Annotated in this window: 56 protein-coding genes and 1 tRNA gene (2 of these 57 only partly in view); 20 read left to right on the top strand and 37 right to left on the bottom strand. The window is 63.4% G+C overall.

Annotated elements, in window-relative coordinates:
• The 4 genes in view from SxD43FB_RS09465 to argC are tightly spaced (at most 59 nt apart) and all read left to right on the top strand, a layout consistent with a single transcriptional unit that may run on beyond the window.
• Positions 1-665 carry the final stretch of a leucyl aminopeptidase family protein gene (locus tag SxD43FB_RS09465; RefSeq protein WP_096061973.1) on the top strand. The gene continues 733 nt to the left of window position 1, outside the view, so the window shows 665 of its 1,398 coding nt (coding positions 734-1,398); its start codon lies off the left edge, out of view; it ends in the stop codon at positions 663-665.
• Positions 666-724: 59 nt separating this feature from the next.
• Positions 725-1,132: a MarR family transcriptional regulator gene (locus SxD43FB_RS09460; RefSeq protein WP_069064834.1), complete on the top strand. Its 408-nt coding sequence runs from the start codon at positions 725-727 to the stop codon at positions 1,130-1,132.
• A complete protein-coding gene (locus SxD43FB_RS09455; RefSeq protein ID WP_096061946.1) occupies positions 1,092-2,000 on the top strand; it encodes a C40 family peptidase in 909 nt (302 codons plus the stop codon). Before SxD43FB_RS09460 ends, SxD43FB_RS09455 begins: the two co-directional genes overlap by 41 nt.
• Entirely contained in the window at positions 1,997-2,941 is a 945-nt protein-coding gene (argC, locus tag SxD43FB_RS09450) for an N-acetyl-gamma-glutamyl-phosphate reductase (protein WP_096061945.1), read from the top strand. Before SxD43FB_RS09455 ends, argC begins: the two co-directional genes overlap by 4 nt.
• Before the next feature lie 9 nt (positions 2,942-2,950).
• On the opposite strand, the gene SxD43FB_RS09445 is transcribed toward argC, so the two are convergent.
• Positions 2,951-3,160 (bottom strand): hypothetical protein, encoded by a 210-nt coding sequence (locus SxD43FB_RS09445; protein ID WP_096061944.1) that lies wholly within the window; start codon positions 3,158-3,160, stop codon positions 2,951-2,953.
• Between the two features lie 231 nt (positions 3,161-3,391).
• Here SxD43FB_RS09445 and SxD43FB_RS25195 point away from each other — a divergent pair, with 231 nt between their 5' ends.
• Both SxD43FB_RS25195 and SxD43FB_RS09440 read left to right on the top strand, forming a co-directional pair.
• Positions 3,392-3,565 carry a hypothetical protein gene (locus SxD43FB_RS25195; RefSeq protein ID WP_171899197.1) on the top strand — a complete coding sequence of 58 codons (174 nt, stop codon included), beginning with the start codon at positions 3,392-3,394 and terminating at the stop codon, positions 3,563-3,565.
• Between the two features lie 51 nt (positions 3,566-3,616).
• Entirely contained in the window at positions 3,617-4,942 is a 1,326-nt protein-coding gene (locus SxD43FB_RS09440; RefSeq protein ID WP_096061943.1) for a sorbosone dehydrogenase family protein, read from the top strand.
• A gap of 118 nt (positions 4,943-5,060) precedes the next feature.
• On the opposite strand, the gene SxD43FB_RS09435 is transcribed toward SxD43FB_RS09440, so the two are convergent.
• Positions 5,061-5,876 carry an ATP-binding protein gene (locus SxD43FB_RS09435; protein ID WP_096061942.1) on the bottom strand — a complete coding sequence of 272 codons (816 nt, stop codon included), beginning with the start codon at positions 5,874-5,876 and terminating at the stop codon, positions 5,061-5,063.
• Positions 5,877-5,988: 112 nt separating this feature from the next.
• Between SxD43FB_RS09435 and SxD43FB_RS09430 the strand changes: the two genes are divergently transcribed.
• Positions 5,989-6,945: an L-threonylcarbamoyladenylate synthase gene (locus SxD43FB_RS09430; protein ID WP_096061941.1), complete on the top strand. Its 957-nt coding sequence runs from the start codon at positions 5,989-5,991 to the stop codon at positions 6,943-6,945.
• 200 nt (positions 6,946-7,145) lie between these two features.
• On the opposite strand, the gene SxD43FB_RS09425 is transcribed toward SxD43FB_RS09430, so the two are convergent.
• The 7 genes from SxD43FB_RS09425 to SxD43FB_RS09395 all read right to left on the bottom strand — a co-directional run bounded on the left by SxD43FB_RS09425 (position 7,146) and on the right by SxD43FB_RS09395 (position 13,988).
• Positions 7,146-7,412, bottom strand: coding sequence for a hypothetical protein (locus SxD43FB_RS09425; RefSeq protein WP_069064841.1), 267 nt, complete (start codon positions 7,410-7,412; stop codon positions 7,146-7,148).
• A 97-nt stretch (positions 7,413-7,509) separates the two neighbouring features.
• The gene (gene msrA, locus SxD43FB_RS09420; RefSeq protein ID WP_096061972.1) at positions 7,510-8,043 is read right to left on the bottom strand and encodes a peptide-methionine (S)-S-oxide reductase MsrA; all 534 of its coding nucleotides are present in this window, start codon (positions 8,041-8,043) and stop codon (positions 7,510-7,512) included.
• 42 nt (positions 8,044-8,085) lie between these two features.
• Positions 8,086-9,786, bottom strand: a complete 1,701-nt coding sequence (locus tag SxD43FB_RS09415) for a long-chain fatty acid--CoA ligase (RefSeq protein ID WP_096061940.1) — start codon at positions 9,784-9,786, stop codon at positions 8,086-8,088.
• A gap of 138 nt (positions 9,787-9,924) precedes the next feature.
• Positions 9,925-10,608 (bottom strand): DUF1013 domain-containing protein, encoded by a 684-nt coding sequence (locus SxD43FB_RS09410; protein ID WP_069064843.1) that lies wholly within the window; start codon positions 10,606-10,608, stop codon positions 9,925-9,927.
• Between the two features lie 115 nt (positions 10,609-10,723).
• A complete protein-coding gene (locus SxD43FB_RS09405; protein ID WP_096061939.1) occupies positions 10,724-11,752 on the bottom strand; it encodes a glycosyltransferase family 1 protein in 1,029 nt (342 codons plus the stop codon).
• A 13-nt stretch (positions 11,753-11,765) separates the two neighbouring features.
• The gene (locus SxD43FB_RS09400) at positions 11,766-12,641 is read right to left on the bottom strand and encodes a UDP-2,3-diacylglucosamine diphosphatase (RefSeq protein ID WP_069064845.1); all 876 of its coding nucleotides are present in this window, start codon (positions 12,639-12,641) and stop codon (positions 11,766-11,768) included.
• 342 nt (positions 12,642-12,983) lie between these two features.
• On the bottom strand, positions 12,984-13,988 hold the full coding sequence (locus SxD43FB_RS09395) for an NAD(P)H-quinone oxidoreductase (protein WP_096061938.1): 1,005 nt from the start codon (positions 13,986-13,988) through the stop codon (positions 12,984-12,986).
• Between the two features lie 101 nt (positions 13,989-14,089).
• On the opposite strand from SxD43FB_RS09395, the gene SxD43FB_RS09390 reads away from it, so the two are divergent.
• The 4 genes from SxD43FB_RS09390 to SxD43FB_RS09380 all read left to right on the top strand — a co-directional run bounded on the left by SxD43FB_RS09390 (position 14,090) and on the right by SxD43FB_RS09380 (position 17,523).
• Complete coding sequence (locus tag SxD43FB_RS09390; protein ID WP_069064847.1) at positions 14,090-14,287, top strand: DUF1192 domain-containing protein; 198 nt, start codon at positions 14,090-14,092, stop codon at positions 14,285-14,287.
• Positions 14,284-14,436 (top strand): hypothetical protein, encoded by a 153-nt coding sequence (locus tag SxD43FB_RS25190; RefSeq protein WP_176482728.1) that lies wholly within the window; start codon positions 14,284-14,286, stop codon positions 14,434-14,436. The genes SxD43FB_RS09390 and SxD43FB_RS25190 overlap by 4 nt, the downstream gene beginning before the upstream one ends.
• A 7-nt stretch (positions 14,437-14,443) precedes the next feature.
• Positions 14,444-16,762, top strand: coding sequence for an ATP-dependent Clp protease ATP-binding subunit ClpA (gene clpA, locus SxD43FB_RS09385; RefSeq protein ID WP_037476879.1), 2,319 nt, complete (start codon positions 14,444-14,446; stop codon positions 16,760-16,762).
• 83 nt (positions 16,763-16,845) lie between these two features.
• Entirely contained in the window at positions 16,846-17,523 is a 678-nt protein-coding gene (locus SxD43FB_RS09380) for an alpha/beta fold hydrolase (protein WP_096061937.1), read from the top strand.
• A 7-nt stretch (positions 17,524-17,530) separates the two neighbouring features.
• Here SxD43FB_RS09380 and recN read toward each other — a convergent pair whose 3' ends face one another.
• The 16 genes from recN to rimP all read right to left on the bottom strand — a co-directional run bounded on the left by recN (position 17,531) and on the right by rimP (position 33,535).
• Positions 17,531-19,195: a DNA repair protein RecN gene (gene recN, locus SxD43FB_RS09375; RefSeq protein ID WP_096061936.1), complete on the bottom strand. Its 1,665-nt coding sequence runs from the start codon at positions 19,193-19,195 to the stop codon at positions 17,531-17,533.
• A 146-nt stretch (positions 19,196-19,341) separates the two neighbouring features.
• The gene (locus tag SxD43FB_RS09370) at positions 19,342-20,130 is read right to left on the bottom strand and encodes an outer membrane protein assembly factor BamD (protein WP_096061971.1); all 789 of its coding nucleotides are present in this window, start codon (positions 20,128-20,130) and stop codon (positions 19,342-19,344) included.
• Between the two features lie 56 nt (positions 20,131-20,186).
• A complete protein-coding gene (locus SxD43FB_RS09365; protein WP_096061935.1) occupies positions 20,187-21,206 on the bottom strand; it encodes a histidine kinase dimerization/phosphoacceptor domain -containing protein in 1,020 nt (339 codons plus the stop codon).
• A 146-nt stretch (positions 21,207-21,352) separates the two neighbouring features.
• Complete coding sequence (pnp, locus tag SxD43FB_RS09360; protein WP_096061934.1) at positions 21,353-23,695, bottom strand: polyribonucleotide nucleotidyltransferase; 2,343 nt, start codon at positions 23,693-23,695, stop codon at positions 21,353-21,355.
• Positions 23,696-23,946: 251 nt separating this feature from the next.
• Positions 23,947-24,216, bottom strand: a complete 270-nt coding sequence (gene rpsO, locus SxD43FB_RS09355) for a 30S ribosomal protein S15 (protein WP_037473756.1) — start codon at positions 24,214-24,216, stop codon at positions 23,947-23,949.
• The gene (truB, locus tag SxD43FB_RS09350; protein WP_096061933.1) at positions 24,217-25,116 is read right to left on the bottom strand and encodes a tRNA pseudouridine(55) synthase TruB; all 900 of its coding nucleotides are present in this window, start codon (positions 25,114-25,116) and stop codon (positions 24,217-24,219) included. It lies immediately after the preceding gene.
• Positions 25,117-25,147: 31 nt separating this feature from the next.
• Entirely contained in the window at positions 25,148-25,726 is a 579-nt protein-coding gene (locus SxD43FB_RS09345; protein WP_096061932.1) for a thymidine kinase, read from the bottom strand.
• Positions 25,727-25,732: 6 nt separating this feature from the next.
• Positions 25,733-26,629 (bottom strand): alpha/beta hydrolase, encoded by an 897-nt coding sequence (locus tag SxD43FB_RS09340; protein ID WP_096061970.1) that lies wholly within the window; start codon positions 26,627-26,629, stop codon positions 25,733-25,735.
• A gap of 17 nt (positions 26,630-26,646) precedes the next feature.
• Entirely contained in the window at positions 26,647-27,036 is a 390-nt protein-coding gene (locus SxD43FB_RS09335; RefSeq protein WP_096061931.1) for a type II toxin-antitoxin system VapC family toxin, read from the bottom strand.
• Entirely contained in the window at positions 27,036-27,335 is a 300-nt protein-coding gene (locus SxD43FB_RS09330) for an AbrB/MazE/SpoVT family DNA-binding domain-containing protein (RefSeq protein ID WP_237236439.1), read from the bottom strand. The genes SxD43FB_RS09335 and SxD43FB_RS09330 overlap by 1 nt, the downstream gene beginning before the upstream one ends.
• 1 nt (position 27,336) lies before the next feature.
• Positions 27,337-27,738, bottom strand: a complete 402-nt coding sequence (gene rbfA, locus SxD43FB_RS09325) for a 30S ribosome-binding factor RbfA (RefSeq protein ID WP_096061930.1) — start codon at positions 27,736-27,738, stop codon at positions 27,337-27,339.
• A 47-nt stretch (positions 27,739-27,785) separates the two neighbouring features.
• On the bottom strand, positions 27,786-30,389 hold the full coding sequence (infB, locus tag SxD43FB_RS09320) for a translation initiation factor IF-2 (RefSeq protein ID WP_096061929.1): 2,604 nt from the start codon (positions 30,387-30,389) through the stop codon (positions 27,786-27,788).
• A 58-nt stretch (positions 30,390-30,447) separates the two neighbouring features.
• A complete protein-coding gene (locus SxD43FB_RS09315; RefSeq protein ID WP_096061928.1) occupies positions 30,448-31,116 on the bottom strand; it encodes a DUF448 domain-containing protein in 669 nt (222 codons plus the stop codon).
• A 63-nt stretch (positions 31,117-31,179) separates the two neighbouring features.
• Positions 31,180-31,419, bottom strand: a complete 240-nt coding sequence (locus SxD43FB_RS09310) for a 4-oxalocrotonate tautomerase family protein (protein ID WP_037473771.1) — start codon at positions 31,417-31,419, stop codon at positions 31,180-31,182.
• A 6-nt stretch (positions 31,420-31,425) separates the two neighbouring features.
• Positions 31,426-32,997, bottom strand: coding sequence for a transcription termination factor NusA (gene nusA / locus SxD43FB_RS09305; RefSeq protein ID WP_096061927.1), 1,572 nt, complete (start codon positions 32,995-32,997; stop codon positions 31,426-31,428).
• 13 nt (positions 32,998-33,010) lie between these two features.
• The gene (gene rimP / locus SxD43FB_RS09300; RefSeq protein ID WP_037473776.1) at positions 33,011-33,535 is read right to left on the bottom strand and encodes a ribosome maturation protein RimP; all 525 of its coding nucleotides are present in this window, start codon (positions 33,533-33,535) and stop codon (positions 33,011-33,013) included.
• A 189-nt stretch (positions 33,536-33,724) separates the two neighbouring features.
• Between rimP and SxD43FB_RS09295 the strand changes: the two genes are divergently transcribed.
• Positions 33,725-34,861, top strand: a complete 1,137-nt coding sequence (locus SxD43FB_RS09295) for a PQQ-dependent sugar dehydrogenase (RefSeq protein WP_096061926.1) — start codon at positions 33,725-33,727, stop codon at positions 34,859-34,861.
• An 82-nt stretch (positions 34,862-34,943) separates the two neighbouring features.
• On the top strand, positions 34,944-36,056 hold the full coding sequence (locus SxD43FB_RS09290) for an NADH:flavin oxidoreductase/NADH oxidase (protein WP_096061925.1): 1,113 nt from the start codon (positions 34,944-34,946) through the stop codon (positions 36,054-36,056).
• A gap of 43 nt (positions 36,057-36,099) precedes the next feature.
• Here SxD43FB_RS09290 and SxD43FB_RS09285 read toward each other — a convergent pair whose 3' ends face one another.
• The 3 genes from SxD43FB_RS09285 to tpiA all read right to left on the bottom strand — a co-directional run bounded on the left by SxD43FB_RS09285 (position 36,100) and on the right by tpiA (position 39,304).
• Positions 36,100-37,734 carry a CTP synthase gene (locus SxD43FB_RS09285; RefSeq protein ID WP_037473782.1) on the bottom strand — a complete coding sequence of 545 codons (1,635 nt, stop codon included), beginning with the start codon at positions 37,732-37,734 and terminating at the stop codon, positions 36,100-36,102.
• A gap of 90 nt (positions 37,735-37,824) precedes the next feature.
• Positions 37,825-38,199 carry a preprotein translocase subunit SecG gene (gene secG / locus SxD43FB_RS09280; protein ID WP_096061969.1) on the bottom strand — a complete coding sequence of 125 codons (375 nt, stop codon included), beginning with the start codon at positions 38,197-38,199 and terminating at the stop codon, positions 37,825-37,827.
• Between the two features lie 352 nt (positions 38,200-38,551).
• Positions 38,552-39,304, bottom strand: a complete 753-nt coding sequence (tpiA, locus tag SxD43FB_RS09275) for a triose-phosphate isomerase (RefSeq protein WP_096061924.1) — start codon at positions 39,302-39,304, stop codon at positions 38,552-38,554.
• 204 nt (positions 39,305-39,508) lie between these two features.
• On the opposite strand from tpiA, the gene SxD43FB_RS09270 reads away from it, so the two are divergent.
• From SxD43FB_RS09270 to SxD43FB_RS09260, 3 genes are all read left to right on the top strand, one after another.
• Positions 39,509-41,458, top strand: a complete 1,950-nt coding sequence (locus SxD43FB_RS09270; protein WP_096061923.1) for a peptidylprolyl isomerase — start codon at positions 39,509-39,511, stop codon at positions 41,456-41,458.
• Between the two features lies 1 nt (position 41,459).
• Positions 41,460-42,971, top strand: a complete 1,512-nt coding sequence (trpE, locus tag SxD43FB_RS09265; RefSeq protein WP_096061968.1) for an anthranilate synthase component I — start codon at positions 41,460-41,462, stop codon at positions 42,969-42,971.
• Positions 42,972-43,079: 108 nt separating this feature from the next.
• Positions 43,080-43,616 (top strand): hypothetical protein, encoded by a 537-nt coding sequence (locus SxD43FB_RS09260; RefSeq protein ID WP_141249482.1) that lies wholly within the window; start codon positions 43,080-43,082, stop codon positions 43,614-43,616.
• Positions 43,617-43,748: 132 nt separating this feature from the next.
• On the opposite strand, the gene SxD43FB_RS09255 is transcribed toward SxD43FB_RS09260, so the two are convergent.
• The 3 genes from SxD43FB_RS09255 to SxD43FB_RS09245 form a co-directional block, all read right to left on the bottom strand.
• A complete protein-coding gene (locus SxD43FB_RS09255; protein ID WP_096061921.1) occupies positions 43,749-44,474 on the bottom strand; it encodes an extensin family protein in 726 nt (241 codons plus the stop codon).
• A gap of 3 nt (positions 44,475-44,477) precedes the next feature.
• On the bottom strand, positions 44,478-45,248 hold the full coding sequence (locus tag SxD43FB_RS09250) for an NUDIX domain-containing protein (protein ID WP_096061920.1): 771 nt from the start codon (positions 45,246-45,248) through the stop codon (positions 44,478-44,480).
• Positions 45,249-45,313: 65 nt separating this feature from the next.
• Positions 45,314-45,389: transfer RNA gene (locus tag SxD43FB_RS09245), tRNA-Ala, on the bottom strand.
• A gap of 117 nt (positions 45,390-45,506) precedes the next feature.
• On the opposite strand from SxD43FB_RS09245, the gene SxD43FB_RS09240 reads away from it, so the two are divergent.
• Together SxD43FB_RS09240 and SxD43FB_RS09235 are read left to right on the top strand one after the other, a co-directional pair.
• Positions 45,507-45,842, top strand: a complete 336-nt coding sequence (locus SxD43FB_RS09240; RefSeq protein WP_037476486.1) for a DMT family protein — start codon at positions 45,507-45,509, stop codon at positions 45,840-45,842.
• Positions 45,843-45,960: 118 nt separating this feature from the next.
• The gene (locus SxD43FB_RS09235) at positions 45,961-48,813 is read left to right on the top strand and encodes a glycosyltransferase (RefSeq protein WP_096061919.1); all 2,853 of its coding nucleotides are present in this window, start codon (positions 45,961-45,963) and stop codon (positions 48,811-48,813) included.
• Positions 48,814-48,823: 10 nt separating this feature from the next.
• Here SxD43FB_RS09235 and queA read toward each other — a convergent pair whose 3' ends face one another.
• The 5 genes from queA to SxD43FB_RS09210 all read right to left on the bottom strand — a co-directional run bounded on the left by queA (position 48,824) and on the right by SxD43FB_RS09210 (position 52,496).
• A complete protein-coding gene (queA, locus tag SxD43FB_RS09230; protein ID WP_096061918.1) occupies positions 48,824-49,858 on the bottom strand; it encodes a tRNA preQ1(34) S-adenosylmethionine ribosyltransferase-isomerase QueA in 1,035 nt (344 codons plus the stop codon).
• A gap of 112 nt (positions 49,859-49,970) precedes the next feature.
• Positions 49,971-50,711, bottom strand: a complete 741-nt coding sequence (locus SxD43FB_RS09225; RefSeq protein WP_069066529.1) for a peptidylprolyl isomerase — start codon at positions 50,709-50,711, stop codon at positions 49,971-49,973.
• Between the two features lie 92 nt (positions 50,712-50,803).
• Positions 50,804-51,316 (bottom strand): pantetheine-phosphate adenylyltransferase, encoded by a 513-nt coding sequence (coaD, locus tag SxD43FB_RS09220; RefSeq protein WP_096061917.1) that lies wholly within the window; start codon positions 51,314-51,316, stop codon positions 50,804-50,806.
• 5 nt (positions 51,317-51,321) lie between these two features.
• The gene (locus SxD43FB_RS09215; RefSeq protein ID WP_096061916.1) at positions 51,322-52,230 is read right to left on the bottom strand and encodes a farnesyl diphosphate synthase; all 909 of its coding nucleotides are present in this window, start codon (positions 52,228-52,230) and stop codon (positions 51,322-51,324) included.
• Positions 52,231-52,235: 5 nt separating this feature from the next.
• Complete coding sequence (locus tag SxD43FB_RS09210) at positions 52,236-52,496, bottom strand: exodeoxyribonuclease VII small subunit (protein WP_037476479.1); 261 nt, start codon at positions 52,494-52,496, stop codon at positions 52,236-52,238.
• Positions 52,497-52,677: 181 nt separating this feature from the next.
• Here SxD43FB_RS09210 and SxD43FB_RS09205 point away from each other — a divergent pair, with 181 nt between their 5' ends.
• Complete coding sequence (locus SxD43FB_RS09205) at positions 52,678-53,061, top strand: hypothetical protein (protein ID WP_037476478.1); 384 nt, start codon at positions 52,678-52,680, stop codon at positions 53,059-53,061.
• Between the two features lie 167 nt (positions 53,062-53,228).
• Here the strand turns inward: SxD43FB_RS09205 and SxD43FB_RS09200 are convergent, their stop codons facing one another.
• Positions 53,229-53,546 carry a hypothetical protein gene (locus tag SxD43FB_RS09200; RefSeq protein ID WP_096061915.1) on the bottom strand — a complete coding sequence of 106 codons (318 nt, stop codon included), beginning with the start codon at positions 53,544-53,546 and terminating at the stop codon, positions 53,229-53,231.
• 416 nt (positions 53,547-53,962) lie between these two features.
• Here SxD43FB_RS09200 and purL point away from each other — a divergent pair, with 416 nt between their 5' ends.
• Positions 53,963-55,661, top strand: the 5' portion of a protein-coding gene (gene purL / locus SxD43FB_RS09195; RefSeq protein WP_096061914.1) for a phosphoribosylformylglycinamidine synthase subunit PurL. Its footprint extends 569 nt past the window's final position; 1,699 of the gene's 2,268 nt are visible here — the first part of the coding sequence; the start codon lies at positions 53,963-53,965; the stop codon falls past the right edge of the window.

Genomic DNA, 55,661 nt, shown 5'->3' with positions numbered 1-55,661 from the left:
CGGGCATGCGCCTGATGAAGAAGGATATGGGCGGCGCGGCGCATGCGCTGGCGCTGGCGCAGCTCATCATGGCGGCGCGGCTGCCGGTGCGGTTGCACCTGCTGATCCCGGCGGCGGAAAATGCGATCAGCGGCAACGCTTTCCGGCCCGGCGACATATTGCGCAGCCGCAAGGGGCTGACGGTCGAGATTGGCAATACCGATGCCGAAGGGCGGCTGGTGCTGGGCGACGCGCTGACCCGCGCGGCGGAGGAGAAGCCGGAATTGATCGTCGATTTCGCGACGCTGACCGGCGCAGCGCGAGTCGCGGTCGGGCCGGACCTGCCCGCGCTGTTCGCCAATGACGACCGGCTGGCCGCCGACATGGCGCAGGCGGGGACCGACGTGGATGATCCGACCTGGCGGCTGCCTTTGTGGGAGGGCTATGCCGATATGTTGAAGTCCGACATCGCCGATATCAACAATGCGGGTGAAGGCGGCTTTGCCGGGGCGATCACCGCCGCTCTGTTCCTGCAACGCTTCGTGCCCGAAGGGACACCATGGCTGCATCTCGACACCTTTGCCTGGCGGCCATCGACCAAGCCTGGTCGTCCCAAAGGCGGCGAGGCGCTGGGGCTGCGCGCGGCGTTCAAGCTGTTACAGCAGCGTTACCAGCCCGCTAAGTAAAGCGTCACATTCCGCAGGACCGTTACGCAACCCGATTGGGCATCGTGCGTTAAGCCCGCATGAACGTCCACACAGCACAAGATCAGGTTGCCGCCATTGAACGCCCCGGAGTTCAGCCGCTTCGCCAATGGATGCGGACGCTGGTGGATTATGTCCGGTCGGGCAAACCCGACCTCACCAACCGGCAGATGGCGTTGATGATGACGGTCTATATCGGCGCTGGGCCGCATACGGTGCGCGGCCTTGCCGAAGCGTTGCATGTGTCCAAGCCCGTCATCACCCGCGCGCTGAACAAATTATCGGCGCTGGGCTATCTCCGCCGCGAGCGCGATGTGGCCGACCGACGCAATATTTTCATCACCCGGACCCCCAAAGGGGCGGAATTCCTTGACGCCTTTCATCATTTCATCGCAGGAACCGCGCGCGATGATAGGCACGACAACAGCAAAGCGGAACGCACCGCCTGAAAGAAGCCGGTTCAAGCTGGATGGCCGTTCGGTCGCGCTTGACCGCCGTATCCACGCCGCGCGCGGCGACCTGGCCGACCTGGCGCTAGCGGGCATTCTCTTTTCCGCCCATTATGCGCGCGCAGTGCCCTTTACCTGCGTGATGCCGGGCACGCCGATCCTGTCGGCTCCCTCCCCCAGCGCCGAAGCCGTGACCGAATTGTTGCGCGGCGAGAGATTCCACGCGCTCGACGTGATGACCGACTGGGCCTGGGGCTTTTGCGGTCATGACGGCTATGTCGGCTATATCCGGCGCGAGGCGCTGGACGTCGCTGAAACAGTGACTCACCGCATCACCGCGCAGGCCGCGCCGCTGTTTCGCAAGCCGGACATCAAGGCGCAGGTGCTCGACTATTGGCCGATGGGCGCGCAGTTCACCGGCGAAGTGGAAGGCGCGTTCATCAGTTGCGCCGAAGGCTATATCCATAGCCGCCATGCGAAAGCGATCAGCGAAGCGGACAGCGACTGGGTCGCGGTCGCCGAAGCCTATCTCGGCCAGCCCTATGTGTGGGGCGGACGCGGCCATCGCGGGATCGACTGTTCGGGGCTGGTGCAGGCGGCGCTTGGGCATTGCGGCATCGCCGTGCCGCGCGACACCGATCTGCAATGCGAGGGCATCGGCTTGCCGATCGAGAGCGACGCGGCGTTGCGGCGGGGCGACCTGATTTTCTTTCCGGGCCATGTCGGCATCATGACCGATGGCAAGACGTTGCTCCACGCCAACGCGCATTGGATGGCGGTGGTCAAGGAGCCGCTGGCCGATGTCGTCGCGCGGCTGGCCGACGACCATGCCCAACCCATTATCGCACGGCGGAGGATCGGCGCATGAGCCATACTATCTTCATCGATGGCGGCGTCGGCACGACCGGCATCGAAATCGGCGACCGGCTGGCGGGACGCCCCGAATTGTCGCTGATCACGCTGGATGAAAAGGACCGCAAGGATGCGGCGGCGCGGCGCGATGCGCTGAACGCGGCCGATATCGTCATCCTGTGCCTGCCCGACGATGCCGCGCGCGAGGCCGTTGCGCTGATCGACAATGATCATACGCGGGTGATCGACGCATCGACGGCGCATCGCGTGGCGGACGGGTGGACCTATGGCTTTCCCGAACTGGAGCCGGGCCATCGCGAGAAGCTCGCGGCCTCGCGCTTTGTCGCCAATCCGGGTTGCTGGCCGACTGGCTTCTTGGCGCTGGTCCGGCCGCTGACGCTGGCGGGGCTGGTGCCTGCCGACTGGCCTGTCACCGTGTCGGGCGCATCGGGCTATTCAGGCGGCGGCAAGGCGATGATCGCCGAATATGAGGGCACAGACGGCGCGCCCACCGCATTCCGCGCCTATGGCCTTGGCCTGGGGCATAAGCATGTGCCGGAAATGACCCGCTATTCGGGCCTGGTCCATCCCCCGCTGTTCGCGCCAGCCGTCGCCAATGGCTATCGCGGCATGGTGGTGGAAGTGCCGCTGCAATTGCGCGCCATGCCCGGTGCGCCGTCGCTGGCCGATGTCCATGCCGCTTTGGCAGCCGCCTATGCCGGGTCGCCGCTGGTCAGCGTAGCGCCCTTGAGCGAGAGCGCGGCGATGGGGCAGGTCGAGCTGGAGCATGTCGGCGCGACCGACCGGCTGGCGCTGTTCGTGTTCGGCAATGCCGATAGTGGTCAGGCGCGGCTGGTGGCGGCGCTCGATAATCTGGGCAAGGGCGCGGCCGGTGCGGCGGTGCAGAATCTCAACATATTGGCGGGCCTGCCCGAAATAGCGGGCCTGCGTCTCTGACGTCGCCGGTTAGTGAATGGTGCCGATCGGCTGGTCATCCGCCAACAGGACGATCAGCCGCTCGATCTGACGCCAGTGGCAAAAATGGATGTGATTGCCGAGGTCAAGGCTGCGGTCGGCGCGGGCGGCGGCTTCATAGCCGGCATCGGCACCGAATATCGCCATCAGCTCGGTCGCGTCGTCATAGCTCTTTCGATCCGAAAGATATGGTAGCTGCATGATGATCCCCCGACGATTATAGCGATAGGCTGTTCGGACAAGTGCTTCAATTGCCGTGCCATTTCCCCGCTTTGGCGTGGGAGGCGGGTTGGTAGCGTGAACGATCCGTTAGCCAAGTCCCAGAGCGGGACAGGCTGCTCCAGTCTGGCACAGCCTGTCCCGAAACGGTCCCGGCGGGATCGCCGCGCAAAGCCGCTGGCATTGGCCGCCGCGCCGTGGCAAGGGCGGGGCATGACGAAGCGCAAGAAAGACCCCACCGGCGCGGGCGCCATCATCGCTTTCCTGATCCTGGGCGGCGCGATCACCGGTGGATTGATGGGACAGCCCAGCATCGGCCTGCTGTCGGGCCTGGCGCTCGGCATCCTCATTGCCCTGCTGCTATGGCTGCGCGAACGCGGCAAATAAGCCCGTCCATCCGCCTTGCCCGGCGCCGCACGGCGACATAGATGGGAAGGCATGAACAAGCATGTCATCGCCCTCCCCCTCATCGCCATCGTCGTAGCCGGCGGCGCGTTCCTCTACCTCGCGCAGGGGGACACGTCGCAACTGCCGCCCGGCGCGGATACGGGGCGCGAACCGGTCTTCACCAAGCCGCGCAGCGAGATGGTCCCGACGATCAACATCGCCGAAGTGAAGCCATGGACCGGCGGTGAACAGCCAGTCGCGGCGCAGGGGCTTGCCGTGGCGCGCTTTGCCGATGGCCTTGTCCATCCCCGCTCGATGCTGCGCCTGCCCAATGGCGACATATTGGTGGCCGAAACCAACAGCCCGCCCCGGCCCAAGGACGGCATCGTCCAGCGGGTGATGAATTATCTGATGGCGAAGGCTGGCGCGGGCGATCCGTCCGCCAACCGCATCACCCTGTTACGCGACGCCGATGGCGATGGCCGCGCCGAGACAAAGACGGCGTTCCTGACCGGGCTCAACTCGCCCTATGGCATGGCGCTGGTCGGCGACATGCTTTACGTCGCGAATAGCGATGCGCTGATGGCCTTTCCCTATAAGCCGGGCGACCTGAAGATCAGCGTAGCGGGCCGCAAGATCCTGAACCTGCCTGCCCAGGCCCCCAATATGCATTGGACCCGCAGCCTGACGGCTGGCCCTGATGGGCTGCTCTATGTCGGTGTCGGGTCCAATAGCAATATCGGCGAAAACGGGATGGAGACCGAGACCAACCGCGCGTCGGTGCTGGAGGTCAATCCCAAGGATGGCAGCTATCGCATCTTCGCGTCGGGCCTGCGCAATCCGGTTGGCCTCGCCTTCGAACCGACGAGCGGCGCGCTGTGGGGCGTGGTCAATGAACGGGACATGCTGGGTGCCGATCTCGTCCCCGATTATCTGACGCGAGTGGAATTTGGCGGCTTTTATGGCTGGCCGTGGAATTATTGGGGCGGTTATGAGGATCGCCGGGTCCAGCCGCAGCGCCCGCAATTGCGCGAATATACCAAGCGGCCGGACTATGCGCTGGGCAATCATGTCGCGCCGCTGGGGCTGACTTTCGCTGACAAGGTGACGCTGGGCGCACCCTATGCCCAGGGCGCGTTCGTCGGCCTGCATGGCAGCTGGAACCGCAAGCCGGCGGCGGGTTACAAGGTCGTGTTCGTGGGCTTTGCCGATGGCGAAGCGGGCAAGGCCAAGCCGGTCGATGTTTTGACCGGCTTTCTGGATGCCGATGGCAATGCCCGCGGTCGTCCGGTCGATGTGACCGCCGACGCCAAGGGCGCGCTGCTGGTCAGCGACGATGTCGGCGGCGTGGTGTGGCGGGTGACGAAGGCGCAATAGCGCCTAGACCGTCAGCGCGTAGCGATGATGGAGGGGTGTCATGCTATCGAGACGGCGACACCCCTCCGTCTGGCCTGCGGCCAGCCACCTCCCCTGCCAGGGGAGGATAGTTTTGTCGTTAGACCGTTAGCCCGTGCCGCCCGGCCAGTTCGACCACATATTGCCAGGCGACGCGGCCTGATCGGCTGCCGCGCTGGGTCGACCATTGGATCGCTTCCAGCGGGTCGAATGCCACGCCGAGCTTGGCCGCATAACCGCTGACGATCGCCACATAGGCGTCCTGGTCGAGCGCGTGGAAGCCAAGGCTGAGGCCGAAGCGGTCGGACAGCGCCATGCGGTCGTCCACCACGTCGCGCGGGTTGATCGGGTCGTCCTGCTCCGACAGGTGGCGGGGAACGATGTGGCGGCGGTTGGAGGTGACATAGAGGCGGACATGCGCCGGGCGCGCTGCCGTCCCGCCCTGCAGCAATGAGCGCAACGTCCTGGCGTCGCCCACGCCCTCGTCGAAGCCGAGGTCATCGAGGAACAGGATGAACGGCCGGTCGGTGCCGCGCAACAGCGCGAACAGCGCAGGCAGGCTGGCCAGCGCATCGGTCGCGCATTGCAGCAGGGCGATATCTTGCCCTTCGCGCTGCAACCGGCCGACGACCGACGCCACCGCCGCCGACTTGCCCGTGCCGCGCGCGCCCCACAGCAGCACGTCATGCGCGGCATGACCAGCGGCCAGGCGACGGCTATTCTCCAGCAAGGCGCTCTTCTGCGCGTCGATGCCGGTCAGCAGATCGTAATCGACCGGTGTGAAGGCATCCACCGCCTGGATGGCGTGGCCGTCCCACATATAGGCGGGCGATGTGGTAAGATCGGCGCAAGCGGCTGGCGGCGGTGCGAGCCGGTCGAGCGCGTCGGCGATGCGGATCAGGAGGGCGTCGTTCATGCGCCGGGCTTAGCCAGCGATGATCGCTGCGGCAAGCGCAGGTCCACCAATGTCATTCTCCTGTCGCAATGGACTTTTACTTGAAGCTACCGAGGTCTATATCGCGGGGACAGTGACCATCGCCAATCCAGCCTATTCCACCAAATCCTGCCGTTATGGTGCCGAGGCGCTGCGCGAGGCGGCGCTGTTGATCCGCGCCGGGGAGCCCGTGGCGGTCCCCACCGAGACGGTCTATGGCCTGGCCGCCGATGCCACCGACAGCCATGCCGTGGCCGCAATCTACAGCGCCAAGGGCCGGCCTAGCTTCAACCCCTTGATCGTCCACGTTTCTGATCGGGCCATGGCCGAGCGGCTGGCGGATTTCTCCCCGGTCGCCATGCGCCTTGCCGACCGTTTCTGGCCGGGGCCGTTGACATTGGTGCTGCCGGTGCGGACGGATAGCGGGTTGTCGCCGCTGGTGATGGCGGGGCTGCCCACCGTCGCGCTGCGCCTGCCCGCGCATCCGGCGATGCGCGCGCTGATCCGCGAGAGCGGGCGGCCGCTCGCCGCGCCGTCGGCCAATCGCAGCGGGTCGATCAGCCCGACGCGCGCCGAACATGTGCTGGCCAGCCTGAACGGCAAGGTGCGGATGATATTGGACGAAGGGCCGACCAGCGAAGGCGTGGAATCGACCATCGCAGCGCCGGACGCCGATCAGGTGCGGCTGCTGCGCCCTGGTCCGGTGACGGCGGCGATGCTGGAGGAGGCAAGCGGTCTGCCAGTGGTCATCGGTAATGGCGCGCACAAGATCGAGGCGCCCGGCCAGTTGGAGAGCCATTATGCGCCGTCCAAACCGGTGCGGTTGAATGCGTTGCGGGCGGAGAAGGATGAATATCTGATCGGCTTCGGCCTGATGCCGTGCCACATCAACCTCAGCCCCGACGCCAATGTGCGCGAGGCCGCCGCCAGCCTGTTCGCGGCGCTGCACATTGCGGACGCCAGCGCCGCGGTGAAGATCGCGGTTGCGCCCGTCCCGATGGAGGGGATCGGCGCGGCGATCAACGACCGGCTGAAACGCGCGGCGGCGTGAGCTTAAAACATAGGATAATAATCTTAGATTGAATCAACACCGTTCGTGCTGAGTAGGGGCTGAGCTTGTCGAAGCCTCGTATCGAAGCATCAGTCCTTCGATACGCCATTTCGACTTCGCTCAATGCGTGTCCTGAGCGCCTGCCTTGGCAGGCAGTCGAAGGGGCTACTCAGGACGAACGGTGTTGAAAAAACCAGCTTTCAGCCGCAATTATCGTAGCCGGCCTCGCGGCATTGTTTGCGCCGTTCCTTGTCGGCTTTCTTGCGCGCCTTGCCTTCACGCGCTTCCTGTTCGCGCATCTTGCGGCCGTAGTTGCGGTCGGATTCGTCCTGGCTGGTCGTGGCCCAGTCCGCCGCCTGCGCACCCGCGCGCACGGGCAGGGTCACGACGTCCAGCGCAGCCTTCGCCACGCAGCCGGTCAAACCGACCAGCATCAGCGGCGCGGCGATCCATAATAGCTTCGTCATCTTTCAGCCCCCGAGTTGTTTCGCCGCCGACATGGCATAGCGCACATTAACCGCAGCCTAAGGACGAAGCAAAGCGCAATGCACCATCGCGGGGTGATCAGGCCTCGATACGTTCGGCGAAACCCTTGCGCAGCTTGGCGAGCTTGGGCGGGATCACCGCCACGCAATAGGGATTGCTCTCGCCGACCCGCTCCCAATATTTCTGGTGATAATCCTCCGCCGGATACCAGGGCGCATCCTCCTCGATCGTGGTGACGATCGGGTCGGTCTGGTCCGCCTGGGCGCGGTTGATCGCGGCGCGCGCCTGTTCCGCCTGTTCCGGGGAATGCGGGAAGATGGCGGAGCGATATTGGGTGCCGACATCATTGCCCTGTCGGTTCAACGTCGTCGGGTTGTGCGTGGCGAAGAAAATGTCCAGCAGGTCGGCATAGCTGATGACCGAAGGGTCGAAGCTGATGCGGATCGCTTCGGCATGGCCGGTCGTTCCCGAACAGACCTGTTCATAGGTCGGGTTCGGGCGCGCGCCGCCGATATAGCCGCTTTCGACGCCGCTGACGCCCTTCAAATTCTGGTACACCGCCTCGGTACACCAGAAGCATCCACCGGCCAGCGTTGCGACTTCCTGCGTCATATCGTCATTCCTATCCATGTTCGATGCCATAGATAGGAAGGGTCAGCCGCCGCTTCCAGTCGCCAATTCGGCCGCCTTCGCCCGTTCCTCCGCGACCAGTTCCTTGCGCGACAATTTGCCCACCAGCGTCTTGGGCAGGGTCAGCCGCACTTCGACGGCCTTCACCCGCTCATGCTTGCCCAGTTGCGGGTTGAGCCAGGCCTTGAGCGCTTCGTCATCGATATCGAACCCGTCATTGAGGGTGACGAAGGCCTTGGGCTGTTCGCCGCGATAATGGTCGGGCACGCCGATCACCAGTGCCTCCTTGACGGCGGGGTGGTGATAGAGGACTGATTCCACCTGGCTGGGGAACACCTTGAACCCGCCGACCGAGATCATGTCCTTTAGCCGGTCAACGATGCGGACATAGCCGTCTTCGTCGATCTCACCGACATCACCGGTGCGGATGAAGTCGCCCATGAACACTTCGGCGTCGGCATCGGGGCGGTTCCAATAGCCTTTCATCACCTGCGGCCCGGCAAACAGCAATTCGCCCGGTTCGCCCGGCGGCGGCGGCTTGGTCGGATCTTCGCGATCGACGATCTTGACCCGCGTGCCTGGCACGGGCTGGCCGACGGTGCCGGTCTTGTTCAGCCCTTCATAGGGGTTGGTGCAGACGATCGGGCTGGTTTCGGTCAGGCCATAGCCTTCGATCAGCTTCGCCCCGGTCGCTTCCTCGAACCGTTGCCGGACTTCCAGCGGCAGCGGCGCACCGCCCGAAATACAGGCGCGCAGCGAGGAAAAGTCGATGTTGCGGATCGCGGGATGATCAAGCAGCGCCTGGAACATGGTCGGCACGCCGGGCAGCGAAGTCGCCTTGACCCTTTGTACGGCGGCCAGCACCTGCGCTGCGTCGAAGCGCGGCAGCATCACCATTTCGCCGCCGTTCAGCACTGTACGGTTCAATGTACAGGTATTGGCGAAGACATGGAAAAAGGGCAGCACTGCGATGATGCGATCCGGCTCGTTCGCGTGCGGGTCGATCACCTGCGCCTGGCGCGCATTGGCGGTCAGATTTTGGTGCGTCAGCATCGCGCCCTTGGGCGTGCCCGTGGTGCCGCCGGTATATTGCAGTAGGGCGATGTCCTGTTCCGGGTTGATGTCCGCCACGGTGCAGGCACCCGGATTGGCGATCAGCTTGTCATAGCGCAGCACGCGGGGATCATGCGGCAGGGCGGCCGTCTCCGCCGCCTTGAACCAGCGGAACAGCAGCGATTTGACCGGCGAGAGCATTTCGGCGACCGAACCGACCACCAGCTTTTCGAGGCTGCTATGGTCCAGCACCTTGAGCGCTGTGGGCAACAACGCCTTGGCCGACAAAGTGAAGAGGATCTTAGTCCCGCTATCTTCGACCTGATGTTCGAGTTCGGCGGCGGTGTAGAGCGGGGAGAAGTTGACGACGATGGCACCGGCCATCAGCGCGCCATAATAGGCGGCGACATAATGAGGGGTATTGGGCAGATAGAGGCCGACCCGGTCGCCCTTTTGCACCCCCATCGCCTGCAGGCCGCAGGCGATGCGCTTGATCTGGCCGAACACCTCCGCATAGGTGAATTTTCGACCCATGAAATCAATCATGATGGCGTCGGGATGGGCCAGCGCGCTGTCGGTGACCATGTCCCCCATCGATAATGGCGGGAAGGTCTGGTCCCACAAAGCGGGGTGGCGGTAATTCTCTCTCCAGAGCTTTTCTATGTTCTCCATGGCCCAAAGTGTATGGCCATCGCCCGCTTTACGCAAGCGTCAAGCACAGCAAAAAGGGCCGCGCCGAAAGCCCGGCGCGGCCCTGAAAAAATGCTGCATTGCAACGACCTGTCCCGGTCGCCGCGTGACGCTACGGCATCACACCTCGCCCTTGTTGTTGCTGAACGGATCGATGATCGTGGCGACGCTCGAAATCAGGTCGGTCTCGCTCTTGAGCGCGTCTTCGGCGCGCTGCAACGCGTCCTTCCGTTCGCGGCGCAGCTCTTCGATCAGCGCTTCGCGATCGCCATCCAGGCGCGAATCGGTCGGCGCTTCGATGCCGAGCTTCTTCGCCGCCTTGGCCACCAGCGCGTCGAGTTCGCGCTGCGAACAGAGGCCCAGCGTCACCGGATCCTTGGGCGTGATGTTGGAGATGTTCCAGTGGGTGCGATCGCGGATCGCGGCGATGGTGGTGCGGGTGGTGCCGATCAGCTTGCCGATCGCGCCGTCCGAGATTTCGGGGTGGTTGCGCAATATCCAGGCGATGCCATCGGGCTTGTCCTGACGCTTGCTGACCGGGGTGTAGCGTGGCCCCTTGGTCCGGCGCACCGGCTCTGGCCCCTTGAGCATCTTCAAGCGATAATCGGGATTCTGTTCGCCCTTGTGGATTTCGTCCATCGTGATTTCATGGGCGCGAACGGGATCGCGGCCGGTATATTTGATGCTGGCCGTGTCATCGGCGATCGCCTGCACTTCCAATATGTGCAGCCCGCAAAATTCGGCGATCTGGTCAAAGCTCAGAGCGCTATTGTCGATCAGCCAACTGGCGGTCGCGTGGGGCATAAGAGGCTGGGACACGGGGCTTCTCCGGCACGTAAAAACGATAAGGGCCGCCCAAGCAGGGCGGCCGCGACCGTTGGCAGATAGTCCATCCCGCCCCGTTCGGCAAGGAAAAGCGTCAGGCGGCGCTGTCGATCAGCAGCGGGTCGATGGCGTGCAGGCCAGAGAGAAATTCCTGGGCGCTGCGTTCCCAGCTGAAACTGCGGCCATAGGCGGCGCAGGCATCCGGGTCGCACGGCAGGGCTTGCGCAATGGCGGTGCCCAGATCATCGGACAGCGCGCCGGTTTCGGCCGTCACGATATCGATCGGCCCGGTGACGGGATAGCCCGCGACCGGCGTGCCGCAGGCCAGCGCCTCGATCATCACCAGGCCGAATGTGTCGGTGCGGCTGGGGAAGACGAAGACGTCCGCGCCCGCATAGGCGCCGGCGAGGTCCGCGCCGAACAGCGCGCCCAGGAAGCGCGCCTGCGGATAGGCGCGTTCGAGCGCCGCGCGGGTCGGGCCGTCGCCGACGATGACCTTGGTGCCGGGATGGTCGGTCGCGAGGAAGGCCTCGATATTCTTTTCCACCGCGACCCGGCCGACATAGAGCTGGATCGGACGGGGCAGGTCCGCGAACAGGGCGGGCGGCACTGCGTCGGGGGTGAAGGCGGTCAGATCCACGCCCCGGCCCCACGGGCGCACATTGGCAACGCCATGCGCGCGCAACTGATCGCGCACGGATTTGGTCGACACCAGCACCGCCTGCGCCGGGCCGTGGAACCAGCGGATATAGCGCCAGAACCAGGCCGCCGGCAGCCCAGTGCGCTGGGCGACATAATCGGGGAAATGGGTGTGATAGGCGGTGGTGAACGGCACCCCGCTGCGCAGACACCAGCGCCGCGCCGCGACGCAGAGCGGCCCTTCGGTCGCCAGATGCACCGCATCGGGGCGGAAGGCGGCGATCGCCTGGCCCACGACGGCGGGACGCACCAGCGCGAGGCGGATTTCGGGATAGGTCGGACAGGGAATGGAGCCGTAGAGATCGGGCGATATCACCATGATCTCATGCCCCATCTGCTCCAGTTCGACCTGGATCGTCTGGAGCGTGCGGACGACGCCATTGACCTGCGGTGCCCAGGCATCGGTGACGATCGCTATCCGCATGTCCCCTGCCCCCTTAGGCCGCCATCCGCGCCGATGGCTGCACGCCCTCTGCGGCGGTGCGCTTCGCAATCTCGTCGGCCCAGTGCAGCACCTGCATCTGTCCGTCATCATGTTCGACCAGCGCGGTGCAGCCTTCCACCCAGTCGCCGTCATTATAATATTCTATGCCGTCGATTTCGCGCATCTCGGCATTGTGGATATGGCCGCACACGACCCCATCGACGCCGCGCGACCCGGCTTCATGCGCCACCACTTCCTCGAAACGGGAAATGAAGGACACGGCATTCTTGACCTTATGCTTGGCCATCTTGCTGAGCGACCAATAAGGCAGGCCCATGCGCTGCCGCACCGCATTCACCACGACATTGAGGCGCATCAGCGTCGTGTAGGCGGCGTCGCCGACAAAGGCGAGCCAGCGATGCGCGAGCATGATCGTGTCGAACTCGTCGCCATGCAGCACCAGCAGCTTGCGCCCATCGGCGGTCTGGTGGATCGCCTTGCGCCGGATTTCCACGCCGCCAAAGCTCATGCCGGTGAACTGGCGGAACATTTCGTCATGATTGCCGGGGATGTAGACGACCCGCGTGCCGCGCTTGGCGCGCTTCATCAGCCGCCACACCACGTCATTGTGGGTCTGGGGCCAGTAGAAGCGCCGCTTCAACCGCCAGCCATCGATGATGTCGCCGACAAGGTAGATGGTATCGCTGTCGACGCTGTCGAGGAAATCGATCAGCATCTTGGCGTTGCAGCCGCGCGTGCCGAGGTGAATGTCCGAAATCCAGATGGTGCGATAGCGGCGACGCTGCCCCGCCCGCTCCGGGATGTGGAACGGGTCGTCGATGCCCTGTTCCATCTCACCCAGGAAGGGCAAGCGCGTAATGGCGTTCATGGTACGGTCCCCAAAGACGTCTATCCTTGGGACCGAGTCCTTAGCGCGCCATTGTTACAAGTCCGCACCGAATATGACGGAAATGCTACGTTTTGCGGGGGTTTTGGCTTAGTCGATGTGGCTGAATGATTGCTGCAAGTTTATTTAACGCCGTCATTCCCGCGAAGGCGGGAACCCATCTCCCGACCTCTATTCTGTGGGAAATGGTGGGAGATGGATCCCCGCCTTCGCGGGGATGACGGGGAGAAGGCATGTCGTGCCGAAACATAAACGGAGAGCCAATGGATCCTGACTTTCGTCAGGATGACGGCGGGTGAGGCAGGACCGCTCCAATTCATCCCCTCACACTACTAGCACGATCTTCCCGAAATGTTCGCCGGCGTCCATCCGGGCGTGCGCCTTCGCCGCATCCGCCAGGGCGAAGCGTTGGTCCATGGCCGGGCGCAGCTTGCCTTCGTCGACGAAGGGCCAGACGTTGCGGACCAGTTCGTCGGCGACCAGGCTTTTGAAGCCGACCGATCGCGCGCGCAGGGTCGAGCCGGTCAGGGTCAGGCGCTTCTGCATGATGGTCGGGATGAAAATGCTGGCCTTCGCGCCGCCCAGCACGGCAATCGACACATGGCGTCCGTCTTCGGCCAGACATTCGAGGTTGCGCGGCACATAGTCGCCGCCGACCATGTCCAGCACGGCCTGCACCCCCTGCCCGCCGGTGATGCGCTGGACTTCTTCGACATAATCCTGGGTGCGGTAGTTGATCGCTTCGTCCGCGCCCCAGCCCTTCGCCTGAGCGCATTTCTCGTCCGATCCGCAGGTCACGATGACCTTGACGTCGAACAGGTTGCACAGGCGGATCGCCATCGTGCCGATCCCGCTGGTGCCGCCATGGACCAGCACGGTGTCGCCACCGACGGCATAGGCCCGCTCGAACAGGTTGGTCCATACGGTGAAGAGGGTTTCGGGCAGCGCCGCCGCCTCCACCATGTCATAGTCCGCCGGGACCGGCAGGCATTGGCCCGCAGGCGCCACCGCATATTCGGCATAGCCCCCGCCCGCCAGCAGCGCGCACACACGCTGTCCGACAAGCATGTCCGAACTGCGCCCGGCCGCGACGATCGTGCCGGAGACTTCCAGCCCCGGAATGTCCGAAGCGCCGGGCGGCGGCGGATATTTGCCCTGTCGTTGTAGCACATCGGGCCGGTTGACGCCGGCAGCGGCGACGCGGATCAGCACCTCGTCATCGCCGGGAACGGGCAAGGCGCGGCGCATCGGCACCAGCGCGTCGGGACCACCGGGCGCGGCGATGCCTATCGCCATCATCTCCTTGGGCAAGGCCTCAACGTCCGCCATAGATTCCCCCTAATACCGCCGATGCTGCGATGCATCAAAATTGCCCGATCCAGCATCCGTCCATATTGACACCGTGAGCAACAGGGTCAACATTGGCAACCATGGACATGGATGACGACCTCCCCCGCAAGGGCGACGATCTTCTGACCCGGCTTATCCAACAGGATCTAGGCCCGCTGTCCGTGATTGAACTGGAAGCCCGCATATCGGCCCTGGAAGCGGAAATTGCCCGCACCAGAGCAAAAATGCAAAGCGCCGTTAACCATAAGGCAAGTGCCGAGGCGCTATTTAATCGATGACCCCACGTCAAGCCCCAAGCGCCCCGGTCAAGGGCATATTAGGGCATGGACAGTCTGGCAATTCCGGCGATCGGGCGCTGCGCCTTGATCCGCCGTCGAGCAATGCCGACATAGGGTTCACCATCACCCTTCATTGGGGTCAGGAGTAGAGTAGATATGCCTTCATTCGCGCCCGCTCTGGAAACCACGCTGCACAATGCGTTGACCCACGCATCGGAGCGCAAACATGAATATGCCACGCTGGAGCATCTCCTCCTGGCACTGATTGATGACGAACATGCGTCAAAAGTGATGCAGGCGTGCGGCGTGGAAGTCGGCGAACTGGGCGACGCGGTCACCCAATATCTCGACACCGAACTCGACAGCCTCAAGGTCGAGGGGGCAAGCGACCCCTCCCCCACCAGCGGCTTCCAGCGCGTGGTCCAGCGCGCCATCCTCCATGTGCAATCCTCCGGCAAGGATGAAGTGACGGGGGCCAATGTCCTCGTCGCGCTCTTTTCCGAACGCGAAAGCTATGCCGTCTATTTCCTGCAACAGCAGGATATGAGCCGCCTCGATGCAGTGAGCTTCATCAGCCATGGCGTCGGCAAGGGCACGCCCGCGCCCGAGCGTCAGGAGACCAAGGGGGCAGCCGAGGAGGAAAAGAAGGTGCAGGACGGCAAGGGAAAGAAGGACAGCGCCCTCGATCAGTTCACCGTCAACCTCAATGAGAAAGCGGAACGCGGCAAGGTCGATCCGCTGATCGGCCGTGCGTCGGAGGTGGACCGGACGATCCAGATCCTGTGCCGCCGCTCGAAGAACAACCCGCTTTATGTCGGCGATCCCGGCGTCGGCAAGACCGCCATCGCCGAAGGGCTGGCGCGCAAGATTGTCGAGGGCGAAGTGCCCGACGTGTTGAAGGAAGCGGTCATCTATTCGCTCGACATGGGCGCGCTGCTGGCCGGCACACGCTATCGCGGCGATTTCGAGGAACGGTTGAAGGCGGTCGTCACCGAGCTGGAAAAGCTGCCGCACGCGGTGCTGTTCATCGATGAGATCCACACCGTCATCGGCGCTGGCGCGACCAGCGGCGGGGCGATGGACGCGAGCAACCTGTTGAAGCCCGCTTTGTCGGGCGGGACGATCCGCTGCATCGGGTCGACCACCTACAAGGAATTCCGCAACCATTTCGAGAAGGACCGGGCGCTGCTCCGGCGCTTCCAGAAGATCGACGTCAACGAGCCGACGATCGAGGATACGATCAAGATCCTTGCAGGGCTGCGCTCCGCGTTCGAGGATCATCATCACGTCAAATATACCCCCGACGCGATCAAGGCGGCGGTGGAATTGTCGGCGCGTTACATCAACGACCGTAAGCTGCCGGACAAGGCGATCGACGTGATCGACGAGGTCGGCGCGATGCAGATGCTGGTGGTGCCGTCCAAGCGCAAGAAGGTGATCACGCCCAAGGAGATCGAGCAGGTCATCGCAACCATGGCGCGCATTCCGCCCAAGACCGTGTCGTCCGACGACAAGAGCGTGCTGGAAAGCCTGACCACCGATTTGAAGCGCGTGGTGTTCGGCCAGGACAAGGCGATCGAGACGCTGTCGTCGGCGATCAAGCTGTCGCGGGCGGGCCTGCGCGATCCCGACAAGCCGATCGGCAACTATCTCTTCTCTGGCCCTACCGGCGTCGGCAAGACGGAAGTTGCGCGCCAGCTGGCGACGTTGCTCGGCATCCCGCTGCAGCGGTTCGACATGTCGGAATATATGGAACGTCATTCGGTCAGCCGCCTGATCGGTGCGCCTCCGGGCTATGTCGGCTATGACCAGGGCGGCTTGCTGACCGATGCCGTGGACCAGCAGCCGCATAGCGTCCTGCTGCTCGATGAAATCGAAAAGGCGCATCCCGACCTGTTCAACATATTGTTGCAGGTGATGGATAATGGCCGCCTGACCGACCATCACGGCAAGACCGTCGATTTCCGCAACACCATCCTCATCATGACCACCAATGCCGGTGCGTCGGACATGGCGAAGGAAAGCATCGGCTTTGGCGAACTGACGCGCGAGGATGTGCAGGAGGATGCGGTAAAGAAGCTCTTCACGCCTGAATTCCGCAACCGCCTCGATGCGATCGTGCCGTTCGGCTATCTGCCGCCCGAAGTGGTCGCCCGCGTCATCGACAAGTTCGTGCTGCAACTCGAACTGCAACTGGCCGACCGCGACGTCCACATCACGCTGGACGAAGAGGCCAAGGCCTGGCTCACCAAGAAGGGCTATGACAAGCTCTATGGTGCGCGCCCGATGGGCCGCCTGATGCAGGAAAAGGTCAAGCAGCCGCTGGCCGAAGAACTGTTGTTCGGCAAGCTGGTCCATGGCGGCGAAGTGCATGTCCATATGAAGGACGAGGCGCTTGCCTTTGAGATCACCCCCGCTGCCCCCAAAAAGGGCAAAAAGGGTGGCAGGGCCAAGGCGGCCGAAGGCACGAAGTAACCGCGTTTAGACGCGCGACGGAAAGGGCGGCCTGCGAGGGTCGCCTTTTTCTTATACTGCTCGCGCTAATATGGAACGACAGCATGGCCCAGTCCGCGTCATCGCCCGAAGCGATCATATTGCTGCACGGCTTTGGTGGCCATCCGGTCCAGACTGCGCTGTTCGCCCGTCGTCTGCGTCGCGCGGGTTTTGCCGTGTGCAATATCGGTTATCCCTCGTGGCGTTGGCCGATCGATCGCATCGTTGAGTATATCCATGCGCGGATCGCGCCCTTCGCGAAGGCGCAAGCTGGCCCGGTCCATTGCGTCGGCCACTCAATGGGCGGCCTTGTGCTGCGCGCTTATCTGGCGCGCCACCGTCCGGCCAATCTCGGTCGCGTCGTGATGTTAGGGACACCCAATGGTGGCAGCGAGATCGCCGATCTCCTCTATCGGCTGCGCCTCCATGGTCCCATCCTGCATCGCGCTGGGGACGCATTGCGCACGCGGCGGCAGGCTACCGTCGAGCAGGCCTTTGGCACCGTCGATTATCCTTTGGGCATCATTGCCGGTGACCGGCCGATGCAGGCCTGGCTTCCAGGCCTTGTGTTCCGCGCGGCGAATGATGGCAAGGTCAGCGTCGCCGCCACCCATCTGGCCGGACAGGCTGATCACCTGATCTTGCCCGTTGCGCATACGGCGATGATCTACACCCGCCCGGTGGTTGATCAGGTCGTGCATTTCCTGCGCGACGGCCATTTCCGTCGGGACGCGCGGCCTTAATCTGCTCCTATAGCGTTTCCAGCAGCCTATCCGCCTGGGCGCGGGCTTCGGCGGTGATTTCTGCGCCGGAGAGCATGCGCGCGATTTCTTCGCGGCGTTCCTGATCGTCCAGCGCGTGAACGCCGGTGCGGGTAACGGTGCCGTCGCTGGATTTGGCGATCAGCAGATGGCCCGCGCCCCGCGCCGCGACCTGCGGGCTGTGGGTGACGACCAATATCTGGTTGCTGTGCGCCAGGCGGGCGAGCCGTTCGCCGATGGCCGATGCCACCGCGCCGCCGACGCCCCGGTCGATTTCGTCGAAGATCAGCGTGTCCGCCCCACCCTGCTCGGCCAGCGCGACCTTGAGCGCGAGGATGAAGCGGGAGAGTTCGCCGCCCGACGCGATCTTGGTCAGCGGGGCGAAGGGCGCGCCGGGGTTGGTCGAAATCTCGAATTCCACCCGGTCCATGCCCTGCGCGGTCCATTGCCCCTCGTCCAGTGGCGCGACCACGGTGCGGAAGCGGGCGGCGTCGAGTTTCAAGGGCGCAAGCTCGCCTGCCACCGCCGCATCGAGGCGACCGGCGGCCAGTTGGCGTTCGCCCGACAGCGCCTGCGCCGCAGCGCGATAGGCGGCGGCCTTGGTCGCGACTTCCGTTTCCAGCGCCGCGATATGTTCCTCGCCGCCTTCGATCGCGGCCAGCCTTGCCGCCATCTCTTCGCACAGGGCGGCGAGGTCATCGGGTTGCACCTGATGTTTACGAGCAAGGCCGCGCAGGTCGAACAGGCGGGTTTCGATGCTGTCGAGCCGGGCGGGATCGAAGCTCAGCGCCTCAGCGGCTTCGGCCAAGCGATCCTCGGCCTCGCCCGCTTCCACCACGGCGCGGTCGAGCGCTTCGAGGACGGCGGTCAGCAAGGGTTCCTCGCCCGCGATCCGGTCCAGCCGCCGGGCGGCCTGCCGTAACTGCGCGAGGCCGCCGTCGGAGCCGGTCAGACAGTCGCTGATGGTGGTGAGGTCATCGGTCAGGCGCGCGCCCTTCTGCATCGTCGCGCGTTCCTCGGCGAGCGTCGCTTCCTCGCCGGGTTCGGGCGCGAAGCTGCGCAATTCTTCGACGGCATGGGCGAGATAGTCGCGGTCGCGAGCGGCATTTTCGACCGTGGCGCGGGCCTCGGCGAGTGCGGCAGCGGCCTTGCGCCACGCGCTATGCGCCGTGCCGACCGCGCCGGTATCGCAGCGGCCATAGGCGTCGAGCAAGGCGCGGTGGCCGCGCGCGTTGAGCAGGCCGCGATCGTCATGCTGGCCGTGAATTTCGACCAGCGATCCGCCCAGTTCACGCAGCAGCGCGGCCGAGCAGGGCTGGTCGTTGACGAAGGCGCGGCTGCCGCCATCGGCCTTGACCATGCGGCGGATGATGAGCGGTTCGCCCGGCTCCATCTCCACACCATTATCGACCAGCAGCGCAGCGGCGCGATGGTCACCGGTGGGCGGATCGAAGGTCGCGATGACGCTGGCCTGCGCCTCGCCATTGCGGACGAGGCCGCTGTCGGCGCGCGCGCCCAGCGTCAGCCCCAGCGAATCGAGCAGGATCGATTTGCCCGCGCCGGTTTCGCCCGTCAGCACGGACAGGCCAGCGCCGAACTCCAGGTCCAGCGCTTCGATCAGCACGACATTGCGGATGGACAGGGCGGTTAGCAAATCAAAGGACTCTCCCCTCCCGCTTGCGGGAGGGGTTGGGGGTGGGCGCGTCGCGCAGCGGCGTATGGCAACGCCGGGGCCGGATGCTCGCTACGCTCGCAGCCCACCCCTAGCCCCTCCCGCAGGCGGGAGGGGGACAAGAATTCTTACGCCTTGCCGCCATGTTGCTGCATCAGCTTGTAGGAGCGTTCATACCATTCGGAGCCGGGATAGTTGGCGCCCAATACGGCGGCGGCCTTTTGCGCTTCGGCGGGGACGCCCAGCGAGAGATAGGATTCGACCAGCCGCTCCAGCGCTTCGGGCGTGTGGGTGGTGGTCTCATATTTGTCGACCACGGTGCGGAAGCGCAGCGTGGCGGCGATCCACTGGCCACGGCGCTGATAGAAGCGGCCGACTTCCATTTCCTTGCCCGCCAGATGGTCGTTCACCAGATCGACCTTCAACCGCGCATCGGCGGCATAGCGGGTGTCGGGATAGCGACGGATCAGTTCGCCGAGCGCCGCCAGCGCCTGCTGCGTGATCTTCTGGTCGCGGGTGACGTCGGCGATCTGCTCATAATAGCAGAGCGCGATCAGATAATAAGCGTAGGGGGCGTCTTTGTTGCCGGTGTGGATCGCAAGGAAGCGCTGCGCCGCGGAAACGGATTCGGCATAATCGGTGTTCATATAATAGCTGAACGCCGACATGAGCTGCGCCCGGCGCGCCCAGGGCGAATAGGGATGCTGGCGCTCGACCTCGTCAAACAGCGCGGCGGCGAGCTTATACTGGCCGCGATCGAGCCGGTCCTTGCCGCTATTATACAGCGTCGACACGTCGCGGGCGACATATTGGGTGTCGGCCTTGTTTTTCGATGTCGAGCAGCCCGTAAGCAGAACGGCAGCGAGCAGGACCGGGGTGGTGGCCGCGCCGATGCGCGTCAGTGTTTTCGTCAGCATGATGCGGTTCATAGCCGAGCGGATCGCTGCCGCCAAGCGGCAGAATTGTCGCACGATCAACAGGCGGCGCGTGGCGGCAGGATAAGTTGTGCGACGGCACCGCCATGCGCGCCCGGTGCCAGGGTAAAGCGTCCGCCGATCTGCGCCGCCAGCGTGTTGGCGATGCGGAGCCCTAAGGATTTGCTATGCTCCACGGCGAAATCGGGCGACACGCCGTCGCCGTCATCAGACACGCGCAGGCATAGCTCCCCTGCATGATGGTCCAACACCACGGCAATAGTCCCGCCTCGATGCGGCAGGCCATGTTCGATGGCGTTGCTGACCGCTTCGGCCACGACCAGCGCCAGCGGCACGGTGATGCCGGGTTCGAGTTGCACCTCTTCAGGCGCATCGACGCTGATTGCGATGTCGGTGCGGCCGCTGGCTTCGATGACATCGGCCGTCAGCGTCGTCAAAAAGGCCCGCACCCCCTGCCCCGCGCCGGACGGATCGTAGAGCGCCCGGCTGATCCGGCCGATCAGCGCCAACCGTTCGGAGGCGTCATCCAATGCGCGGCGCGCCACGTCATGGTCGACATGGCGGCGTTGCAGCGCGAGCATCGCGGCCACGACCTGTAGATTGTTGGACACACGATGCTGCAATTCGTGGAACAGCAATTCGCGATTTTCAGCGAGCGCCGCGCTGCGTTCCCGTTCGATGGCCAGGTGGAAATTGGCGCGCTGCATGAAGTGGATCAGCACGATATCGACAAGCACGACACCGGTGTAAAAGATCATCGCAGCCGCCACGCCCGGATTGAGGACGAAACTGTTGCGGGGGGCGATGAAGAAATACCAGGAGGAGGCGGCGCACAGGATTGCGGCGAACAGACCCGGCCGGACCCCGAACAGGAAAGACGCCAGAATGACGGCGGGAAAGAATGTCACGAACGGATAGCCGTCGGGCAGCAGCGGTTCCGCCGCGAAGCGCAAAAGCAGCGCCAGCCCACAGAAAGACAGCGTCAACGCATAAGCATAGACCGGTCGGTTAAGAACGAGCGGTAGCCGTTCGACGAACCGCGCGTTGCTACGCTGCATGCCATGTTCCGATATCCATGTCGTTACACTAGCAGAACTTCATGCCAGTGCATTGATCGAAATCAGTCGGCGGGCGGCGACATGAAAAAAGGCGCCCGGATGAACCGGACGCCCTCTTTTTCTTGGTTGCTCTGACGAGCGGCCGATCAGTCCTGCGTCAGGAAGTCGGGCAGGCCGGCGTTCGAGCCATCATCCTTGGCTGCGTCGTCGCGCGGGCCACGGTCGCGGCGGGGGCCACGATCGCCCCGACCTTCACCACCACGGCCTTCGCTACGCTCGCCACCACGGCCACCGCCGCCATCACGACGCGGACCACGGCCACGATCGCCACGGCCTTCGCCACCGGCGCGGGGTTCGCGCGCTTCACGGGCAGGACGGGTGTCCTCCAGTTCTTTGCCGGTTTCCTGATCGACGACGCGCATCGACAGGCGAACCTTGCCACGCGGATCGATTTCGAGCACCTTGACCTTCACTTCCTGGCCTTCCGACACGACGTCGGTCGGCTTTTCGACGCGCTCATTCTTCATTTCGGAGACGTGGACGAGACCGTCCTTGCCACCCATGAAGTTCACGAAAGCACCGAAGTCGACGATGTTGACGACCTTGCCGTCATAGATCTTGCCGACTTCCGCTTCCTGCGTGATGCCGAGAATCCACTTGCGCGCGGCCTCGATCTGCGCCGGATCGGAAGAGCTGATCTTGATCAGGCCTTCATCGTCGATGTCGACCTTCGCGCCGGTTTCGGCGACGATTTCACGGATCACCTTGCCGCCGGTGCCGATGACTTCGCGGATCTTCGACTTGTCGATCTGCAGCGTCTCGATGCGCGGGGCATGGGCCGACAATTCGCTGCGCGTGCTGTCGAGCGCCTTGGCCATTTCGCCCAGGATATGCGCGCGGCCTTCCTTGGCCTGATGCAGAGCGGCTTCGAAGATTTCGCGGGTGATGCCCGCAATCTTGATGTCCATCTGCATCGTGGTGATGCCTTCGGACGTGCCGGCGACCTTGAAGTCCATGTCGCCGAGATGATCTTCATCACCCAGGATATCGGACAGGACGGCAAAATTCTTGCCTTCCAGGATCAGGCCCATGGCGATGCCGGAGACCGGACGCTTCAGGGGGACGCCTGCATCCATCATCGAGAGCGAACCGCCACAGACGGTCGCCATCGAGGAGGAACCGTTCGATTCGGTAATGTCCGACAGAACGCGGATCGTATAGGGGAACTCGTCCTTGCTCGGCAGCACGGGGTGCAGCGCACGCCATGCGAGCTTGCCATGACCCACTTCGCGACGACCCGGCGCGCCGAAGCGACCGACTTCACCGACCGAATAGGGCGGGAAGTTATAGTGCAGCATGAAGTTTTCATAATGCAAGCCAGTGAGGCCGTCGATCATCTGCTCGGCGTCCTTGGTGCCCAGCGTCGTGGTGCAGATCGACTGGGTTTCGCCGCGCGTGAACAGCGCCGAACCATGGGTGCGGGGCAGGAAGCCGACCATCGCTTCGATCGGACGGATCTGCGTGGTGGTACGGCCGTCGATACGCTTGCCGTCCTTAAGGATGGCGCCGCGCACGATTTCCGCTTCCAGCTTCTTGGTCAGCTTGATGCCGGCCATCACGGTCTGGGCGTCCAGGCCGTCAGCGGCCAACTGGGCCTTCGCCTTGGCGCGGGCTTCGTTGAGCGCGTTCGAGCGGGCCGACTTGTCGGTCAGCTTGTAGGCGGCGGTGATGTCCTTGCCGATCAGCTTCTTGAGCTTGGCCTTCAGGTCGCCCAGATCATCGCTCTTGGCCATGTCCCAAGGATCCTTGGCGGCCTTTTCAGCGAGGCTGATGATCGCATCGACGATCTTCTTGCTGGCGTCATGCGCGAACAGGACGGCGCCCAGCATGACTTCTTCCGACAGCTCCTTGGCTTCGGATTCGACCATCATCACCGCGTCGTAGGTGGCGGCGACGACCAGGTCGAGTTCGCCGGTCTTCACTTCGTCCAGCGACGGGTTGAGCTGATATTCGCCATCCTTGTAACCGACGCGCGCGGCGCCGATCGGGCCCATGAAGGGCACGCCCGACAGGGTCAGGGCAGCCGACGCGGCAATCATCGCCACCATGTCCGGCTCGCTTTCGCCATCGAACGACAGCACCTGGGCGATGACGTTGATTTCGTTGTAGAAGCCTTCAGGGAACAGCGGGCGGAGCGGACGGTCGATCAGGCGGGAAACCAGCGTTTCCTTCTCGGTCGCACCGCGCTCACGCTTGAAGAAACCACCGGGGATGCGGCCGGCGGCGGAATATTTTTCCTGATAGTGAACGGTCAGCGGGAAAAAGTCCTGGCCTTCCTTCACGCTCTTGGCGGCGGTCACGGCGCACAGCACCACGGTTTCGCCATAGGTCGCCAGCACGGCGGCGTCAGCCTGGCGCGCGATGCGGCCGGTTTCGAGGGTCAGCGTCTTGCCGGCCAGCTCGATCGATACTTTCTTGACGTCAAACATAGATTTTTTCCTTCGCCCGCATCGGCCCTATTGCCGGGCGGGGCCTTTGGTGGAGCCATATTGCTCCATAGTTGCCCCCTCAACCCGTTCGGGCTGAGCCTGTCGAAGCCCCGTCCTTTCCTCTTGAGAAAGTACAGCCCTTCGACAAGCTCAGGGCGAACGGAGGTGGCATTAGCGGGACAAAGCGCCGAATTGCGACTTGCCCCGGAATCAGAAACGGCCCCGCATGGGGGCCGTCACTTTTAACAGGCTTACTTGCGCAGGCCCAGCTTGCCGATCAGGTCGGTGTAACGCGCCTGATCCTTCTTCTTGAGATAGTCCAGCAGCGAACGACGCTTGTTGACCATCATCAGCAGACCACGACGGCTGTGATTATCCTTGTGGTGACCCTTGAAATGCTCGGTCAGGTTGGTGATCCGCTCGGTCAGGATCGAAACCTGAACCTCTGGCGAACCCGTGTCACCCTCAGCGCGGGCATATTCCTTGATCAGCGCTTCCTTGCGCTCGGCAGTAATCGTCATCTAATCGTCTTCCCTCGACATCAGGTTGAAACCGCGCACCACGATGATCTCTTGATCATCCGACCGGACCAGCGCGACGGGGATGTCCCCTTGCGTCGCCAGATACAGGCCGGTGGTGGCAGTGATCCCGGTCAATACCTTCCCCTGGCGGAGCATAAGGGCTTGATCGGGAGAGACGGGGAGAGCCGGGATGTCGTCCAGCCCCGCCGTCAGCGGCAGCATAAGCCCACCGATGTCGCGCTCGTTAGCAGCATGACGCAATTTGTCCAGCGAAATCGCGGATTCCAGGGTGAAGGGACCGGCCTTGATGCGGCGGAGCATGGTGACATGGCCCACCGTGCCGAGCGCCAGCGCGATGTCACGCGCGAGGCTGCGGATATAGGTGCCCTTGGAGACATGGGCGCGGAGGGTGACACTGCCCGTTTCCTCGCCAAGGTAATCCAAATGATAGATGGTGATGCGGCGGCTCTTGATGTCGGGAGCTTCGCCAGACCGAGCTAGATCATAAGCGCGCGCGCCATCGATCTTGATAGCTGAGTAGACAGGCGGAATCTGATCTATTTCACCGATAAAGTCGGCGAGCACATCCTCTACATCACCGAAACTCGGCAATATATCTGAGGTGGCAATGACCTTTCCCTCTAGGTCCAGCGTGTCCGTCTGCGCGCCGAAGGCTACGGTAAAATCATAGATCTTGTCGCTGTCGAGCATCCGTCCGGCGAGTTTGGTCGCTTCGCCGATCGCGATCGGCAGGACGCCGGTCGCCAGCGGATCGAGCGTGCCGCCATGGCCGACCTTGCATTTGCCAGCGCCGCTGTCGCGCAGGGCGCGCTTGACCGCGGCGACGGCCTGCGTCGAGCCAAGGCCATGAGGTTTGTCGAGAATGATCCAGCCGTGCATTGTGCGCCCCTATAGGGCAGCGCGCGCGCTGTCAGCCCCGCATCTGCGCCATGAAGTGACGGCGGCACAAAGCGACATAACGGTCATTGCCGCCGATCTGCGTCTGTTCGCCGCGCCGGATCGGCCGCCCCTCCCCGTCCACGCGCAGGTTCATGGTCGCCTTGCGCCCGCAATCGCACACCGTCTTGATCTCGCTCAGACTGTCGGCCAGCCCCAATAACTGCGCGCTGCCTTCGAACAATTCGCCCTGGAAATCGGTGCGCAGGCCATAGCAGAGCACCGGCACGCCCAGCTCGTCGCACACCCGCCCCAATGCCCAGACCTGCGCGCGGCTTAGAAATTGCGCTTCGTCCACCAGCACGCAGGAGAGGTGCGTGTCGTGATGGCGCGCGGCGATGGCGGCGAACATGTCGGTATCGGCTTCAAACAGATGCGCCTGCGCCTCCAGCCCGATCCGCGACACGATCCGCCCCTGGCCATAGCGATCGTCCACCGCGGCGGTCCACAGCATCGTTTCCATGCCGCGTTCGCGATAGTTGAAGTCCGATTGCAGCAGCGTCGTCGATTTGCCCGCATTCATCGAGCTATAGTAGAAATAGAGCTTCGCCATGGTCGCTTACCGGATCGTCGGGGCGACGCGCGACAGGAAGCGCACCAGCGCATCGGCGAGCGCGATCCGGCTGTCGGAAAAACTATGGTCGGTCGGCCAGACCGTCAGCCGCGCCTGCGGATTGGCGCCCTGCGCGTCGGCCGCCGCCTTGCGCGCCTGATCGCCGATGCCTTTTTCCGCGCCGATGATGCTGAGCGGGCGGCGGCCATAGGCGGCCATGCGGCGGCCAAGGTCGAATTTGTCCCCGCGATCGCGGATTTCACCGGTCAGCCCGTCATAGGTCGCGCCGTGGAGCGGCGGCAGGTCGCTGGCCACCTCTGCCTGCCACGCCGCGGCGCCCTCCGCCGTGGCGAGCGAGGCGACCGTTTGCGCGGGATCCCATGGGTCGATCAGGAACAGGCCAGCGACGCGCGGTTCGGCGGCGGCGACATCGGCAGCCATGAAACCGCCCATGCTGTGCCCGGCCACCACGATCGCGCTGGTGTCGATGCGATATTTCGCGACGGTAGCGGGCTGTTGCAGAAATTGGAGCGCGGCGAAGGCATCGTCCGACGCGCCGCCGAAGGAGAAATCGCCGGGGCTACCCCATGACCCGCGATAATGGAGCGTCAGCACATGCCACCCGGCCCGGCGCGCGGCCTGGGCGAGATCCAGATTTTGTTCGTTGCCGGGGAAGCCGTGGAGGAGCAGCAAGGTCGGATGCAGCCCGCCGCCCGCAGCGGTGTAGAGAACCGCGTTCATCGCGCCGTCACCTGAGGGGATGACAAAGGCGCTCATGCCTGCGGGATTGGTCGCGTCGGGCGACGGATCGCTGGTGACGGCGGGGTGGATGGCGGGTTCTTTGGCATTGGCCGGGATAAAGGCGCATGCCAAAAGTGCACTGGACAGCAGCAACGCCCGCATGGTTGGATTCCCCGATATCATGTCAACGTCATGACGGCGACGGGAGGCGAATCCCCCACCGTCCGCTCAATCCGCCGGTCGAATGTCAAAAACAGGTCCGCCTCGGCGGCCATCGACACATGCATCATTTCAGCAAAATCAGCACCAGCGGCAAAGCGATCCAGAACCCAGTCTATGCGGGCCGGTTGCCCCAACGCTTCCGGTAAATCGATTACGTCAAGCAAGGCTGCCGCGATACGCTCGCGCGGCCATCCATAGCTCGCGCGCAATACCCACTCCGTTTCGACCAATACGGTCGGCAATAAGATAAACCCCTGCCTGATCCGGTCAGCCGCGACAGCCGCTTGCGCCAAGTCGTCGCCCGTTAGGAAGCGCACCAGCACATTTGTATCGATCGCCGCTGCCATCAGTCCTGGCGGTCGCGGAACATCTGCGTGATGGCCTGGTCCATGTCTTCAATAGAAACGGGCGGCCCTTGATGCTGGTAACGGGCCTTGATACCCACCATGATGTCTTCGAAGCTGCGACCGGACTTTTTGTGCTGGGGATTCAACAGCACGCCCCCACCCATCGGCACGACGTCGAACACCTGCCCCGACGTAAAGCCGAGTTGGTCCCGCACATCCTTAGGGATGACAATCTGGCCCTTGGCCGAAAGAGTCGTTTTTGCGTTCATGACGGTAAGATGCGTCTTACCGTTAGCCAAGTCAATCCTCGTCCGCGTCATCCTTGACCAGGTCCTGCGCGACCTTGGGATCGCGCAGCAGCTTGTCGATGTGGCTGCCTTCGTCGAAACTGTCGTCGGCCAGGAACTTGATCTTGGCGGCATATTTGAGCCGGGTGCGCGATGCGACTTCGCGTTGGAAATAGGCGGTGTTGGTGCGCAATGCCTTTAGCACCGCCTCCTCTTCCCGGCCCAGCAGCGGTTTGATGAAAACCGTGGCGTGGCGCAGGTCGGGCGACATGCGGACTTCGGTGACGCTCACGACATGCTGGGCCAGCACATCGTCATGCACGTCGCCGCGCTGCAGGATTTCCGACAAGATGTGCCGCACCTGTTCGCCCACGCGCAGCGCGCGGACATTTGGACCTTCATTCTGACTGGACATATATCATCCTCATGGCCCCGGCCGAAGCCAGGGACACGTCTTTCCTATCACAGCGTACGAACGCGTTCCTCGACCTCGAACAGTTCGAGCGTGTCGCCAGCCTTGATGTCGTTGGTATCCTGCAACACCGCACCACATTCCATGCCCGCGCGGACTTCGGACACATCGTCCTTGAAGCGCCGCAGCGAGTGGATGACCGTTTTCGACACGATGACATCGTCGCGGGTGAGGCGCGCATTGAGCCCCTTGCGGATGATGCCTTCCATGACGAGCAGGCCTGCCGCCTTGTCCTTCTTGCCGGCCGGGAAGACCTGCAGGACTTCGGCGCGACCAACGATCGTTTCGATGCGTTCCGGTGCGAGCTGGCCCGCCATTTCGTTGCGCACTTCTTCGAGCAGATCGTAGATCACGTCATAATAGCGCAGCGAGATTTTCTCGCGGATCGCCAGCGGACGCGCCTTGGCATTGGGACGGACGTTGAAGCCGATCAGCGGGGCACGGCTGGCGGACGCCAGGGTGACGTCGCTTTCGGTGATCGCGCCGACGCCGGAACTCAAGATACGCACCTTGATCTCGTCCGTCGAAATGCGGTTCAGCGCACTGACGATCGCTTCGACCGATCCCTGCACGTCGCCGCGGATGACCACCGGATATTCGATGACCTTGGTGCTGAGCGCCGAGAACATATTTTCGAAGTTGGTCGGCACCGATGCCGTCCGCTTGCGGGTGATCTGTTCCTGACGATAGGCGGCGACCTCACGGGCGCGCGCCTCATTCTCCACGACCGTCATCTGGTCGCCTGCCATCGGCACGCCCGACAGGCCCAATATCTCGACCGGGGTCGATGGTCCGGCCGATTTGACCTGCTGGCCCTTGTCGTTGATCAGCGCGCGCACCTTGCCGCTTTCCGCGCCGATGACGAAGGTGTCACCGACCTTGAGCGTGCCCTTGCGCACCAGCACGGTCGCGACCGCACCACGGCCCCGGTCGAGTTGCGCCTCGATCACATTGCCTTCGGCAGCGCGATCGGGGTTGGCGGTCAACTCCATCAGTTCGGCCTGGAGCAGGATCTTTTCGATCAGCTCATCAAGGCCGGTCTTCTTGAGCGCCGAAACCTCCACGTCCTGAACGTCGCCACCCATATCCTCGACCACGATCTCTTCGCTCAGCAAGCGCTCACGCACCTTTTGCGGGTTCGCGTCAGGCTTATCGACCTTGTTGATCGCCACGATCATTGGCACGCCAGCCGCCTTGGTATGGTTGATCGCTTCGATCGTCTGCGGCATCAGCCCGTCGTCGGCCGCCACCACCAGGATGACGATGTCGGTGACGTTCGCGCCACGGGCACGCATTTCCGAGAAGGCTTCATGGCCCGGCGTGTCGAGGAAGGTGATGACATCGCCCTTCTTCGTCGTCACCTGATAGGCGCCGATATGCTGGGTGATGCCGCCGCTTTCGCCCGACACGACACTGGTGCCGCGCAGAGCGTCGAGCAGCGACGTCTTGCCATGGTCGACATGGCCCATGATCGTGACCACGGGCGCACGGGGCTTGAGCGCTTCGACCGCATCGGCCTCACCCTCAATCCCGATTTCGATGTCGGCGTCCGACACGCGCTGGATGCGGTGGCCGAATTCTTCGACCAGCAATTCGGCGGTATCCTGATCGATCGACTGGTTGAGCGTGACCGCCTGCCCCATCTTGAACAGCGACTTGACCAGATCCGCGCCCTTTTCGGCCATACGGTTGGCCAGTTCCTGCACGGTGATGACTTCGGGCACGATCACGTCGCGCGACTGTTTCTCGCGCGTCTTGGAGCCACCGGCATAATGGGCGCGGCGTTCCTTTTCACGGGCACGCTTGAGCGCCGCAAGGCTGCGGGCGCGGGCGCTGTCGTCATCGGCCAGCGCCTTGGTGACGGTCAGCTTGCCAGCCTGGCGACGATTATCTTCGCCCTTCTTCGCGCGTTCCGGCTTGGTCGGTTCGGGACGCTTGACCGGCGTAACCGGGGTGAAGCGGCGCGGCGGCGGCGGAGCGGCCGTGGTCGGCGCAGCAGCGGCACCAGTGTCGGCCTCGACCGGCGTTTCAGCGGGCTGAGCGGCGGCTTCCTGCGGCGCGGCGGTCGCTTCGGCGACGGGCGTGGGTTCAGGCGCAGGCGCTTCCTCGACCGCTGGCGCGGACGCGGCGGTTTCGGCAGCCTGGCGATTTTCTTCGGCGCGGCGCTTTTCCGCTTCGATCGCGGCGAGACGCGCGGCGTCTTCACGACGACGCGCCTCTTCCTGCGCGTTCATGCGGGCTTCTTCGGCTTCACGCAGCAGCTTGGCCTGCAATTCCTGACGCGACATCAGGCTCTGCGGCGGCGCGGTGCGCACCGGCTGTTGCTGGCGCGGCGGAGGGGGCGCAGCCGGACGCGGCGCGACAGGCGCGGCAGCGGCGGCAGTCGGCGCGGGATCGGCCTGCGGCGTGGCAGCGGGCGCACCACCGGTGCTTTCGCCCGGCTTGCCCAGGACGCGGCGCCGCTTCACTTCGACCACGACCGTATTCTTGCGGCCATGGCTGAACTGCTGCTGCACCTGACCGGATTCCACGGTCCGCTTGATGCCCAGTGGCTTGCGGCCCAGAACCGGCTTGTCTTCCTTGCTGTCACTCATACGATCGAACTTAACCCTTCACTTCCGCTTCGGCCGGATAGGCCCGCCGACGCCTTATTTATACGTTTGCCTGGACGCCCGGCGCATCGGTGGAGCGTGGCTCCCCATGCGCAGGCGCCTCAGCAGCGCAACCCAGATAGCTTTCCAATCGGCCGATGGCCGCACGCAGACGCGACGCCGCACGCGAGTCGGTCACTGCGATATGGACGACATTGTCGCGCCCCATTGCCATAGATAGGGCGTTGCGGTCCACAGGCAAGACGATGCCCGCAAGATCCGTGCCTTCCGCTTCCTGTCCGACGCGCAGCGCCTGGTCCAGTTTGCGGTTGCCGTCAGGCGCCGCATCCATTGCGTGGAGCAGCAACCGCACCTGGCCCTTGCGGCAGGCGACGTCAATCTTTTCCGATCCGGTCAGCAGCATCGAGGCGCGCGATTCCAGCCCCAGCCGGTCAAGCAGCGCGCGGCGAAGGCCGGTTTCGATCTGATCCGCGAGATCGTCGGGGATCGCCAGTTCGCCCGTTTTGAAGGCGCGGGCGATGGCGCCGCGCAACTTGCCCTTGGCCAGCGCCACTTCCAGTTCGGCGCGCGACACCCCGATCCAGGCACCACGTCCCGGCGCCTTGGCGCGCAGGTCGGGGAGCAACTGATCCTCCGGGCCGATGGCCAGGCGGATGAGATGGTCGGGGTCGGCGCGGTCGCCGGTCAATATGCATTTGCGTTCGGTCATGCCTGCCCCTCCGCCAAAACGGATGAACTGGCAACCCCAACGCTATTGGATAGGCCTAAACGCTCATCGGGGAGTGTCCGCAACATTGGCGTCCTCCCTTGATAAAGCGACAACCGGCGCGCGATCAGCCAGAAGCTGACCCGCCGCGCCATAATTCTCGGTCGAAATTTCCGAAATCACCACCTGCACGGCAGCCGCAGGCTTTCCCAGCCGCTCAACGAGCGACTGGGTGACGTCGGCAACGATCGCGGCTTTTTGCGCGCGGGTTGCCGTGCCGGCCAGACGGATATCGACAAATGGCATCTTGGCTCAGGCTTCCTCGTCTTCAAACCAATGCGCACGGGCGGCCATGATGATCTCATTGCCCTGCTCGTCCGACAGGCCGTAGGCGGCCAGAATGCCACCCTTGTCCTCGGTCGTTTCGCTCTTGCGGCGGCGTTGGTCAACGCGCTTCTTCTGCACCAGCTCGTCGGTGGCCAAGTCGGCCAGATCATCGAGCGTCTTGATGCCCGCCTTGCCCAGCGTCACCAGCATGGCTTCGGTGAGGTGCGGCATGTCGGCCAGCGCATCTTCGACGCCCAGCGCCTGACGCTCTTCGCGCGCAGCGGCTTCGCGACGATCGAGCGCTTCCTGCGCACGGTTCTGCAACTCGGCGGCGAGGTCTTCGTCGAACCCTTCGATCCCGGCCAGTTCCTCGACGCTGACATAGGCGACTTCTTCCAGCTCGCCAAAGCCTTCGGCGACCAGCAGCTGCGAGAGCGTTTCGTCCACGTCCAGTTCGTTCTGGAACAGTTCGGAGCGCGACACGAATTCCTTCTGGCGCTTCTCGCTTGCATCAGCCTCGGTCATGATGTCGATCGCCTTGCCGGTCAGCTGGCTGGCGAGGCGGACATTCTGACCGCGACGGCCGATGGCGAGGCTGAGCTGATCGTCGGGGACGACCACTTCGATCCGCTCTTCTTCCTCATCGATGACGACGCGGCTGACCTGCGCGGGCTGCAGCGCGTTGACGACGAAGGTCGCGGTATCTTCCGACCAGGGGATGATGTCGATCTTTTCGCCCTGCATTTCCTGCACGACGGCTTGCACGCGGCTGCCCTTCATGCCGACGCAGGCGCCGACTGGATCAATGCTGCTGTCGCGGCTGATGACGCCGATCTTGGCGCGGCTGCCCGGATCGCGGGCGGCGGCCATGATGGTGATGACGCCATCATAGATTTCGGGGACTTCCTGCGCGAACAGCTTTTTCATGAATTCGGGATGGGCGCGCGACAGGAAAATTTGCGGCCCGCGATTTTCGCGGCGCACGTTCAGCACGACCGAGCGAATCCGGTCACCGACCCGGACGACTTCGCGCGGGATCTGCTGGTCGCGGCGGATGACGCCTTCGGCCCGGCCGAGGTTCACCACGACATGGCCAAATTCGACCGACTTGACGACGCCGGTGATGATTTCACCCACGCGGTCCTTATATTCTTCATGCTGGCGCTCGCGCTCGGCATCGCGGACCTTCTGGAAGATCACCTGCTTGGCCGACTGGGCATCGATGCGGCCGAGGTCGATCGCGGGCAGCGGATCGACAATGAAGTCGCCGACGACCGAGTCTGCCTTCAGCTTCTGCGCGGCCTTCAGATCGACCTGCTTGAAATAATCCTCGACGGTGTCGACCACCTCGACCACGCGCCACAAGCGCAGGTCGCCGGTTTCCGGGTCCAGCTTGGCGCGGATGTCGTTTTCAGCGCCATAGCGGGCGCGCGCGGCGCGCTGGATCGCATCCTCCATCGCCTCGATGACGATGGCCTTGTCGATCATCTTTTCCGACGCCACCGAATTGGCGATGGCGATCAGTTCTGCCCGGTTGGCGGAAATGGCGTTGGCCATGACTTATGAACCCTTATTCTTCGGTTTCAAATTCATCCGCCCCATCGGAGGAAAGCGGCATGGTAGCAGAAATCAGCGCGTCGGTCAGCACCAGCTTGGCACCATCGATCAGGCCGAAGGGGATGACGACATTGCCAGCCTTGGTATCGCGAAACTGGATATCCTCGCCCTCGACCCCGCCAAGGATGCCCTTGAAGGTCTTGCGCCCCTCGATCGCCTCGGTCACGGTGATGCGCGCTTCGAACCCGCCCCATTCGACAAAGTCGTGCAGGCGGGTGAGCGGGCGGTCGATGCCGGGCGAACTGACTTCGAGACGATAGGCTTCCTCGATCGGGTCGACCTCGTCCAGCAAATCGGACAGGCGGCGCGACAAAGCGGCGCAATCCTCGATCACCAACTGCTTGGTTTCGGGCCGTTCGGCCATGATCTGAAGCGTGCGATCATCGCCCGATCCGAACAGCTTGATCCGCACAAGGTCAAAGCCCAAAGCCTTCGCCTCAGGTTCGATCAACGCTGTCAGTGCGGCGATGTCCGCCATGCAATCTCCAAATCCAGATATATGCGCGCTTTCGCTGCCGCAGGCTGGTTGCCTGCGACCCTGACATGTTTGACGATGTAAGGAAGCAATGCCGATATAGGCGGAGACCATTAAATCTGCAACATTAATCGTCCCCACTCATTCTATCGCTCAAGACCCACCTGTGAACGCTCATAACCGGAGATCGCGATGCGCCGTATAGCCATGACCGCCCTGCCCCTCATCCTCATGGCCTGTTCGGCCGAAAACGCCACGGGCCAAAATGCGGCCGCGCCTGCCGACAAGCCCTTCGCCACCGCCACCATCGCGGATTTCGATTCGCCCTGGGCGATGACCTTCCTGCCCGACGGGCGCGCGCTGGTAACGGAAAAGGCGGGCGAGATGCTGTTGTTCGATCCCAAGAACGGCACGAAGATCCCGATCGCGGGCATCCCGACCGTCGATAGCGCCGGACAAGGCGGATTGATGGACGTCGTCCTGTCGCCCGGCTTCGCGCAGGACAAGATGGTCTATTTCAGCTTTTCCGAAAGCCGTGACGGCGGCAAGGGCGTGGCGCTGGCCAAGGGGGCCTTTGCGCAGGCGAGCGACGGGACGACCAGCCTGACCGACGTGCAGGTGATTTTCCGCGCCAGCCCCTATGTCGAGGGCAATGGCCATTATTCCGGGCGCATCGCCTTTTCGCCCGACGGCAAATATCTGTTCTTCACCAATGGCGAGCGGCAGAAATTCGATCCGGCCCAAGACCCCAAATCGACCCTGGGCAAAGTGTTGCGCCTCAATCCCGACGGCACCCCGGCGGCGGGCAATCCGCTGGCGGCCAAGGGCTTTCATCCCGCCATCTGGTCCTATGGCCATCGCAATCTGCTCGGCATCGCCTTTGACGGCGATGGTCGCCTGTGGGAGCAGGAAATGGGGCCGAAGGGCGGCGACGAGGTGAACCTCATCAAGCCGGGTCTCAACTATGGCTATCCCACCGTGTCGAACGGCAGCCATTATGATGGTCGCGACATTCCCGACCATAAGCCGGGCGATGGCTTCGAAGCACCCAAGGTGAGCTGGAATCCGGTGATTTCGCCGGGCGGCCTGCTCTATTATTCGGGCGATATGTTCCCGGCCTGGAAGGGATCGCTGTTCATCGGCGGCCTGTCGAGCAAGGCGTTGGTCCGGGTCAAGCTGGAGGGCGACAATGCAGCCAAGGGCGATCAATGGGACATGGGCGCGCGCATCCGCGATGTCGACCAGGGGCCGGACGGCGCGCTGTGGGTGCTGGAGGATGGCGGCGATGGCTCACAAGGCCGGTTGTTGAAACTGACGCCCAAGCGCTGACGATAAGCGCAATGCCCTCGATCGACGATCCGTGCGGTCGAGGGCATAGTGCCGGAAGGCTTCACCGTTTGAAGGATAGTGTATGAGTGGCCCCAAATTATTCGAGCCGATAACGGTCGGCGGCCTGACACTGGACAATCGCATCGTCATCGCGCCGATGTGCCAATATTCGGCCGTCGATGGCCAGATGAATGATTGGCATCAGATCCATCTGGGGCAGTTGGCGCTGTCCGGGGCGGGATTGCTGACGATCGAGGCCAGCGCCGTCCTCCCCGAAGGCCGGATCAGCCATGCCGATGTCGGGTTGTGGGATGATGCGACCCAAGCGGCGATGAAACAGGTGCTGGACAGCGTGCGCCGCCATTCCGACATGCCGATTGCGATTCAGTTGGGCCATGCCGGTCGCAAGGCATCGACGCACGTCCCCTGGCAGGGGAGCAAGCAAATTGCGCCGGACGCGGTCAATGGCTGGCAGACCGTTGCTCCGTCAGCCCTGCCCTTCACGCCCGGTAGCGTTGCGCCGCGCGCTCTGGATCGCGATGGCATTGCCAAGCTGATCGAGGCTTTTGTGAGCGCGGCGAAACGCGCGCATCATCTCGGCATCGACGCCATCCAGTTGCACGGCGCGCATGGCTATCTGCTGCATCAATTCCTCTCGCCCCTCTCGAACCAGCGGGACGATGATTATGGAGGAAGTCTGGACAACCGGATGCGCCTGCCGCTGGAAATCTTCGATGCCGTCCGCGCGGCCTTCCCTACCGACAAGCCGGTGACGATGCGTGTGTCCGGCACGGACTGGGTCGAGGGCGGATGGGATATCGAGCAGACCATCGCCTTCGCCAAAGCGCTGGAGGCGCGGGGTTGCGCGGCCATCCATGTGTCGAGCGGCGGGCTGCATCCCGATCAGGCGATTCCCGTTGGGCCGAGCTATCAGGTGCCACTGGCCCGCGCGGTCAAGCAGGCCGTGTCGATCCCCGTCGTCGCCGTCGGCCTGATCACCGATTTCGAGCAGGCCGAAGCGATTGTCGGGACCGGGGACGCGGATATGATCGCGATCGCGCGGACGATTCTCTATGATCCACGCTGGCCATGGCATGCGGCGGCGCATCTTGGTGCCACCGTCAAGGCGGCCAACCAATATCTGCGGTGCCAGCCGCGCCAATATCGCCATCTGTTCGACGCCGCGCGTCCCTGAACGCCGACAAAAAAAAGGGAGCGTCGAAGCGCTCCCTTTTTCCTTATACCAACCGGCTCTGCTTGACCGCCGCTTCGATGAAGCTGGCGAACAGGGGATGGGGATCGAAGGGTTTGGATTTCAGTTCCGGGTGGAACTGGACGCCGACGAACCAGGGATGGTCAGGCCGCTCGACGATTTCGGGCAGCGTGCCGTCGGGCGACATGCCGGAGAAGAGCAGCCCGCCCTTTTCCAGTGGTTCGCGATAGCCAGCGTTGACTTCATAGCGATGGCGGTGCCGTTCGCTGATTTCGGTGGTGCCATAGACGCCAGCGACGACGCTATTGCCCGTCAGTTTGGCGGGATAAGCGCCCAGCCGCATGGTGCCGCCCAGGTCGGTTTCGGCGGTGCGCTTCTGCAAGCCTTCGGTGCTCATCCATTCGGTGATAAGGCCGACGACCGGTTCGCTGGTTTCGCCAAATTCGGTGGTCGATGCCTGTTCGATACCCGCCGTGTTCCGCGCGCCTTCGATACAGGCCATCTGCATGCCGAGGCAGATGCCGAAGAAGGGCACGCCGCGTTCGCGCGCGAACTGGACCGAGGCAATCTTGCCTTCCGACCCGCGCACGCCGAAGCCGCCGGGGACCAGGATGCCGTGCATCGGTTCAAGCCGGGCGGTGATGTCCGAATCCGCTTCCTCGAACAGCTCCGCGTCGATCCACTTGATGTTGACCTTCACCCGATTGGCAAGGCCGCCATGGTGGAGCGCTTCGTGCAGCGATTTATAGGCGTCGAGCAGGCCGACATATTTGCCGACCACGCCGATCGTCACTTCGCCTTCCGGGTTCTGCTGCCGGTCCATGATGTCGTCCCACCGCTCCATCGAGGGCTCGGGGGCATCATCGATGCCAAAGGCGCGCAGGACTTCGGCGTCCAGCCCTTCGGCATGATATTGCTGCGGCACGGCATAGATGCTGGAGGCGTCGAGCGCGGGGATGACCGCTTCGGGACGCACGTTGCAGAAGAGGGCGATCTTCTTGCGCTCGCTTTCGGGCAAGGGATGTTCGCAGCGGCACAGCAAGATGTCCGGCTGGATGCCGAGCGACGTCAGTTCGCGGACGCTATGCTGGGTCGGCTTGGTCTTCAATTCGCCGGCCGCCGCGATATAGGGCACCAGCGTCACATGGACGAAGATCGATTGGCCACGATCGAGGTCGTTATGCAGCTGGCGAATCGCCTCCATGAAGGGCAGCGATTCGATATCGCCCACGGTGCCGCCGATCTCGCACAGGACGAAGTCGAGACCGTCGGTATCGGCGAGGGCGAACGCCTTGATCTCGTCCGTGACGTGTGGAATGACCTGTACGGTTGCGCCCAGATAATCGCCGCGCCGTTCGCGCTGGATGATCGTCTGATAGACGCGGCCCTGCGTGACATTGTCCGACTGGCGCGCGGAAACGCCGGTAAAGCGTTCATAATGGCCAAGATCGAGGTCGGTTTCCGCACCATCGTCGGTCACATAGACTTCGCCATGCTGATAGGGGGACATGGTCCCCGGATCGACGTTGAGATAGGGGTCGAATTTCCGAATGCGGACGCGATAGCCCCTCGCTTGCAGCAGCGCTGCAAGGGATGCGGCCATGAGGCCTTTTCCGAGCGAGGAGACCACGCCGCCGGTGATGAATATATACCGCGCCATGGGAGAGAAGGGTTAGCCTTTCGGAACAACAAAGGGCAAGCGCGCGAATCCACGCGCGCTTAAAAAAGATCAGCGATGTCGATGAACGGTTTAGTTGGCGAGGGGAACCGCGCCGTTGGCCGCCGCACCATTGCCGACCGAATCGGCCGCACCGGTCAACGGATCGACGGTGCCGGTCGCGGGCGCGCCCTGGCTCGTCGGTGCCTGCCGCACCAGCGAGGTGTCGATGTCGGTCGGGGCATGGCGCACCGCCGCGATCACCGCCATGGCGATCGACAACAGAACGAAGACCGTCGCCAGGATGGAGGTGGACCGGGTGAGGAAATCCGCCGCGCCGCGCGCCGACATGAAGCCAGCCGGGCTACCGCCCACGCCCAGCCCGCCGCCTTCCGACTTCTGCATCAGGATGACGGTGACCAGCAGGGCGGCCACGATGGCCTGCACGACGAGAAGAAAAGTGAACATGCGACGGGTTTCTGTCCGGGTAAGGAGGGCGTTGCCGGGCACATAGCGACGAAGCGACGCGGGGGCAACCATTGCGCGCGTTCACGTTGCACGGGATCATTCTAAGTCCGTTCGCCCTACGCCTACCGAAAGGAAGCAGAGGGCTTCGACAGGCTCAGCCCGAACGGTGGAAAGTTTCGGAATGAACCGCCACCCCGTCGGCGGTGGCGACAACCAACCATCCTCCCCTGGCAGGGGAGGTGGCAGGGCGTAGCCCTGACGGAGGGGTGTCACGCTATCGATGGGGTTACACCCCTCCACCACTGGCTTCGCCAGCGGTCCCCCTCCCCCGCCGGGGGAGGAATTTGGTGCGCTAACCCACCACCCCATCCGCCGCCGCGATGATGGGTGCGAATTTTTCGGCGGTCAGGCTGGCGCCGCCGACCAGGCCGCCATCGACATCGGCGATGGCCATCAGTTCGGCGGCATTGTCGCCGTTCATCGATCCGCCATAGAGGATGCGCATACCCTGCGCTTCGTCGCTGATCCGGCTCGCCAGCGCGGCGCGCAAGGCGGCGTGCATGGTCGCGACCGCCTCCATCGTCGGGATGCGGCCAGTGCCGATTGCCCAGATGGGTTCATAGGCGATGGCGAGCCAGTCCGCCGCCGCGCCGTCGGGCAAGGAGGCGAGCAATTGCGCCGACACCACCGCTTCGGCGTCGCCCGCGTCGCGCACGTCCAGGCTTTCGCCCACGCATAGGATGACGCCGAGGCCCGCTGCCTTGGCGGCCAACGCCTTGGCCGCGACATCGCCGTCGGTTTCGCCCTGGTCCTGCCGCCGCTCGCTATGGCCGACGATGGTCCAACTTGCTCCGGCTTCGGCCAGCATCGCCGCCGACAGGCAGCCGGTATGCGCGCCGCTTACCTGCATGTGGCAATCCTGTGCGCCGATGAAGGCGCCGCCCTTGCGCGCGTCCGCCGCCGCGATCAGCGTTGCAGGCAGGCAGAGGCCGACCTCTACCGCTGGATGCTGCGCCGCGCGTGCGCCGATGGCGGCGACCTCGTCCAACGCGGCCTGCATCCCGTTCATTTTCCAGTTGCCGACAACCAGCTTGCGCCTGCTCATCGTCTATTCCCCTTATTCTTTATTGCTGCACGTCGCCCCGCCCCCTCCGCCGCGCGCCTGTGTGGCGTCACGCCTCCATCGGAAGGGACATGGACTGGCCAGAGGCGATGAACGGCGCTCGCGCATTTGTCCAGTGCAAGCCTTGCCGCCGCGCGCATCCGCCCTTAAAGCGGGCCGCCATCCCGCCGCAGTTCGGATATTTTCATGCTTTCTGTCTTTCGCCGCTTCATCAAATCCCGGTTCGGGGCAGTGTTCGCGCTGCTATTCTTAGGGACGATCGCCGCAGCCTTCATCCTGGGCGATCTGTCGAGCGGCCAGTTCGGCACCAGCTTTGGCGGTGGCGGCACGGCGGCGAAGGCCAAGGGCTACAAGCTGACCGAAACCGAATTGCAGGAGCGGGTGCAGCGGGTGTTCGACAATGCGCGCCGGTCCGATCCCGGTCTGCAGATCAACGATTTCTTCGCGCAGGGCGGCGCGGCGCAGGTCTATGACCAGCTGGTCGCGTCGCTGGCGCTGCGCGCCTTTGCCGACGATCAGGGCATGCATATCTCCAAGCGGCTGGTCGATGCGCAGATTGCGCAAATCCCGGCGTTTCAAGACGCGGCGGGCAATTTCAGCCAGGAGAATTTCCGCAATCTGCTGGCGCGCGAGCGGCTGACGGAAAAGGATCTGCGCGACGATATCAGCCGCGAAATCCTGCAGCGGCAGTTGCTGACCCCGATCGGCATGGGCGTCAAGCCGAGCGACAGCCTGGTCCTGCCCTATGCCTCGCTGCTGCTGGAAGCGCGGCAGGGCACGGTTGCGGCAATCCCGGCGGTTGCTTTCCTGGACGAGAAAGACCCGACCGACGCGCAACTGGCCGATTTCTACAAGCGCAATGCCGATCGCTTCACCATCCCCGAACAGCGGCGCATCCGCTATGCCGTGGTCGATGCCGAGCGTTTCGCGCAGGCTTCGCAGCCAAGCGATGCGGAAATCACCGCCGCTTATAGCCAGAACAAGGCCGCCTATGCCGCCAAGCAGAGCCGGACGGTGGAGCAGCTGGTGCTACCGACCGAGGCGGCTGCCAAGGCGATTGCCGACAAGGTGAAGGGCGGCGCGTCGCTGTCCGCCGCGGCGCAGGGCGCTGGCCTCGCGGTCGCGACGCTGGCCGACCAGACGCCCGCCGCACTGACCACAACGGCGGGCAAGGCTGCGGCCGATGCCGCCTTTGCCGCCAAGCAAGGCGATCTGGTTGGTCCGGTACGCGGGCCGCTCGGCTGGCTGTTGCTGCGCGTCACGGCGGTCAAGGATATTCCCGCCCGCGCGCTGGCATCGGTGCGGGACGAAATCGTCGCGACGCTGCGGACGCAGAAGGAAAAGCAATTGCTGGCCGACTTTACCGGCAAGCTGGAGGATCAGATCGCCGATGGCGGGACGTTCGAGGAAGTGGTCAAGGATAATGGCCTCAAGCTCGAAACCAGCCCGTTGTTGCTCGCCACCGGCAAGCAGGTCGAGGATCAGGCCTATGTGGTCGCACCCGACGTGCAGCCGCTGCTGGCGCCTGTCTTTGCCATGAGCGCCGACGACGACGCGCAGATGGTGCCGATCACTCCAGACAAGCGCTATGCGATGATCGCACCGGGCGAGATCGTCGCCGCCGCGCCGCCGCCGCTGGCCAAGGTCAAGCCGATCGTGCAGGCGCAATATAAGCTGAACGCCGGCAACGATAAGGCGAAGGCATTGGCCGAACAGATCCGCGCCAAGGTCGCCAAGGGCATGAAGCTGGCCGACGCGATCGCGCAGGCCGGCGTCAAGCTGCCCGCGCCGCAGACGCTGAGTGGCAAGCGCGCCGACATCATGCGCGGCGAGCAGCGCCCACCGGCCGAAATCGCCATCCTCTTCTCGATGGCGGCGAACACGGTCAAGACGCTGCCGATCGGCCAGGATCGCGGCTATTTCGTGGTCCAGCTCAACGCGATCGAACGGGGCGATGCCAAGAACCAGCCCGAATTGATGGCGCAGATGCGCGACCAGCTCGGCGAAGTGATCGGCCAGGAATATGGCCAGCAGTTCGAGCGCGCGGTCGAAAAGCATCTGAAGGTCACGCGCAATGCCAATGCGGTCGAAGGCGTGCGCAGGGCGCTGGCCGCCACCACCAGCGGCGACCAATAAGATGATCGCAGGCGGGGGCGACGCAGCGGCGCGGGCGGCGTTGGAACGCGGCGAGTCCGCGCTGGTGTGGCGGCGGCAGATTGCCGACACCGACACGCCGATCTCCGCCGCGCTCAAATTGTTCGAGGCCGATCGCGGCGACTATCTGCTCGAATCGGTCGAGGGCGGCGCGGTGCGCGGCCGCTACAGCCTGATCGGCCTGGCCCCCGACCTGGTGTTTCGCGCCCATGGGCAGAGCGCCGCGATCAACCGTCACTGGGCGACCGACCGCGACACCTTTGCGCCGCTGGAGGCGGCCGCGCTGGACGCCTTGCGCGATCTGGTCGCCGAATGCCGGGCAGAGATGGACCCGGCGCTGCCCGCAGCGCTGGCCTGTCTGGTCGGCTATTTCGGCTATGAGACGGTGGGCCTGGTCGAGAAACTGCCCCGCCCTGCCCCCAATCCGATCGACCTGCCCGACATGCTGTTCGTGCGGCCGACCGTCATTCTGATCTTCGATCGCCTGGCCGACCAGCTCTATCTGGTCGCGCCGGTGTGGAAGGGCAGTTTTGCCGACGCGGATCGCGCCATCGCGCAGGCGTTGGAGCGGATCGAAGCGACCGCCGCGCGGCTGGCTGCACCGATCCCGGCCCTCCCCGCCCCGGCCGACATTGCCGACATCGCCGTGACGCCGGTGCTGGAGCCGGGCCGCTATGCCGCCATGGTCGATCGCGCCAAAGAATATATCGTGGCGGGCGACATTTTTCAGGTGGTGCTGGCACAGCGTTTCACCAGCCCCTTCACCCTGCCGCCGATCGCGCTTTATCGGGCACTGCGGCGGATCAATCCCTCGCCCTTCCTCTATTATCTCGACCTGCCCGGCTTCGCGCTTATCGGGTCAAGCCCCGAAATCCTGGTCCGGGCGCGCGATGGCGAAGTCACGATCCGGCCGATCGCAGGCACGCGCCCGCGCGGCAAGAACGCCGTGGAGGACGCCGCGAACCGCGAAAGCCTGCTCGCCGATCCCAAGGAGCGGGCCGAACATCTGATGCTGCTCGACCTTGGCCGCAACGATGTCGGCCGGGTAGCGACCGCTGGCAGCGTGACCGTGACCGACAGCTACACCGTCGAATTTTACAGCCATGTCATGCATATCGTGTCCAACGTGGTCGGCCGCCTGTCGCCAGAGAAGGACGCGCTCGACGCCCTGTTCGCTGGCTTTCCGGCGGGCACCGTGTCCGGCGCGCCCAAGGTGCGCGCGTGCGAGATCATCGCCGAGCTGGAACCCGAAACGCGCGGGGCCTATGCTGGCGGCGTCGGCTATTTCGGGCCGGACGGCAATATGGACAGCTGCATCGTGCTGCGCACCGCGGTGTTGAAGGATGGCGTGATGCATGTGCAGGCCGGTGCAGGCATCGTCGCGGATTCGAACCCCGATTATGAGCAGCGTGAGTGCGAGGCCAAGAGCGGTGCGTTGCTGGCAGCGGCGCGCGAAGCCGTGGCGTTGGCGCGGGATGCGGGGTTTGGGCAGTAGGTCACGGTCCAATCGCCGCGATGTATATCAAAGCATGTCCGTTTAAAAAGCGTTTTGACTCGCCACTCACATGCGCGTAGCTTCTCTTTAATAGAGAAGGAGCATGCGATGCGATTGGCTTTCCTGACATCCCTCTGTTGCGCTTTAGCGACGCCGGCAATGGCGCAGGTCGTGCAAGGCCCCGTGACATCGTCCGGCCTTTACGCTTTTTCGGCTAACAGCACGGGCGATACCACTACACCAACAGACCTGGGCGGTCGCTCTTATGATGTCTCAGCCGCCAAAGCCGCCAGCGTCCTTATTTCTGACGGTCGCTATGCTGAAGCTGACGCGATGCTCACCGACAGTATAGCCCGCTCTGCCAATCGCCAGACCCGATTCCTGAAAGCTGTTGCTTCACTGGGCGTCGGCGATGCTGAAACGGCGAAGCGCTACTTCCGCACTTTGGTAAAAATGGGCCACTACCGCCATGTCGGTGCGGTGTCTGGTCTGGCGATTGCGGAAATCCGTCTCGGCAATGCGGATACAGCACGCGATCTGTTGCGAAATCTGCGGTCGCAGCAGGAGAAATGCGGCATGGATTGTAGCCGTGCCCAATCTCTACAACAGGCTATCGGCGCAGTGGAAAAGGCTTTTGTGTCCTGAAGGGGCTGCAGCGTAGGTAACTCGGCAGAACGACGAGCTTTTGGTTCTTGGACATTTTCCGGTAACTGACGGATATCACACGGGGCAGCTTGGTCTATTATGACGAATGAGCCAATCTAAGCCTTGCGGCCCCTACCGGCAGGCCCGTCCCCCCATTGCGCCGCGTTCGGCCTGGTCGAGATGAAAATGGTCGCGGTGCGCGGCATTATAGTCGGGTGACAGGACGGTCGCAAACAGGTCGCACGCCCCGTCGCGCACGGCGCGCAGGAATTGCGCATCCTCGCCCTCACCTTTCCAGTCGCGCAGCACGCTGATGCTGCGGCCGTCGGCCAGGGTGAAGTCGGCCACGTCGAGCGCGTCGGCGGTCGCATGTTCGCTGAAATCGCCTTGGCTGCGGCCATACATGCGGCGACAGCTATAGCTGCCCAGATGGCGCACGGACCGTACCGACTGGCCGTAGATGCGCTGGGCGGCGGGCTGCACGACCTGCCACTCCCATAGTTTGAGCGCGGCGACGACCGGGCAGGACGGCGCGACCGACGCCGGGGCCAGCGCGATCGCATCCTTTTCCGCGCGCAACCGCACCGCGTCGGCATAGGCGCATTGGTCCGCGCCACCCGGCTGCACCGCGACATAATCGACGCCCGCCCGGTCGAGCAGCGCGCGGCATTGCGCGGCGTCACCGGTCAGCGCCGTCAGCTTGCGCCCGGTGAACATGCCGATCGGTTGGCTGAGGTCCAGCTCAGTCCACGGCATGTCCTGCGGCCGCTGCCGCACCAGCGCATAGCCGAGCAGCAGGAGAAACAGCAGGACGGCGAGCAGGACGAGCCGGCGAAGGGTCACATGAAGTTTGCGCATGGCTCAAGCACGCCTGACCTGCCCCATAGGTTCCGACGTGATCGGATATCCCAGATGATCGGGGATGCATAAATGGCGCTCGCCGTCGCGCTCCTCCTGCCAGGGCCGTACTTTTTCGACAGGATAGGCGCGCGCATGGGCGACCAGTTCGGCATGGTTGGCGCACAGGGCCAGCCGCTCCAGATTGCGCCGCGTCGGATAAATCACCTTCCCCTCCCCCGCATCGCATTGCGCCAGCGTGGCCGTCGCGCCGCTCCAGAACAGTTTTACATTTTCGGTCGTGTCGACGGTGGCCATCTGTCCGTCCGGCGCGCGGGCGATGTAGAAGCGCGTGTCGAAGATCCGCGTTGCCTGATCGAAGGGCGCGGGATGCCAGCGGGCAAAGGGCGTCAGCGCATCGAACGCGACTTCCAGCCGATGCCGATCGAGCAACGCCCCTAGGCCCACGCCTTCGCGCAAGCCGTCGCGCAGGCGCAGCACGGTGGCGGCGTCCACCACGCCATGCAAGCCAACGCCCAGCCCGGCTTCCTCGATCGTTTCGCGAATCGCGGCGATGCGTGCGGCGGCCTCGTCCTGCTCCAGTCCGTGATCGATCCGCGCGGCCAGATCATGATCGTCCGCATCGACCGCGCCGCCCGGAAAGACGAGCGCGCCTGCGGCAAAGGCCATGGTGCTGGCCCGTTCCATCATCAATATATCCGGCGGCCCATCGGCCCGGTCGCGCACGATCACGACGGTGGCAGCCGGACGGCTGCGATCTTCCATATCTGTCATGAGACCGCCTTAGGCGCGCAGGGCGCTGGCGGTAAAGTCCTTCGAGCAACCCCAAAGGGAGGGGTTGGTGGAGCCTAGCGGGATCGAACCGCTGACCTCGTCATTGCGAACGACGCGCTCTCCCAGCTGAGCTAAGGCCCCAAAGGAGCGCTGCCTATAGGCGAGGGATTTGGCGCTTGCAACGGTCTTTTTGCACGATCGCTTGCGCCGCCGCCGTGCGCGGTGCCAAAGCGTTCGCCCGTCCCAAAAGAGGCCCCTATGCCGACCATCGCCCTGCTGATCATCTCCAATGTCTTCATGACCATCGCCTGGTATTGGCACCTCAAGGGCGGGATGGAAAAGCCGATCCTGCTGGTCATCCTGATCAGCTGGGGCATCGCGCTGGTCGAATATTGTTTTGCCGTTCCCGCCAACCGCATCGGCTATGCACATGGCTGGAGCGCGGGACAGTTGAAGGTCGCACAGGAAGCGATCGCGCTGGTCATTTTCGGCGGCTTCATGGTCACCGTGCTGGGCGAACCCCTCCACTGGCGCCACCTCGCCGCCTTCGCCTGCATCATGGGCGCGGTGGGGTTCCTTTTCGTGGGGAAATAGTCGCAGAACCTGCCGTCGTATCTCGCACGAAGGTCTGACCTAAATGAATTCTGTTGATTTGGATCAATAATAACGACTAGCCTACCACCAATTCTGTCATCCCATCTACGGAAGTCCGATGTTTCAACAAGGCGAACGTAACTATTCTGGGCCAGGAATTGGAAACTCTGATCATATCATGTCCGATAATGCGCTGATATTGCATATATGGCATATCGATACAGTCGAAGAAATACGACGACATGTCGATTTTTTTCCTGACGAGACCGATCAATTCGTTACATTTTCAAACGACATCGATTCAGCGCAACGATCCTATATCGAGCGATCCTTCCCCCATGCGCGATTATTCCCCGTAAAAAATATAGGGCAGGATTTCGGTGCCCTGTTGCAACTGCGCACTATGGTCGATCTCTCCAAATATGATTTCCTGTGCAAAATACATTCCAAGAAGGGTCTGAAAGAACCAGAAGAATGGCGAAAAACACTGTTGCAGGGCGTTTCATCTTCGAGCCATCATGTCGGACATATTATCGAATATTTTAGGAATTTTCCGAACATACTGATTGCCGGATCGCGACACCTATATCTTTACGGCCCGAAGAACTTGTTCAAAAATGGACCTAATATTGAAAATTTATTTGGGTCGATATTGAATGATTTTGATTTTCGAAAGGAGGATTGGGGCTTTATCGCTGGATCCTGCTTCTGGTTCCGGCGCTCCATCCTGGATGCCATCGCGCAATGTCCAATCGATTTTGAAGAAGCATCCTATACCGATGATGGCCTGTCGGCGCATGCACTCGAACGCATGTTCGGCATGGTGGCGACGATCATGGGCGGCCAGATATTATTGAGCGACACGTGCGGCTTTTCCCCTCGCCTCGCCGTTGAAACCGCATTCCCCCATGACCTGCCAAGGGAGGTCGTATCGATCAAACAGACCCTTGCGACTCTGGCCATCGCCAGGTCACGGGCACGCCCCAGGCCGTTGCAGGGAAGCCTTGATCTCCATCCCCGCGCGGCCGTGATAAGAGGCTGGCTCGCCGCGCCAGATGACCCCTGCCCGCGCGATGTCATCCTGCGCTGCGAAAATGTGGAAATCCGCGTCATCGCCTCGGTCTTTCGCCAGGACTTGAAGGATAATAACATCAACGAAGGACGGCACGCCTTTCACGTCAATGTCCCGCGCAACCTGGTCGATGGTAGCACGCATGACATCGCGCTGATCGACGCCGCCACGGGCCAGTTGGTCACGACCCGCAGTTGTCGATGGGAACGGCCAATACGAGCCTACAGGAATTTTGACGAATTTCTCCGCTGCTCGATGATCCAGCCGATGATTCCCGTGCCCTTCATGGATGAGGACAAGCGCTGTTTCGCCGTGATGGAGAATATCGCCGATCATCTCGCCCGACAGGCGCTGGCGCTTGAACAGCCGCCGCTCGTGTCAGTGATCATGCCGATCTATAATCGTGCCGACATTCTAGGCGAAGCGATCCAGTCGATCTCGTCCCAGCAATATCGCAATTTTGAATTGATCATCATCGATGACGGCAGCGAGGATGACAGCGTCGCCGTCATTCGCGGCATAGACGACCCCCGCATCCGACTCATTCCTTTGTCACGCAATGGCGGGCAGTGCAAAGCGCGCAATATCGGTGTGACATTGTCCGACGGGCAGATCATTGCCTATCTCGACAGCGATAATATGTGGGACGATCGGTATCTTGCCGCTACCGTCGGTGCCTTCGTGGAACTGCCCGAAGCCGACGCGATCGCCACGGGCCAATTCCTGTTTCGCGGTAATGACAAGGAGCCCTTTGCCGCTCGATACGGTCATTTGAACAAGGCACTGGTGGAAAATAATAATTATATTGATCTCAACTCGCTTGCCCATCGCCGTAGCCTCGTCGCCGACATCGGTGGACTGAACGAACAGTTGATCCGCTATGTCGATTTCGATTTCATCCTGCGCATCATGGACAAAGCGAGTTTGTGGACCGTTCCCGTCCTGTTGACCCAATATCATTTCGATCGCGCGGAAAATCAGGTCACGCGCGTCCATGATCGCCCCAATGACATGACATTATTAAGACGCGAATTCCAAGATCGCATGGCGGCCCGCCTGTCCAAGCAAGATCTGAGCGACCTTCACCATCCGGTCAGCGTCATCATTCCCAACTGGCAATCATTGGAGGATATCAATCAGTGCCTGGATGCGCTCTGCGCGCGCGATTGGAAGGGCCAGTTGGAGATCATCGTCGTCGACAACGGATCGGATCACGATGTTGTTGATCGGCTGCGCCAACGCCGGGATGCGGGGCAGTTGCGATTGATCGAGAATAACGAGAATTACGGCTTCAGCTATGCCGTCAACCAAGGCATTGCCATTGCGCGCGCCGACGCCGACATTTTGCTGCTGAACAATGATGCCATCGTGCAGCCAGGATCAGTGCAGGCTTTGCAGCAAGCGGCCTTCGCCCTGGCTGACGCGGGCATCACGGTGCCGCGCCAGATTCTGCCGCCGGGCACCAAGACGGTGCAACAACATGCGCCCTATGCCAATCCTGCCTATGCGGCCGACGTCAACCTTTCTGCCCATCATCGAAACATCCTGCGGGTTGATGTCTATCATGATGGTGGGCCGGTCGAACTCCATTATGCACCCTTTTTCGCTGCCTATATCCGGCGTCCGGTCATTGAGAGCATAGGGCCGCTGGACGCTGAATTCGGCCGCCACTACCGCTCCGACCGGGCCTATTGCGACTTGATGCGGACGTTTACCGGCAAGAAAATCTATTATGTGCCCGACGCGCATGTCATCCATAAACTCCAGCGCGCGACCGAAACCCTGCGCGCGGATACGGCGGGCAACACAGCCTTCGACCTGATGTTTCATCGCAATCAGTGGAGCGCGGCGGACCGCAAGCGACTGGGCTACCGATCAGCGGTCTGGGACATATTTTGAATTATGCCCCTTACCCAGCGGGCAACAGCAAACTCGAATCGCCATAGCTATAGAAACGATAACCGCTGCCGATGGCATGGGCATAGGCGGCCTGCATCCGGTCGCGGCCCATCAGCGCCGAGACCAGCATGAACAGGGTTGATTTGGGCAGGTGGAAATTCGTCATCAGCCCGTCGATCGCGCGGAAGCGGTAGCCGGGGGTGATGAAAATGCGGGTTTCGTCGGCAAAGGGATGGATGATGCCGTCTTCGCTCGCCGCGCTTTCCAGCAGGCGCAGGGACGTCGTGCCGACCGCGATCAGGCGACCGCCCGCCGCGCGCGCGGCGTTCAGCCGGTCGGCGGTGGCCGGTTCGATCCGACCCCATTCGGCATGCATGCGATGGTCGTCGGTATCGTCGGCCTTGACCGGCAGGAAGGTGCCCGCGCCGACATGCAGCGTCAGCGTTTCCGTCAGCACGCCAGTCTGCGCCAGCGCCGCCATCAGGTCCGGCGTGAAATGCAGCGCGGCGGTGGGGGCGGCGACCGCGCCATCCTCGCGCGCGAACATGGTCTGATAATCGCTGACGTCGCGTTCGTCGGTCGGGCGCTTGCTGGCGATATAGGGGGGCAAGGGCATGCGCCCCGCGCGCTCCAGCAGCACTTCCACCGCTTCTGTGCCTTCGAAGTCGAGCGTCACGCCACCATCTTCGTCGCGTGGCCCGGCGATCGCGGTGACGCCTGCGCCGAAGTCGATCCGGTCGCCATCCCGCACCCGCTTGGCATTGCGCAGGAAGGCCTGCCATTGGCGGAGGCCCAGGCGCTTATGCAGCGTCGCGCCGATCCGCGCTTCGCCGCGCGTGCCTTCCAACTGGGCGGGAATGACGCGGGTGTCGTTGAAGACCAGAACATCACCCGCGCGCAGCAAGCCCGGCAGGTCGCGTACCGTCAGGTCGGCGAAGTCTCCTGCCCCCGGCACCAGCAACAGCCGCGCGGCATCGCGCGGGCTGGCGGGGCGCAGCGCGATATTTTCCGGTGGGAGGTCGAAGTCGAACAGGTCTACGCGCATCGGTCTATCTGTTTCGTGTGATCAAGCCAGTGACCGTTCGTGTCGAGACGGGCGCGCCGCTGCGCGAGCGGCTTCTCGACTTCGCTCGAAGCGAACGGAAAGCTGTGGCCTATTATTGTTCCGGTGCAGGCGCAGTGATCGAGGGGGCGGCGGGGGCGGCCATGCCGGGCATCGGCGTCGTCACCGGCGGCTTGCCGTCACTTTCGATCGAGGCCTGCAAGATCGTGCTGGGATTGGCGGGTGGTTCGCCCTGCGCGATCGAATCGACATATTGCATGCCTTCGATCACGCGACCGAAGACGGTATATTTCTTGTCGAGTTGCATCCGGGGCAGCAGGACGATGAAGAACTGGCTGTTGGCGCTGTCTTCACTCTGCGCGCGCGCCATCGACAGGGTGCCGCGCAAATGCGGCATCGGATTGAATTCGGCCTTGAGGTCAGGGAGTTGCGATCCGCCGGTGCCGTCGCCCTTGGGGTCGCCGCCCTGCGCCATGAAGCCGGGGATGACGCGGTGGAATTTGAGGCCATTATAGAAGCCCTGGCGCGTCAGTTCCTTGATCCGCTCGACATGCGCAGGCGCGATGTCGGGGCGCAACTGGATGCGCACACGGCCGCCGGTCGACAGGTCCAGATCCCAGATATTCTGCGGATCGGCCGGCACGGTCGCGGGCGGCAGCTTGGGGGTCAGGTCGGTTTCCAGCGACTTGGCATTGTCCTGCGCGCGCACGGCGGCCTCGGCCCGCTTCGCTTCGTCACCCCCGCCGCCACCGGGCGCACCCTGCGCATAGGCAAAGCCGGAGGTTGCGAGGGCGACACCGATCGCCATGGTCTTGAGCGCGCAGGTGAAACGCATGAAGCAGACTTCCTTGATCTTATGGGCATAGGGCCAAGCCGCCCTGATAGCGCGCTGATCGCGATTGGCAACTGAACGCAAGCTGAGCGGCGTTATACGTTGCCCTTCCGACCTATCGCATCGACCCGCGCCACGACTTCGTCGCGCACGGCGGGACTGACGAATTTGTGGATCGGCCCGCCATAGAGCGCGATCTCCTTGACCAGGCGCGACGCGATCGGTTGCAGGCAGACGTCCGCCATCAGGAAAACGGTTTCCACGCGCGCATTGATCTGCTGGTTCATGCCCGCCATCTGATATTCATATTCGAAGTCGGCAACGGCGCGCAGGCCACGCACGATGACGCTCGCCCCTTGCGATTCGGCAAAGTCCATCAACAGCGAATTGAAACCGATGACGACGATGTCGGCGTCGATTCCCGCACATTCGCGCCGCACCATGTCCAACCGCTCTTCGTCGGAGAACATGGGCGACTTGGCGATATTGGTCGTGACCCCGATCACCAGCTTGTCGACCAGCTTCGCGCCGCGCCGGATGATGTCCATATGGCCCAGGGTGATGGGATCGAAGGTGCCGGGATAGACGCCGATACGCTGTTTGCTCATGGGGCTTAGCGATCCCTTTCGATGATATAGTCGGCGATGGCGCGCAACAGGTCGGCCTCCGCGCCATAGCCGTGCAGATGCGCCTTGGCCTGATCGACCAGCATATGCGCCTGCGCCCGTGCGCGATCGACGCCCAGCAGCGACACGAAGGTTTCCTTGCCCGCCGCGGCATCCTTGCCCAGCGCTTTGCCGGCGAGGTCCGCGTCGCCCTCGACATCCAGCAAATCGTCGGCAATCTGGAAAGCGAGGCCGATGTCGCGGGCATAGCCATGCAGGCTGGTGCGCGCGTCCACCGGGATGCGCGCCATGATCGCCGCCGCTTCGACGCAGAAGGCGATCAAGGCCCCGGTCTTGAGATTTTGCAGGCGCGTGACGGTGGCGAGGTCGAAGCGCGATTTTTCCGCCTCCAGGTCCATCATCTGCCCGCCCGCCATGCCCGCCGGACCACTCGCCAGCGCGAGCGCCCTCACCAGATCGATCCGCACGAACGGGTCGGCATGAGTCTGTTCGTCGGCCAGGATTTCGAAGGCGACATCGTGCAGGCAATCGCCCGCCAGGATGGCGCTGGCTTCGTCGAACGCCTTGTGGACGGTCGGCTTGCCGCGGCGCATATCGTCATCGTCCATCGCGGGCAGATCGTCATGGATCAGCGAATAGACATGGATGCACTCGACCGCCAGGCCGACCCGCAGCGCCGATTCGCGCGCGATGTTGAACAGGTCGCAGGTCGCTTCGACCAGTAGGGGCCGCAGCCGCTTGCCGCCGCCGATCGCGGCGTGGCGCATCGCTTTATAGAGGCGCGCGCGCGCATCATCTGGCACGGGCAAGAGCAGGTCGAACGCATGATCGATCCGCGCGGCGACATCGCGCGATCGGCTGGTCAGCAACGCCGCCGACGAAACATCCCCCCCCATGCCGCTTAGTCCGCGCCGAACGGCTGCGCGCCGGTCACCGCGCCATTGGCGTCGACCGTCAGCTTGGCGATCCGCGCCTCGGCGGCCTGCAGCCGGTCGGCACAGCGTTTGCGCAACGCTTCCCCCTGGGCATAGAGCGAGATCGACTCATCGAGCGGCACATCGCCGCTTTCGAGCCTGCGCACGATCGATTCGAGGGCGCGTAACGCATCCTCGAACGAAAGCTGGGTGGGGTCCGGGGCTTGCGTGCTGCTGTCGGTGGCCATGGCCATGCATTGACCGCCACCGCTCGCCCGGTCAAGCCCGCAGCGGACAATCGGGCATATGCCTTATGGTTCGGACAGTCCACTGACTGCACTGCGGCATGACGTCATATCAAGCGCATGGCGGGAATAGCGCAGTTTTGCGTTGACGCATCATGCTGCACACGCACATAAAAGGATCGCTATGAAATCTTATATCACCCTGATCGCCGCCGCGAGCCTTGGCTTGCTGTCCGCCTGCAACCAGAATGACGAACCTGAAGTCGTGGGCGGCCCCGCCGACCCGATGGCTGCGGAACTCGCCAATGCCGCGCCCGTCGAGCTGCCGCCGTCGGTCAAGGCCAACAAGCAGTTCCGCTGCAAGGACAACAGCTTGCTGTTCGTCGACTATATGAGCGACGACAAGACCGCGCTGCTGCGCACCGAAAAGGGCGGCGCAGCCACCACGCTGAAGGCGGCCGAAGCCGGTCAGCCCTTCACCGCCGAGGGCGGCTACACCATCGACGGTTCGGGCGACAATGTCACCATCACCGTCCCTGGCAAGAGCGCGCAGGCCTGCCACGTTTAAGGCGACCTGATCCTTTCAACCATTTCCAGGCCGGACCGCCCCTAACGGTCCGGCCTTTTTCTTGTCTGCGCATTGGGGGGCTTCGCCCATTTACCGACATTAAGTTCGATGCGTCGCAGAAGACTGCACAATACCCACTCGACGTTAAGCGCGTCGCTCAGCGCACTTTAGAGCAGATTATCGACAAACATGATTAGGCCAGCTTCTTCGTAGAGCGCACCACGTTCTTTGGTTACGTCCTCGAATCTAGCGACGTCAAGAAGGTCGAACTCATGGATGCTCTCGTTTAGACACTGGATCGTGATGGACCCGCGATAGCGCCAGCTGTAGCCCTCGTTGCCGTTGTTGCCGACGTAGCACCCGCGCACTGCACCCTCAACGAGAATCCCGTCCTTCATAATGACGCGTACGATACCGCCGAGCGGCATTGTTTCGTTCAAACGAGCCAAGTGAATAGCTTCTGCGTCGTTGTCGCTCCAGCGCATGTCCGTCTCTCTCCTGCATATGGCATAAACTTTGTCAGGGCTAACAACGCCGTCAGATGATATGACATGGGCGGGCGCGGCGTCGGAAGCAAGCCCCTCACATGTCGCGGCCGGACCACGGCAATGTTAACTCAGGCCTTCTATCCGCGAGGATGTGACTGTAACGCAGTCAGGGTCATGTCGGCAGAAGGCATTCCGCAGGTCTGCCAATCGAATCCGCTTTCCACCATTTCTCGCCATCCAGAGAACGCCGACACGCTCCTCATGTCTCTGCGCCTCTGCGCGCAATGGCAGCAGGCAAGCGCGGAAAAGGCGCGCCCACTTCTTATCCCGTTTCTCCCGCCCGATCGACGCATGTCCACCAAAGCATGCACGCCGCCATTGCCCTCCGCCCACGCCCCCGCTAAAGGCGCGGCATGTCCAGCACCGCCACCCAGATCACCCCGGAAATCGTCGCCGAACATGGCCTCAGCCCGGAAGAATATGACCGCGTCTTGAACGCAATCGGCCGCGAGCCGAACCTGACGGAACTCGGCATATTCTCGGTCATGTGGTCGGAGCATTGCTCGTATAAATCCTCCAAGATCCACCTGATGAAGCTGCCGACCACCGGCCCGCAGGTGATTTGCGGGCCCGGCGAAAATGCCGGCGTCGTGGATATTGGCGATGGGCAGGCGGCGATCTTCAAGATGGAGAGCCACAACCACCCCAGCTATATCGAACCCTATCAGGGCGCGGCGACGGGCGTTGGCGGCATCCTGCGCGACGTGTTCACCATGGGCGCGCGACCGATCGCCAACATGAACGCGCTGCGCTTCGGGCGGCCCGACCATCCCAAGATGCGCCACCTGATCAGTGGCGTCGTGCGCGGCATTGGCGGCTATGGCAATTGCGTGGGCGTGCCGACTGTCGGCGGCGAAGTGAATTTCCACCCCGCTTATGACGGCAATATCCTGGTCAACGCCATGACCGTGGGCATCGCCGACACCGACAAGATCTTCTACAGCGCCGCATCGGGCGTGGGCAATAGCATCGTCTATGTCGGCTCCAAGACCGGGCGCGACGGCATCCATGGCGCGACCATGGCCAGCGCCGATTTCGGCGACGACGCCGACGCCAAGCGCCCCACCGTGCAGGTCGGCGATCCCTTCACCGAAAAGCTGCTGATCGAAGCCTGCCTTGAACTGATGGCGTCGGACGCGATCGTCGCGATTCAGGATATGGGCGCGGCGGGCCTCACCTCCTCCAGCGTCGAAATGGCGTCGAAGGGCGGCGTCGGCCTCCTGCTCAACATGGATGCCGTGCCGCAGCGCGAAACCGGCATGACCGCCTATGAAATGATGCTCTCCGAATCGCAGGAGCGCATGTTGATGGTGTTGAAGCCCGGCCGCGAAGCCTTTGCCGAAGCCATTTTCCACAAATGGGAACTGGATTTCGCGATCATCGGCGAAGTCACCGACAGCGGCCGCATGGTGTTGGTCCATCATGGCGAAACCGTGTGCGACATTCCGCTCGCCCCGCTGGCCGACGACGCGCCGCTCTATGATCGTCCGTCGATGCCGATGGACGACTATAAGGCCTGGTCAGGCGTGAAGCCGCTCGGCGACATCCCCGATTCCACCGACATCGGCGCGGACCTGCTCAAACTGATGGGCAGCCCCGACATCGCCAGCCGCCGCTGGATCTGGGAACAATATGACCATATGGTCGGTGCCGACACCGTCCAGCGCCCCGGCGGCGACGCAGCGGTCGTGCGCGTCCATGGATCGAACAAGGGCATCGCAATCAGCACCGATTGCACCCCGCGCTATTGCTATGCCGACCCCTATGAAGGCGGCAAGCAGGCGATCGCCGAATGCTATCGCAACCTGAGCGCGGTCGGCGCGACGCCGCTGGCGGTGACCAACTGCCTCAACTTCGCCAACCCGCAGCGCCCCGAAATCATGGCGCAATTGACGGGTTGTCTGGATGGCATGGGCGACGCTTGCCGCGCATTGGACTTCCCGATCGTGAGCGGCAATGTGTCGCTCTATAATGAGAGCAAGGCGACCGGCGGCGGGAGTGCGATCCTGCCGACCCCTGCCATCGGCGGGATCGGCTTGCTGGCCGATGTGG

The sequence above is a fragment of the Sphingobium sp. D43FB genome (genome assembly GCF_002312805.1).
Taxonomy (GTDB): Bacteria; Pseudomonadota; Alphaproteobacteria; order Sphingomonadales; family Sphingomonadaceae; genus Sphingobium.
The sequence above is the reverse complement of the archived record's forward strand: the minus strand, read 5'-3'. Positions and strand labels throughout refer to the sequence as shown.

Excerpts from the sequence above, each read along its gene's own strand:
- SxD43FB_RS09310 (WP_037473771.1), bottom strand. The coding sequence starts at position 31,419 with ATGCCATTTGTCGATATCCGTCTGGCCGGCACGGCAACCCGCGCGCAA.
- SxD43FB_RS09345 (WP_096061932.1), bottom strand. The coding sequence starts at position 25,726 with ATGGCGAAGCTCTATTTCTACTATAGCTCGATGAATGCGGGCAAATCG.
- SxD43FB_RS09210 (WP_037476479.1), bottom strand. The coding sequence starts at position 52,496 with ATGGCCACCGACAGCAGCACGCAAGCCCCGGACCCCACCCAGCTTTCG.
- tpiA (WP_096061924.1), bottom strand. The coding sequence starts at position 39,304 with ATGAGCAGGCGCAAGCTGGTTGTCGGCAACTGGAAAATGAACGGGATG.
- SxD43FB_RS25195 (WP_171899197.1), top strand. The coding sequence starts at position 3,392 with ATGACGAAGCGCAAGAAAGACCCCACCGGCGCGGGCGCCATCATCGCT.
- nusA (WP_096061927.1), bottom strand. The coding sequence starts at position 32,997 with ATGGCCAACGCCATTTCCGCCAACCGGGCAGAACTGATCGCCATCGCC.
- secG (WP_096061969.1), bottom strand. The coding sequence starts at position 38,199 with ATGTTCACTTTTCTTCTCGTCGTGCAGGCCATCGTGGCCGCCCTGCTG.
- SxD43FB_RS09200 (WP_096061915.1), bottom strand. The coding sequence starts at position 53,546 with ATGCGCTGGAGCGACAACGACGCAGAAGCTATTCACTTGGCTCGTTTG.
- SxD43FB_RS09285 (WP_037473782.1), bottom strand. The coding sequence starts at position 37,734 with ATGGCGCGGTATATATTCATCACCGGCGGCGTGGTCTCCTCGCTCGGA.
- SxD43FB_RS09460 (WP_069064834.1), top strand. The coding sequence starts at position 725 with ATGAACGTCCACACAGCACAAGATCAGGTTGCCGCCATTGAACGCCCC.
- SxD43FB_RS09400 (WP_069064845.1), bottom strand. The coding sequence starts at position 12,641 with ATGAACGCCATTACGCGCTTGCCCTTCCTGGGTGAGATGGAACAGGGC.
- SxD43FB_RS09250 (WP_096061920.1), bottom strand. The coding sequence starts at position 45,248 with ATGACAGATATGGAAGATCGCAGCCGTCCGGCTGCCACCGTCGTGATC.
- rimP (WP_037473776.1), bottom strand. The coding sequence starts at position 33,535 with ATGGCGGACATCGCCGCACTGACAGCGTTGATCGAACCTGAGGCGAAG.
- SxD43FB_RS09270 (WP_096061923.1), top strand. The coding sequence starts at position 39,509 with ATGCTTTCTGTCTTTCGCCGCTTCATCAAATCCCGGTTCGGGGCAGTG.
- truB (WP_096061933.1), bottom strand. The coding sequence starts at position 25,116 with ATGCACGGCTGGATCATTCTCGACAAACCTCATGGCCTTGGCTCGACG.
- SxD43FB_RS09260 (WP_141249482.1), top strand. The coding sequence starts at position 43,080 with ATGCGATTGGCTTTCCTGACATCCCTCTGTTGCGCTTTAGCGACGCCG.
- SxD43FB_RS09405 (WP_096061939.1), bottom strand. The coding sequence starts at position 11,752 with ATGCGGATAGCGATCGTCACCGATGCCTGGGCACCGCAGGTCAATGGC.
- SxD43FB_RS09255 (WP_096061921.1), bottom strand. The coding sequence starts at position 44,474 with ATGCGCAAACTTCATGTGACCCTTCGCCGGCTCGTCCTGCTCGCCGTC.
- SxD43FB_RS09390 (WP_069064847.1), top strand. The coding sequence starts at position 14,090 with ATGGACATGGATGACGACCTCCCCCGCAAGGGCGACGATCTTCTGACC.
- SxD43FB_RS09340 (WP_096061970.1), bottom strand. The coding sequence starts at position 26,629 with ATGCGGGCGTTGCTGCTGTCCAGTGCACTTTTGGCATGCGCCTTTATC.
- msrA (WP_096061972.1), bottom strand. The coding sequence starts at position 8,043 with ATGACGCAGGAAGTCGCAACGCTGGCCGGTGGATGCTTCTGGTGTACC.
- coaD (WP_096061917.1), bottom strand. The coding sequence starts at position 51,316 with ATGAGCAAACAGCGTATCGGCGTCTATCCCGGCACCTTCGATCCCATC.
- SxD43FB_RS09380 (WP_096061937.1), top strand. The coding sequence starts at position 16,846 with ATGGCCCAGTCCGCGTCATCGCCCGAAGCGATCATATTGCTGCACGGC.
- SxD43FB_RS09240 (WP_037476486.1), top strand. The coding sequence starts at position 45,507 with ATGCCGACCATCGCCCTGCTGATCATCTCCAATGTCTTCATGACCATC.
- SxD43FB_RS09370 (WP_096061971.1), bottom strand. The coding sequence starts at position 20,130 with ATGCTGACGAAAACACTGACGCGCATCGGCGCGGCCACCACCCCGGTC.
- SxD43FB_RS09410 (WP_069064843.1), bottom strand. The coding sequence starts at position 10,608 with ATGCCCCACGCGACCGCCAGTTGGCTGATCGACAATAGCGCTCTGAGC.
- infB (WP_096061929.1), bottom strand. The coding sequence starts at position 30,389 with ATGAGTGACAGCAAGGAAGACAAGCCGGTTCTGGGCCGCAAGCCACTG.
- SxD43FB_RS09415 (WP_096061940.1), bottom strand. The coding sequence starts at position 9,786 with ATGGAGAACATAGAAAAGCTCTGGAGAGAGAATTACCGCCACCCCGCT.
- SxD43FB_RS09365 (WP_096061935.1), bottom strand. The coding sequence starts at position 21,206 with ATGCAGCGTAGCAACGCGCGGTTCGTCGAACGGCTACCGCTCGTTCTT.
- SxD43FB_RS09205 (WP_037476478.1), top strand. The coding sequence starts at position 52,678 with ATGAAATCTTATATCACCCTGATCGCCGCCGCGAGCCTTGGCTTGCTG.
- clpA (WP_037476879.1), top strand. The coding sequence starts at position 14,444 with ATGCCTTCATTCGCGCCCGCTCTGGAAACCACGCTGCACAATGCGTTG.
- trpE (WP_096061968.1), top strand. The coding sequence starts at position 41,460 with ATGATCGCAGGCGGGGGCGACGCAGCGGCGCGGGCGGCGTTGGAACGC.
- SxD43FB_RS09235 (WP_096061919.1), top strand. The coding sequence starts at position 45,961 with ATGTTTCAACAAGGCGAACGTAACTATTCTGGGCCAGGAATTGGAAAC.
- SxD43FB_RS09335 (WP_096061931.1), bottom strand. The coding sequence starts at position 27,036 with ATGGCAGCGGCGATCGATACAAATGTGCTGGTGCGCTTCCTAACGGGC.
- argC (WP_096061945.1), top strand. The coding sequence starts at position 1,997 with ATGAGCCATACTATCTTCATCGATGGCGGCGTCGGCACGACCGGCATC.
- SxD43FB_RS09215 (WP_096061916.1), bottom strand. The coding sequence starts at position 52,230 with ATGGGGGGGGATGTTTCGTCGGCGGCGTTGCTGACCAGCCGATCGCGC.
- SxD43FB_RS09435 (WP_096061942.1), bottom strand. The coding sequence starts at position 5,876 with ATGAACGACGCCCTCCTGATCCGCATCGCCGACGCGCTCGACCGGCTC.
- SxD43FB_RS09455 (WP_096061946.1), top strand. The coding sequence starts at position 1,092 with ATGATAGGCACGACAACAGCAAAGCGGAACGCACCGCCTGAAAGAAGC.
- pnp (WP_096061934.1), bottom strand. The coding sequence starts at position 23,695 with ATGTTTGACGTCAAGAAAGTATCGATCGAGCTGGCCGGCAAGACGCTG.
- SxD43FB_RS09315 (WP_096061928.1), bottom strand. The coding sequence starts at position 31,116 with ATGACCGAACGCAAATGCATATTGACCGGCGACCGCGCCGACCCCGAC.
- SxD43FB_RS25190 (WP_176482728.1), top strand. The coding sequence starts at position 14,284 with ATGACCCCACGTCAAGCCCCAAGCGCCCCGGTCAAGGGCATATTAGGG.
- SxD43FB_RS09295 (WP_096061926.1), top strand. The coding sequence starts at position 33,725 with ATGCGCCGTATAGCCATGACCGCCCTGCCCCTCATCCTCATGGCCTGT.
- SxD43FB_RS09225 (WP_069066529.1), bottom strand. The coding sequence starts at position 50,711 with ATGCGTTTCACCTGCGCGCTCAAGACCATGGCGATCGGTGTCGCCCTC.
- rpsO (WP_037473756.1), bottom strand. The coding sequence starts at position 24,216 with ATGACGATTACTGCCGAGCGCAAGGAAGCGCTGATCAAGGAATATGCC.
- SxD43FB_RS09445 (WP_096061944.1), bottom strand. The coding sequence starts at position 3,160 with ATGCAGCTACCATATCTTTCGGATCGAAAGAGCTATGACGACGCGACC.
- SxD43FB_RS09440 (WP_096061943.1), top strand. The coding sequence starts at position 3,617 with ATGAACAAGCATGTCATCGCCCTCCCCCTCATCGCCATCGTCGTAGCC.
- rbfA (WP_096061930.1), bottom strand. The coding sequence starts at position 27,738 with ATGTCCAGTCAGAATGAAGGTCCAAATGTCCGCGCGCTGCGCGTGGGC.
- SxD43FB_RS09425 (WP_069064841.1), bottom strand. The coding sequence starts at position 7,412 with ATGACGAAGCTATTATGGATCGCCGCGCCGCTGATGCTGGTCGGTTTG.
- SxD43FB_RS09290 (WP_096061925.1), top strand. The coding sequence starts at position 34,944 with ATGAGTGGCCCCAAATTATTCGAGCCGATAACGGTCGGCGGCCTGACA.
- SxD43FB_RS09395 (WP_096061938.1), bottom strand. The coding sequence starts at position 13,988 with ATGGCGGACGTTGAGGCCTTGCCCAAGGAGATGATGGCGATAGGCATC.
- queA (WP_096061918.1), bottom strand. The coding sequence starts at position 49,858 with ATGCGCGTAGACCTGTTCGACTTCGACCTCCCACCGGAAAATATCGCG.